Origin of the sequence: Gramella sp. MT6 (assembly GCF_019357415.1) — a bacterium.
In the GTDB taxonomy this organism is placed as follows: Bacteria; Bacteroidota; Bacteroidia; order Flavobacteriales; family Flavobacteriaceae; genus Christiangramia.
The window spans coordinates 230,686-288,356 of sequence record NZ_CP048410.1 but is presented as its reverse complement, the minus strand read 5'-3'; the positions used below and the strand labels follow the sequence as shown (position 1 = coordinate 288,356).

Annotated in this window: 45 protein-coding genes and 1 tRNA gene (1 of these 46 running past the window's edge); 27 read left to right on the top strand and 19 right to left on the bottom strand. The window is 38.5% G+C overall.

Translation table 11 applies throughout. The features are described 5' to 3' along the window. From G3I01_RS01305 to G3I01_RS01245, 13 genes are all read left to right on the top strand, one after another. On the top strand, positions 1–806 hold the 3' portion of the coding sequence (locus tag G3I01_RS01305) for an aminotransferase class I/II-fold pyridoxal phosphate-dependent enzyme (protein WP_219550426.1). It extends 340 nt beyond the left edge of the window; only the last 806 of its 1,146 coding nucleotides appear in the window; its start codon lies off the left edge, out of view; the stop codon is at positions 804–806. Next, positions 803–1,687 (top strand): prephenate dehydrogenase, encoded by an 885-nt coding sequence (locus tag G3I01_RS01300; protein WP_219550425.1) that lies wholly within the window; start codon positions 803–805, stop codon positions 1,685–1,687. The genes G3I01_RS01305 and G3I01_RS01300 overlap by 4 nt, the downstream gene beginning before the upstream one ends. Next, positions 1,677–2,765 (top strand): bifunctional 3-deoxy-7-phosphoheptulonate synthase/chorismate mutase type II, encoded by a 1,089-nt coding sequence (locus tag G3I01_RS01295; protein WP_219550423.1) that lies wholly within the window; start codon positions 1,677–1,679, stop codon positions 2,763–2,765. The genes G3I01_RS01300 and G3I01_RS01295 overlap by 11 nt, the downstream gene beginning before the upstream one ends. A 99-nt stretch (positions 2,766–2,864) precedes the next feature. After that, positions 2,865–3,812, top strand: a complete 948-nt coding sequence (gene rsgA / locus G3I01_RS01290; RefSeq protein WP_219550421.1) for a ribosome small subunit-dependent GTPase A — start codon at positions 2,865–2,867, stop codon at positions 3,810–3,812. Beyond that, positions 3,813–4,265 carry a D-aminoacyl-tRNA deacylase gene (gene dtd / locus G3I01_RS01285; RefSeq protein WP_219550419.1) on the top strand — a complete coding sequence of 151 codons (453 nt, stop codon included), beginning with the start codon at positions 3,813–3,815 and terminating at the stop codon, positions 4,263–4,265. It begins immediately after the preceding gene. A gap of 52 nt (positions 4,266–4,317) precedes the next feature. Continuing rightward, entirely contained in the window at positions 4,318–6,234 is a 1,917-nt protein-coding gene (locus tag G3I01_RS01280; protein WP_219550417.1) for a DUF3857 domain-containing protein, read from the top strand. A gap of 5 nt (positions 6,235–6,239) precedes the next feature. Further along, the gene (locus G3I01_RS01275) at positions 6,240–8,291 is read left to right on the top strand and encodes a DUF3857 domain-containing protein (RefSeq protein WP_219550415.1); all 2,052 of its coding nucleotides are present in this window, start codon (positions 6,240–6,242) and stop codon (positions 8,289–8,291) included. After that, positions 8,257–8,583 carry a nucleotide pyrophosphohydrolase gene (locus tag G3I01_RS01270; RefSeq protein WP_219550413.1) on the top strand — a complete coding sequence of 109 codons (327 nt, stop codon included), beginning with the start codon at positions 8,257–8,259 and terminating at the stop codon, positions 8,581–8,583. The genes G3I01_RS01275 and G3I01_RS01270 overlap by 35 nt, the downstream gene beginning before the upstream one ends. Next, complete coding sequence (locus G3I01_RS01265) at positions 8,583–8,837, top strand: hypothetical protein (protein WP_219550411.1); 255 nt, start codon at positions 8,583–8,585, stop codon at positions 8,835–8,837. Before G3I01_RS01270 ends, G3I01_RS01265 begins: the two co-directional genes overlap by 1 nt. Before the next feature lie 29 nt (positions 8,838–8,866). Continuing rightward, positions 8,867–10,084 carry a 3-phosphoshikimate 1-carboxyvinyltransferase gene (aroA, locus tag G3I01_RS01260; RefSeq protein ID WP_219550409.1) on the top strand — a complete coding sequence of 406 codons (1,218 nt, stop codon included), beginning with the start codon at positions 8,867–8,869 and terminating at the stop codon, positions 10,082–10,084. Between the two features lie 90 nt (positions 10,085–10,174). Continuing rightward, entirely contained in the window at positions 10,175–11,224 is a 1,050-nt protein-coding gene (gene queA / locus G3I01_RS01255; protein ID WP_219552739.1) for a tRNA preQ1(34) S-adenosylmethionine ribosyltransferase-isomerase QueA, read from the top strand. 115 nt (positions 11,225–11,339) lie between these two features. After that, positions 11,340–12,383: a 23S rRNA (adenine(2503)-C(2))-methyltransferase RlmN gene (gene rlmN / locus G3I01_RS01250; RefSeq protein ID WP_219550407.1), complete on the top strand. Its 1,044-nt coding sequence runs from the start codon at positions 11,340–11,342 to the stop codon at positions 12,381–12,383. A gap of 58 nt (positions 12,384–12,441) precedes the next feature. Continuing rightward, entirely contained in the window at positions 12,442–13,419 is a 978-nt protein-coding gene (locus G3I01_RS01245; protein WP_219550405.1) for a polyprenyl synthetase family protein, read from the top strand. A 48-nt stretch (positions 13,420–13,467) separates the two neighbouring features. Here G3I01_RS01245 and G3I01_RS01240 read toward each other — a convergent pair whose 3' ends face one another. The 5 genes from G3I01_RS01240 to G3I01_RS01220 form a co-directional block, all read right to left on the bottom strand. Next, positions 13,468–13,713, bottom strand: coding sequence for a hypothetical protein (locus G3I01_RS01240; protein WP_219550403.1), 246 nt, complete (start codon positions 13,711–13,713; stop codon positions 13,468–13,470). Between the two features lie 76 nt (positions 13,714–13,789). Further along, complete coding sequence (locus G3I01_RS01235) at positions 13,790–14,041, bottom strand: hypothetical protein (protein ID WP_219550401.1); 252 nt, start codon at positions 14,039–14,041, stop codon at positions 13,790–13,792. A 48-nt stretch (positions 14,042–14,089) separates the two neighbouring features. Further along, positions 14,090–14,866: a TIGR03915 family putative DNA repair protein gene (locus tag G3I01_RS01230; protein WP_219550399.1), complete on the bottom strand. Its 777-nt coding sequence runs from the start codon at positions 14,864–14,866 to the stop codon at positions 14,090–14,092. Continuing rightward, positions 14,866–16,125 carry a putative DNA modification/repair radical SAM protein gene (locus tag G3I01_RS01225; protein ID WP_219550397.1) on the bottom strand — a complete coding sequence of 420 codons (1,260 nt, stop codon included), beginning with the start codon at positions 16,123–16,125 and terminating at the stop codon, positions 14,866–14,868. Before G3I01_RS01225 ends, G3I01_RS01230 begins: the two co-directional genes overlap by 1 nt. Before the next feature lie 91 nt (positions 16,126–16,216). Continuing rightward, complete coding sequence (locus G3I01_RS01220; protein ID WP_219550395.1) at positions 16,217–17,911, bottom strand: sulfatase; 1,695 nt, start codon at positions 17,909–17,911, stop codon at positions 16,217–16,219. A gap of 124 nt (positions 17,912–18,035) precedes the next feature. On the opposite strand from G3I01_RS01220, the gene G3I01_RS01215 reads away from it, so the two are divergent. The 10 genes from G3I01_RS01215 to bglX all read left to right on the top strand — a co-directional run bounded on the left by G3I01_RS01215 (position 18,036) and on the right by bglX (position 37,328). Continuing rightward, entirely contained in the window at positions 18,036–20,744 is a 2,709-nt protein-coding gene (locus G3I01_RS01215; protein WP_257710674.1) for a LuxR C-terminal-related transcriptional regulator, read from the top strand. A 228-nt stretch (positions 20,745–20,972) separates the two neighbouring features. Further along, positions 20,973–23,984: a TonB-dependent receptor gene (locus G3I01_RS01210; protein WP_219550391.1), complete on the top strand. Its 3,012-nt coding sequence runs from the start codon at positions 20,973–20,975 to the stop codon at positions 23,982–23,984. Between the two features lie 11 nt (positions 23,985–23,995). Next, positions 23,996–25,573 (top strand): RagB/SusD family nutrient uptake outer membrane protein, encoded by a 1,578-nt coding sequence (locus G3I01_RS01205; protein WP_219550389.1) that lies wholly within the window; start codon positions 23,996–23,998, stop codon positions 25,571–25,573. 6 nt (positions 25,574–25,579) lie between these two features. Next, entirely contained in the window at positions 25,580–27,298 is a 1,719-nt protein-coding gene (locus tag G3I01_RS01200) for a LamG-like jellyroll fold domain-containing protein (RefSeq protein ID WP_219550387.1), read from the top strand. Between the two features lie 123 nt (positions 27,299–27,421). Continuing rightward, complete coding sequence (locus G3I01_RS01195; protein ID WP_219550385.1) at positions 27,422–28,798, top strand: glucoamylase family protein; 1,377 nt, start codon at positions 27,422–27,424, stop codon at positions 28,796–28,798. A 3-nt stretch (positions 28,799–28,801) separates the two neighbouring features. Beyond that, a complete protein-coding gene (locus G3I01_RS01190; protein WP_219550383.1) occupies positions 28,802–30,973 on the top strand; it encodes a glucoamylase family protein in 2,172 nt (723 codons plus the stop codon). Between the two features lie 17 nt (positions 30,974–30,990). After that, on the top strand, positions 30,991–32,373 hold the full coding sequence (locus tag G3I01_RS01185; RefSeq protein ID WP_219550381.1) for a glucoamylase family protein: 1,383 nt from the start codon (positions 30,991–30,993) through the stop codon (positions 32,371–32,373). After that, the gene (locus G3I01_RS01180) at positions 32,363–33,175 is read left to right on the top strand and encodes a prolyl oligopeptidase family serine peptidase (RefSeq protein WP_219550379.1); all 813 of its coding nucleotides are present in this window, start codon (positions 32,363–32,365) and stop codon (positions 33,173–33,175) included. Before G3I01_RS01185 ends, G3I01_RS01180 begins: the two co-directional genes overlap by 11 nt. Positions 33,176–33,213: 38 nt before the next feature. After that, positions 33,214–35,019 (top strand): family 43 glycosylhydrolase, encoded by a 1,806-nt coding sequence (locus G3I01_RS01175; protein ID WP_219550377.1) that lies wholly within the window; start codon positions 33,214–33,216, stop codon positions 35,017–35,019. Between the two features lie 35 nt (positions 35,020–35,054). Beyond that, the gene (bglX, locus tag G3I01_RS01170; RefSeq protein WP_219550375.1) at positions 35,055–37,328 is read left to right on the top strand and encodes a beta-glucosidase BglX; all 2,274 of its coding nucleotides are present in this window, start codon (positions 35,055–35,057) and stop codon (positions 37,326–37,328) included. 57 nt (positions 37,329–37,385) lie between these two features. On the opposite strand, the gene G3I01_RS01165 is transcribed toward bglX, so the two are convergent. The 3 genes from G3I01_RS01165 to G3I01_RS01155 are packed head-to-tail and all read right to left on the bottom strand — an operon-like array spanning position 37,386 to position 42,043. Beyond that, entirely contained in the window at positions 37,386–39,953 is a 2,568-nt protein-coding gene (locus tag G3I01_RS01165) for a glycoside hydrolase family 2 TIM barrel-domain containing protein (protein WP_219550373.1), read from the bottom strand. Positions 39,954–39,962: 9 nt separating this feature from the next. After that, the gene (locus G3I01_RS01160) at positions 39,963–41,150 is read right to left on the bottom strand and encodes a histidinol-phosphatase (RefSeq protein WP_219550371.1); all 1,188 of its coding nucleotides are present in this window, start codon (positions 41,148–41,150) and stop codon (positions 39,963–39,965) included. After that, entirely contained in the window at positions 41,147–42,043 is an 897-nt protein-coding gene (locus G3I01_RS01155; RefSeq protein WP_219550369.1) for an alpha/beta hydrolase, read from the bottom strand. The genes G3I01_RS01160 and G3I01_RS01155 overlap by 4 nt, the downstream gene beginning before the upstream one ends. Before the next feature lie 104 nt (positions 42,044–42,147). On the opposite strand from G3I01_RS01155, the gene G3I01_RS01150 reads away from it, so the two are divergent. The 3 genes from G3I01_RS01150 to G3I01_RS01140 all read left to right on the top strand — a co-directional run bounded on the left by G3I01_RS01150 (position 42,148) and on the right by G3I01_RS01140 (position 43,924). Continuing rightward, complete coding sequence (locus G3I01_RS01150) at positions 42,148–42,597, top strand: GatB/YqeY domain-containing protein (RefSeq protein WP_219550367.1); 450 nt, start codon at positions 42,148–42,150, stop codon at positions 42,595–42,597. Between the two features lie 42 nt (positions 42,598–42,639). Next, positions 42,640–42,713 (top strand) — tRNA-Arg (locus G3I01_RS01145). 848 nt (positions 42,714–43,561) lie between these two features. After that, positions 43,562–43,924 carry a hypothetical protein gene (locus tag G3I01_RS01140; RefSeq protein WP_219550365.1) on the top strand — a complete coding sequence of 121 codons (363 nt, stop codon included), beginning with the start codon at positions 43,562–43,564 and terminating at the stop codon, positions 43,922–43,924. A gap of 116 nt (positions 43,925–44,040) precedes the next feature. On the opposite strand, the gene G3I01_RS01135 is transcribed toward G3I01_RS01140, so the two are convergent. From G3I01_RS01135 to G3I01_RS01095, 9 genes are all read right to left on the bottom strand, one after another. Further along, positions 44,041–44,724 carry a hypothetical protein gene (locus tag G3I01_RS01135; RefSeq protein ID WP_219550363.1) on the bottom strand — a complete coding sequence of 228 codons (684 nt, stop codon included), beginning with the start codon at positions 44,722–44,724 and terminating at the stop codon, positions 44,041–44,043. Between the two features lie 171 nt (positions 44,725–44,895). Further along, positions 44,896–45,882: a YpdA family putative bacillithiol disulfide reductase gene (locus tag G3I01_RS01130; RefSeq protein ID WP_219550361.1), complete on the bottom strand. Its 987-nt coding sequence runs from the start codon at positions 45,880–45,882 to the stop codon at positions 44,896–44,898. Then, entirely contained in the window at positions 45,869–46,531 is a 663-nt protein-coding gene (gene rpe, locus G3I01_RS01125) for a ribulose-phosphate 3-epimerase (protein WP_219550359.1), read from the bottom strand. Before rpe ends, G3I01_RS01130 begins: the two co-directional genes overlap by 14 nt. Before the next feature lie 229 nt (positions 46,532–46,760). Further along, positions 46,761–47,624 (bottom strand): sigma-70 family RNA polymerase sigma factor, encoded by an 864-nt coding sequence (locus G3I01_RS01120; RefSeq protein WP_072552879.1) that lies wholly within the window; start codon positions 47,622–47,624, stop codon positions 46,761–46,763. Between the two features lie 330 nt (positions 47,625–47,954). Next, positions 47,955–50,198, bottom strand: a complete 2,244-nt coding sequence (locus G3I01_RS01115) for a polyribonucleotide nucleotidyltransferase (RefSeq protein ID WP_219550358.1) — start codon at positions 50,196–50,198, stop codon at positions 47,955–47,957. Positions 50,199–50,409: 211 nt separating this feature from the next. After that, a complete protein-coding gene (rpsO, locus tag G3I01_RS01110; protein WP_108170214.1) occupies positions 50,410–50,679 on the bottom strand; it encodes a 30S ribosomal protein S15 in 270 nt (89 codons plus the stop codon). 111 nt (positions 50,680–50,790) lie between these two features. Continuing rightward, entirely contained in the window at positions 50,791–51,648 is an 858-nt protein-coding gene (gene accD, locus G3I01_RS01105; protein WP_219550356.1) for an acetyl-CoA carboxylase, carboxyltransferase subunit beta, read from the bottom strand. An 82-nt stretch (positions 51,649–51,730) separates the two neighbouring features. Continuing rightward, positions 51,731–52,798, bottom strand: coding sequence for a class II fructose-bisphosphate aldolase (fbaA, locus tag G3I01_RS01100; RefSeq protein WP_219550354.1), 1,068 nt, complete (start codon positions 52,796–52,798; stop codon positions 51,731–51,733). Between the two features lie 44 nt (positions 52,799–52,842). Continuing rightward, entirely contained in the window at positions 52,843–55,407 is a 2,565-nt protein-coding gene (locus tag G3I01_RS01095) for a BamA/TamA family outer membrane protein (protein ID WP_219550352.1), read from the bottom strand. A 37-nt stretch (positions 55,408–55,444) separates the two neighbouring features. Between G3I01_RS01095 and G3I01_RS01090 the strand changes: the two genes are divergently transcribed. Beyond that, positions 55,445–56,185, top strand: a complete 741-nt coding sequence (locus tag G3I01_RS01090; RefSeq protein ID WP_219550349.1) for an RNA methyltransferase — start codon at positions 55,445–55,447, stop codon at positions 56,183–56,185. On the opposite strand, the gene G3I01_RS01085 is transcribed toward G3I01_RS01090, so the two are convergent. Together G3I01_RS01085 and ubiE are read right to left on the bottom strand one after the other, a co-directional pair. After that, complete coding sequence (locus G3I01_RS01085) at positions 56,172–56,879, bottom strand: porin family protein (RefSeq protein ID WP_219550347.1); 708 nt, start codon at positions 56,877–56,879, stop codon at positions 56,172–56,174. The genes G3I01_RS01090 and G3I01_RS01085 overlap by 14 nt on opposite strands. 4 nt (positions 56,880–56,883) lie before the next feature. Then, entirely contained in the window at positions 56,884–57,612 is a 729-nt protein-coding gene (gene ubiE, locus G3I01_RS01080; RefSeq protein WP_219550345.1) for a bifunctional demethylmenaquinone methyltransferase/2-methoxy-6-polyprenyl-1,4-benzoquinol methylase UbiE, read from the bottom strand. Positions 57,613–57,671: the final 59 nt, after the last annotated feature.

Below are 57,671 nucleotides of genomic sequence, written 5' to 3'. Positions count from 1 at the left end.
ATCCGGGAGATGAGGTTTTACTGCCAAATCCTGGTTACCCAACATATAGTTCGGTTTCGAAATTGCTGCAGGCTAAAGAAAGAAATTATGAGCTGAGAGCTGAGAATAACTGGCTGCCAGATCTTAATGAACTGGCTAAGGAAGACCTTAGCAAAGTAAAATTAATGTGGGTGAACTATCCCCATATGCCTACGGGTTCAGTTGCGACTGAAGATTTTTTCAGAGAGCTCACAGAATTTGCTGAAACTCATAAGATCCTTGTGGTGAATGATAATCCGTATAGCTTTATTCAGAATGATAATCCTAGAAGCATCCTGCAAAAGGATGGTTTGAGCGATTATGTCATGGAGCTGAATTCTTTGAGTAAAAGCTTCAATATGGCCGGCTGGAGAGTAGGAATGCTTGCGGGAAGCCAGAAGAATATCAATTCTGTATTAAAAGTAAAATCCAATATGGACAGCGGCATGTTCTATCCGGTTCAGGCCGGAGCGGTTGAAGCTTTGAAATTATCGGGTTCCTGGTTCGAGGATCAGAATAAGATCTATACAAAAAGAAAGAAGAAAGTATTAGAGTTGATTTCTGAATTGAATTGTGAAGTCAGGGACGACCAGGTCGGACTTTTTGTGTGGGCTAAGACCCCTGAAGGGAAGACTTCAGAAGATATTGTTGATGACCTGCTTTATGATAAGGATATTTTTATCACACCTGGATTCATTTTTGGTTCCCAGGGTGAAGGATATATACGTTTTTCTCTATGCGCCAATGAAGAGGTAATAGATGAAGCATTAAAAAGAATAAAAGGATGAAAGTTTTTGTAATAGGAATAGGCCTGATTGGTGGATCTTTTGCTTTAGATCTTAAATCTGTAATGAAGAAGGTCGAGATCTACGGAATAGATGAAAATGATGATCACCTTGAAAAAGCTTTAGATCTTGGATTGATAGATCATAAATCTAATTTTGAAGATCTTAAAGATGCCGACCTGGTATATATGGCTATCCCGGTAGATGCTTCGCTGGAAGTTTTACCAAAGATACTTGATGTAGTGAATGATAATTGCGTGGTGACCGATGCCGGTTCAACAAAAGAACATCTTTGCAAAAAGGTTGCAGATCATCCTAAAAGAAGAAATTATTTAGCCGGTCACCCAATTTCAGGAACTGAATTCTCAGGGCCTACTGCGGCTATCCACGGTCTTTTTAAGAACAAGACCAATATCATTTGCGAGGTTGAAAAGACAGCTTTTAAACTTCAGGAAAGAGCACTGGAAGTATTCCAGGCCATAGGGATGAGGATCAGATATATGGATCCTAAATCACATGATCGTCATATCGCTTATGTTTCACATCTTTCGCATATCAGCTCATTTATGCTGGGGAAAACGGTTCTTGAAAAAGAGAAGAACGAAAGGGATATTTTCGACCTGGCGGGAAGTGGATTTGCCTCTACGGTGAGACTGGCGAAAAGTTCACCGGCCATGTGGACTCCAATTTTCAATCAGAATAAAAAGAATGTTATGGAGACCCTGGATGAATATATCTCCAATCTGAAGCATTTCAGGAAATTGATGGAAGAAGATAATTTTGAGGAGGTTTTCAGTGAAATGGAGCGAACAAACCATATAAGAGAAGTACTAAACGGAATAAATCAAAACGAAGAAATTAAACTACAGGAAAATGGAAAATAAAAAAGAACTCAGAACATGGTTGGATGATTTTGGATTGTCACATCCATTGGTGATTGCAGGACCTTGCAGTGCCGAAACAGAAGAACAGGTTTTAACGATCGCACACCAGTTAAAGGATAGCGATGCTACCGTACTTAGAGCGGGAATCTGGAAACCGAGAACAAGACCAGGAAACTTTGAAGGAGTTGGTGCTCTTGGTTTAAAATGGCTTCAGAAAGCTAAAGAGGAAACCGGAATGCTTACCACTACCGAAGTGGCGAACCCAAACCACGTAGACCTTGCTTTAAAACATGATGTAGATATTCTATGGATCGGGGCAAGAACCACGGTTTCTCCATTTATCGTACAGGAGATCGCAGATGCCTTAAAAGGTACAGATAAGATCGTATTGGTAAAAAACCCGGTGAACCCGGATCTTTCTTTATGGCTTGGAGCGGTAGAAAGACTTCATACAGCAGATATAAATAAACTGGGTGTAATTCACAGAGGTTTTTCAGCTTATGAAAAAACTAAATACAGAAATAACCCGGAATGGCAGATCCCGATCGAGCTTCAGAATAAATTCCCCGATCTCCCGCTAATTCTTGATCCTTCGCATATTGCCGGAAGAAGGGATATCATTTTTGATCTTTGCCAGACAGCCCTGGACCTTAACTATGACGGAATAATGGTGGAAACTCATCATACACCAGATAAAGCATGGAGCGATGCAGCCCAGCAAATAACCCCTGAAACACTTATTAAGATCATGCAGGATTTAAAAGTAAGAAAGGAAATTTCAGCCAGTGAAGAATTTCAGAACAAACTAACCACGTTAAGATCTAAGATCGACATTACCGACAGCCAGATCCTTGAGATACTTTCAAAAAGAATGAAAATTGCCGAGGAGATTGGTCAGGTGAAGAAGGAGCAGAACGTAGCGATCCTTCAAACCAAAAGGTGGAATGAGATCCTTGGTAAAATGGTACTTGAAGGAGAAGAAAAAGGACTTAGTGAAGAATTTGTGCTAAGAATGTTCAAAGCCATTCACCAGGAATCGATCAACCATCAACAAAAGATCCTGGACGGTATCAGGTAATTTGAAAGCTAAATGCATCTAAGGTGGTCTTGTGAAATTATTCCTATAAATTTGCATCTAAATAAATACAGTATTCGGGATATGAATAATTTATCATAAATGCAGGGAACGGTTTATAAGTCTACAGGGAGCTGGTATCAGGTAAAAGCTGATAACGGTGAATTTTATGAATGCAGGATAAAAGGAAAATTCAGGATCCAGGGAATTAAAAGCACTAATCCCGTCGCAGTGGGAGATAAGGTGTCTTTTGACCTGGAAGAAGGGGTAGAAGAGAAGACCGGAGTGATCAAAAAGATCACTGAGCGCGATAATTATATTATCAGGAAATCGGTGAATCTATCGAAGCAAACACATATTATAGCTTCCAATATCGATCAGGTCTTTCTTCTTATCACCCTGAATAATCCTCCAACTCTTACCACCTTTATAGATCGTTTTCTTGTGACTGCGGAAGCTTATGAAATTACTGCGGTATTGCTTTTCAATAAAGTTGATACCTATTCTATCGAAGAACTTGCTGAAGTCAAATATCTGGCAGAATTATACAGATCTGCAGGATATGAATGTATTGGGATATCAGCAAAAGAAGGTAAGAATGTTGATAAAGTAAAAGAAAAGATGATCGGGAAGACCAGTATGATCTCAGGTCATAGTGGTACCGGAAAATCTACTTTGATCAATGCGATCGAGCCCAGCCTGGCTCTTAAAACTTCTGAAATTTCTAAACAGCATAGCCAGGGTCAGCATACCACAACCTTCGCAGAAATGTTCGATCTTAGCTTTGATGCGAGGATCATAGATACTCCTGGTATCAAGGGTTTTGGGGTAGTAGATATGGACCGGGAAGAGATCGGGGATTATTTTCCTGAATTCTTCGAAAGAAAACAGGATTGTAAATTCCACAATTGCCTGCATTTGGAAGAGCCCAAATGTGCCGTAAAAGAGGCTTTGGAAGCAGGCGAGATTGCCTGGTCCCGGTATAAAAGCTATTTGCAGATCATGGAAGGTGAAGATGATAATTATCGAATAGATCAATATCAAAAATAAATGAGAGCAGTAATACAGAGAGTTTCAGAAGCATCAGTAACCGTTAACCATAAAGTTTGTGCCGTAATGCAACATGGATTGTTGATCCTGTTGGGAATTGAAGATGAAGATAATGATGAAGATATTGATTGGCTTTGCCGAAAAATTATCAATATGCGGATCTTCAATGACGAAGATGAAGTGATGAACGAATCTCTTAAAAGTGTAGATGGAGATGCGATTATTGTAAGCCAGTTCACCTTGCATGCTAGCACGAAAAAAGGGAACAGACCAAGTTATATGAAGGCTTCAAAACCAGAGATCGCTGAGCCTATGTATGAAAAATTCATCAAAGTATTCGAAAAAGAATTTGGTAAAAATGTTGGTGTAGGTCGTTTTGGTGCAGACATGAAAGTATCTCTTTTAAATGATGGACCGGTAACAATTTTGCTAGATTCTAAAGACAAACGTTAAAAAACGTTAATTTTTTATATATTGCGCTAAATATATAAGTCAGCCCACCGGAATGCGCAATTTTTTAATTGTTGGTTTTCTTGGCCTATTTTCTACCCTACATTGCCAGGAAAACTACAAGGTTAGTAATATTAACCTCAAGATGCTTACCAATGCTAACGCTGTAATTCGTGAGCATACCACCAATATAGAAATTAAAGATATAGATGATGTCGAAATTTCTACCAATAGAGTGGTAACTGTTCTCAACGAAGCGGGAGAGGCTTATATAGAAGCCTATGAGAATTTTGATAAGGGTCTTTCAGTTCAGGATCAGGAAGCTTTGATTCTTGATAAAGATGGAAATGAGATCAGAATATTTAAAAAGCGTGATTTTAAAACACGCAGCAATTTCCAGGGTTTCGTACTTTTTTCAGACAACCAGGTTAGTTACCTGCAATACACCCCTAGAAACTATCCATATACCGTAAAATACTCTTCCAGAGTTCGAAAAGAGAATTCTATATTTCTGCCAGACTGGAGACCTCTTGAGGGGTATAAGGTAAGTGTGGAAAGGTCCGTCTATAAGATCGTCAATAATACTCAAATTCCCATCAGGTACTCTGAAAGGAACTTTGATAGTCTCAATGTGGAGGTTAATAATTCAAATTTCGATCTGAAGTATTCAGTAACAGACCTCATGGCCAGGAGCCATGAAAAACTTAGTCCATCTTTTGAAGTGTTAGCACCGCATGTCAGGGTGGCTTTGCAGAAATATTTTCTTGAGGGAATAGAAGGGGAGTCCAGTGATTGGAAAGATTTTGGGGCATGGCAATATAAGCACCTGGTAGAAGGCCAGGGACTTTTATCAGAGGAAATCGTTAGGAAGGTTACCTCACTTACCAAAGATGCGGTAACTGATGAAGAAAAGGCACGCATCATTTATAAATATGTACAGGAAAATACTCGCTATATCGCAGTTATGCTCGGTATAGGTGGATGGAAGCCGTATAGCGCACTGGAAGTAGACAGGTTGGGTTATGGAGATTGCAAGGGCCTAACCAATTATACCCGTGCTTTGTTGAAGTCACAAGGTATAGAAGCAGATTATACTATTGTTTACGGAGGTTCTAAAAGAGATATTGATCCAGATTTCACCAAAATGCAGGGGAATCATGTCATTTTAAGTATTCCCCAGGAAGACAAAGAGGATATTTGGCTAGAATGCACTAGCCAGGATGCTCCTTTTAATTATTTAGGAGATTTTACCGATGACAGATGGGCTTTAAAATTAAAACCCGAAGGAGGTGAAATTGTAAGAACAAAAAAATACTCTGCTGAAGATAATTTACAAAGTACCTGGGCCAATATCCTCATTAAAGAAAATGGTGGTTTTAAGGCTCATTTAGAAAGGTCGAGTTATGGAGTCCCCTACGGTGATATTTATCTCATTGAATTGCAGAAAGAAGAAGTACAGAAGAATTATTATAACGAGAACTGGTCGCAGTTTCAAAATCTGAGTTTTGATTCAATAAACTTCATTAATGATAAAAAGAAGATCGAGTTCAAAGAAGACTTGTATATAAAGGCTGACAGGTTCTGCAATTTAGCCGGTGAGAGACTTCTGGTTCCTCTAAATTTTGTTAGTGGATTCAATATGAAGATCGATAAGGACAAAAACAGGAAGAATAAAATAACTATAGAAAGGGGAAAAACCTTTAAGGATAATTTCAAGTTTGAATTACCATCGGGATTTGCAGTAGAAGCCATTCCTGAAAGTCAGGAAATAGAATCAGATTTTGGAAAAATGTCTTTAAGTATATCTGTAGAGGAAACTGAAGATAGGAAATACATTGCGGTAGAAAGATATTTAAGGATTGAGGAAGGGGAGTGGTCGCCAGAAAAATTTGAAAATTTCAGAAAATTTATTAATCAGATTCATAAACTCAACAGTCAGAAAGCCGTGATTGTTCCAACCAACAAAGTTTAATTATTATGCGCCAGATCACCTTAATTCTCTCCGCTCTATTTCTTTGCGGATTTCAAATTCATAGTCAAAACTACAAATTTGGTAAAGTATCCAAAGAAGAGGTTCTGCAAAAAGAGCACCCAATACATAAAGATGCAAATGCCGCTGTTTTGTACAGAAAACAAAAGGTATATTATGATCTTAATCAACATGAAGGCTTGAACCTAATTACCGAAATCCATGAAAGGATCAAGATTTATAATAAAGAAGGTTTTGACTGGGCGACCAAGGAAATAAGAAGATATACAGGTGTTTCTGATGAAGAGGACCTGGTTCAGTTAAAGGGTTATACCTATAATATTATTGACGGTGAACTAGAAGAGGAGAAATTAAGAAACGATGAGATTTTTGAAGAAGTTACTTCCAGATATAATGAAAACACAAAATTCACGATGCCTGCGGTTACTGAAGGTAGTGTTATTGAAATCACATATAAGATCAAATCACCTTTCCTGGGATCTATAGGGAGGACTCCCTTACAGTACCTTATACCTATGGATAACCTGGAGCTGGAAGTTATGATCCCTGAGTTCTTTACTTTCAGAAGATATTTTAATTTAAAATCGCTTCTAAATTTTGATCTTCAAGAGAAAAAGGAAAATTTTAGCTACAATTTTACAAGTACTTCCCGTAGTGGTAATAGAGTAGTTACCACCCAGGCTTCTCATAATTCTATAAAATACATGTTAAGTGTTTATGGGGTTAACCGTGAAAATATTCCACCTTTAAAAAAGGAGCCACATGTAGAAAACCTGCATACCTATGCTGCTTTCATAGACTGGGAATTGATGTTCACCAAGTTTCCAAATTCCATGGTAGAAAATTACTCTGAAACCTGGGAGGGTGTTGCCAGATCAATATATAATGATCTTGGAATCGCAGATGAACTGAATAAGGACAATTATTATGATGAAGAATTAGATCAGGTAATCGCAGGTCTTTCAGATCCTAGAATGAAAGCTGAAGCGATCTTCGAGTTCGTTAAACAGAAGGTGAAGTGGAATGATTATCTGGGTTTCTATCCAGATAATGGTACAAAAAAGGCATTTGAAGAAGGTTCCGGTAATACCGGGGATATTAATCTATTATTAATCTCCATGTTGAGGTATGCCAAATTAAAGGCACATCCTGTTCTCCTTAGTACTCCATCGAATGGAGTACCATTATATCCAACCCGGGATGGATTCAATTATGTTATCGCAGGATTGGAATTAGATGGTGATCTGGTTCTAATGGATGCCACAGATCCTAAGGCTGCTATTGGTGAACTTCCAAAAAGAGCAAGAAACTGGCAGGGAAGATTACTTAAAGAAAAGGAGAAATCTTCCTGGATCGATTTAATGCCAAACTATTTTTCTGAGAATGCTATAAAAATGAACTATAAGTTCGATGGTTCTGGTGTAGAGGGTTGGAATTGGAAATCTTATTCCAAACTTTTAGCTAAGAAATTCAGACAGGATCACTCAGGTGCAGAGCAAAATAATGACATCGAAAACAGGTTGAGCTCGATTTCAAATATAGAGATAAGTGATTATGAAATTGAAAATAAGGATAAGCTTGGAGCAGAAATTCTTGAAAAATTTAATTTCCAATTAGCCTCTGCTTCCGAAAATATTGGTGATAAAGTTTATTTAAAACCGATGTTATTTGATGCGATCTTGGAAAATCCCTATAAAGAAGAAGAAAGGTACTATCCCGTTTATTTCGATTACCCCGAGGTAAAAACCTACTCTATTAATATCATGATTCCCAATGATTATAATATCGTTTCCCTTCCTGAAAGTACGGTGGTAAATCTTGGCGAAGATGACGGACAGTTCAAATTCATTGTGAATGGAGCTGGGAATGTAATTCGACTTTCATCAATTATTACCATTAAAAAGACTGCGTTTCTTCCTTCGGAATATGATTTCCTAAAAAAGTTTTATGCTAATATTATTAAAAAACACAGCGAAGCTATAGTTTTGGAGAAAACTTTAGAAGATGCAAATAGCGAACGCGCAGAAAGCGGTAGATAACTGGATCAAGGAACATGGAGTTCGTTACTTCAATGAACTTACAAATATGGCTCAACTTACAGAGGAAGTGGGGGAAGTGGCCAGGATCATCGCCCGTCGTTATGGTGAGCAGAGCGAAAAGGAAAGCGATAAGGATAAAGATCTGGGGGAGGAACTTGCAGATGTTATGTTCGTAGTGCTATGTCTTGCAAATCAAACAGGAGTAGATCTTCAGGAGGCGTTTGACCGCAAACTGGACATAAAGACTGAAAGAGATAAGGACAGACATAAGAACAACGAAAAACTGAAGTAATGAAGTTCAAGGCTATAATGTCCAAAAGATCTTTTTGGAAATCGGTTTTATGGCTGGGGCTTTCATTCCTGGTTCTATATAATGTTATCACCATTTTTTTTGAATATGGCGAATTTGCCGTCCTTACTTTCTTCAAGGAAAGGACTGCAGATGGTAAATTGTGGAGATTTATAATCGGACAACTGCTGGCCTCATTCTTATATGGATTTATTTTAGCCTTCGGTCAGTTTCGGGGTAAGGAAAAGAAAGATTAATTTAGTGATTTATTCTTTTACTACGTCAAATGAACTTATCCCTATCAAATAAGCAAAGCGAAATTAAGGCAGATCTTAAGATCACCGGATCCAAAAGCGAATCAAACCGATTACTGATCCTGCAGGCCTTATATCCTAATATACAAATAGAGAACCTATCCAACAGCGATGATTCTAATGTCCTGAAAAAAGCACTGGAGCAGGGGAATGGTCTTGTTGATATCCATCATGCCGGTACGGCCATGCGTTTTTTAACTGCCTATTTTGCTGCCAAAGAAGGCTGCGAGGTGGAATTAACCGGGAGTAAAAGAATGAAGGAAAGACCTGTAAGGTTATTGGTAGATGCTTTACAGAGAATGGGAGCCGATATTGAATATAAGGACCAGGTAGGATTCCCGCCATTGATCATTAAAGGTAAGAAACTTCATGTAGATTCAGTAAGGCTGAAAGCAAATGTAAGCAGCCAATATATTTCTGCTTTAATGCTTATTGGTGCTTCTCTACCTAACGGCCTGGAAATAATACTGGAAGGTCAGATCACTTCGACTCCTTATATATTAATGACGCTTGAGCTTCTACAACAGGTAGGGATCAAAGGAAATTTTAAAAAGGACAGAATTTTCATTGAACCTATCCAGAAATTGGAACCGGTCACCATCGCTGTGGAATCAGACTGGAGTTCAGCTTCCTATTTTTACAGTATTGCCGCGATCTCAGCTTCGGCTGAAATAAGGCTTTCAAATTATAGGAAAAATAGTAAACAAGGGGATAGCTGCCTGGCAGAGATCTATAAATATTTTGGCGTTCAAACAACCTTTGAGGAAAATTCTATCGTGCTCAAAAAGGAGAAGACTAAGCGGTCCCTGCGAATTAATGAAGACTTACGAAATTCACCAGATATTGCACAGACCATTGCTGTTACCTGTCTTGCACTGGGAATGGAGTGTAAACTGGAAGGTTTACATACTCTAAAGATCAAGGAAACCGACAGACTACAGGCGTTAAAGAACGAAATGCAAAAGTTTGGTGCCCGTGTAAAGATCACTGAAGATTGTTTACACCTGGCTCCCTGTAATTCTTTGAATAATGATGTTTTGGTTGAAACCTATAATGATCATAGAATGGCCATGTCTTTCGCTCCGCTGGCCTTAAAAATTCCGCTTTCTATTGAAGATGCCAATGTGGTGACAAAATCTTATCCCGATTTTTGGAAAGATCTTAAAAAATTAAACTTCGAAGCACAATAAATTATTTAATTTCTAAATAAACACTCATTTACTTGACAACCCCTATGTTGAGATTGTATATTTGCAGCCTTTAAAACAGGAACTATGGGAATGAAACTTTCAAATTTCAATTTTGAACTGCCTAAGGAGCTTTTGGCCGAGTATCCATCTGAAAATAGAGATGAGGCAAGGCTAATGGTACTTAACCGTAAGGAGCAGACGATTGAACATAAAAAATTCAAGGATTTAATCGATTATTTTGAGCCGGAAGATGTGATGGTTCTTAATAACACTAAAGTTTTTCCAGCCAGATTATATGGAAATAAGGAAAAGACTGGTGCCAGAATTGAGGTTTTCTTGTTAAGAGAATTGAATCCTGAAACTAAATTATGGGATGTTCTTGTAGATCCAGCCAGAAAGATTCGAATAGGAAATAAACTTTACTTCGGTGAAGACGAAAGTCTGGTTGCTGAGGTAATCGATAATACTACCTCCAGAGGTAGAACCCTGAGATTTTTATATGATGGTTCATATACAGATTTCAGAAAGAAATTAAAGGAACTTGGACAAACTCCACTTCCAAAGTATATCAAAAGAGAAGTAGAGCCAGAAGACGAAGAGAGATATCAAACTATCTATGCTAAGAACGAAGGCGCGGTAGCTGCACCAACTGCTGGATTACACTTTTCTAAGCATCTACTTAAGAGATTAGAGATTAAAGGTGTTGATTTTGCTGAGGTTACACTTCACGTTGGTCTGGGGACTTTTAGCCCGGTAGAGGTAGAAGATCTTTCCAAGCATAAGATGGACAGTGAAGAGGCTTTTATCACTAAAGATGCCACTGAAGTTATTAATAAAGCTAAACTTGAGAGAAGAAGAGTTTGTGCTGTTGGTACTACGGTAATGAGAGTTCTGGAAAGTGCTGTATCGTCAGATCAAACGCTTAACGAGTTTGGTGGATGGACCAACAAGTTCATTTTCCCTCCTTATGATTTCAATATCGCTAACTGTATGATCACAAACTTCCACACACCAAAATCTACTTTATTGATGATGGTATCTGCATTTGCAGGTCATGACTTCATGAAGAAGGCTTATGAGGAAGCTGTAAAAGAGAAATACAGATTCTATACTTATGGAGATGCAATGTTGATTTTATAATCAATATTTAAAATAATTTAAGGCCATAAGCTGATCTTCGGTTTATGGCCTTTTTTGTAAGCTATTGATATTTAAAAGACTGAAGCATTCAGTTTTAACTTTGTAATTTAGCAGCGTGAAGGACAGGAAGAAAGATATACGGGCATTAACCAAGAAACAGCTTCAGGAATTTTTTGTTTCTGAAGGCGATAAATCCTTTAGAGGAACTCAGGTTTATGAATGGTTATGGAATAAAGCTGTGCATTCTTTTGATGATATGACAAATATCTCAAAAGAAACCCGGCAAATGCTGAAGGATAATTTCGTGATTAACCACATTCGCGTGGACCGCATGCAGCGAAGTAGTGATGGTACCATAAAAAACGCGGTAAAACTTCACGATGCCCTAACGGTTGAGTCTGTATTGATCCCTACTAAAACAAGAACTACGGCCTGTGTGTCATCTCAGGTAGGATGTAGTCTTGATTGTCAATTTTGTGCTACTGCAAAGCTTAAGCGTATGCGGAATCTTAATCCTGATGAGATCTATGATCAGGTTGTGGCCATAGATAACGAAAGCAGGTTGTATTTTGACAGGCCACTTTCTAATATCGTTTTTATGGGAATGGGTGAACCTTTGATGAATTACAATAACGTGATGAAGGCAGTAGAAAAGATCACTTCTCCTGAAGGACTGGGAATGTCTCCAAAACGAATTACTATTTCAACTTCGGGTGTTCCTAAAATGATCAAGAAGCTGGCAGATGATGAGGCAAAGATCAAATTAGCGGTTTCTTTACACTCGGCCAGAAATGAAGTGAGAACTAAGATTATGCCTTTTAATGAAACTTTTCCACTGGAAGATCTAAAGGAAGCCCTGGAATACTGGTATTCTAAAACCAAAAGCAGGATTACTTATGAGTATATCGTTTGGAAAGATATAAATGATACCCGTGAGGATGCCCAGGCATTGGTGAGATTCTGTAAATATGTGCCTTGCAAAGTGAATCTTATTGAATATAATCCCATAGATGACGGGAATTTCCAGCAGGCAGCTTCAGAGGCTACCAATATGTACCAGGATATGCTGGAGCGTAATGGAATTACGGTTACCGTGCGACGTTCCAGAGGAAAAGATATCGATGCTGCATGTGGTCAGCTGGCCAATAAATCAGCCTGATTTCATTACTAATTTATCGGGGAAACCTTCGGTATAAATATGTATATTTACGGCCTTTATGAAGGTTATTTCCCAAATAAAACTTCCCGTGCAGAAGGAGATGGAACTTTTTGAGAAAAAGTTCTTCGAATCCATGTCTTCCAAAGTTGCGCTTCTTAATAGAATTACTCATTATATAGTTAACCGCAAGGGTAAGCAAATGCGCCCTATGTTCGTATTTCTTGTGGCCAAAATGGTTTCAGATGGAAGTGTAAATGAAAGGACATATCGCGGTGCGTCGGTAATTGAGCTTATTCACACTGCAACTCTAGTGCATGACGATGTTGTGGATGATTCTAACCGTAGAAGAGGTTTCTTCAGTATTAACGCTTTATGGAAAAATAAGATCGCAGTACTGGTGGGAGATTATCTCCTTTCTAAGGGACTTTTATTGTCTATAGATAATAATGATTTTGATCTTTTAAAGATCATATCGGTTGCGGTTAAAGAAATGAGTGAAGGCGAATTGCTTCAGATCGAAAAAGCTCGAAGGCTGGATATAACCGAAGCAGTTTACTATGATATAATTCGTCAAAAAACTGCTACCCTTATCGCAGCTTGTTGCAGTCTGGGAGCGGCTTCTGTAAAGCCCGATAGTGATGAGATCGCTAAAATGAGAAGGTTTGGTGAGCTTATCGGGATGGCTTTTCAGATCAAAGATGACCTATTTGATTACGGAACTGAAAAGATTGGTAAGCCTACCGGAATAGATATTAAAGAGCAGAAAATGACACTGCCGTTGATCTATACCTTGAATAAGGTTTCTAAGAAGGATAGGGACTGGGTGATAAATTCAGTAAAGAATCATAACAAAGACAGGGGCAAGGTAAAAGAAGTTATTGAATTTGTGCGCAATAATGGGGGGCTTGATTACGCGGTAAAACGTATGAAGGAATTCCAGAAGGAAGCCTTGCTGATCCTCGAAGATTATCCCAGGTCTGAATATCGGGATAGTCTGGAGCTCATGGTAAATTATGTTATTGAGCGTAAAAAATAAAAAAAGCGAAGTAGAACTTCGCTTTATATATTGAATGATATTTAGAAATTAAGCAGCATCATCGGTTGCTTCTTCACCATTTACATCATCTGTTTCGTGGATCTCTTCGTCGATTTCCTGTTCTACTTTTTCGGCACCCTCTTCAATTTTTTCTCCGGCTTTTTTTGCTCCGGCCTCGATGTCCTCACCAATAGCTTTTGCAGCTTCTTCAGTTTTTTCCTGAGTAGTTTCTCTGCATGAGTAAATTGAAAGGCTGAAAATAGCAGCCATAATTAAGATCACTGATTTTTTCATAAGTATAGAATTTAAATTAATTAAAAAAAGGCCATCCCTTTAGGAATGACCTTTAATCTTATCAGAAAGAAGATGATTAAGCGTTATCGTCAGTTTCGTTAACTTCTTCTTCTACTTCTTGTTCCATTTCGTTTTCTGCGTTCTCAGCAGCAGCTTCTACGTCCTCACCAGCTTCTTCCATTTCATTACCTGCTTCTTCAGCAGCGTTTTCTACATCTTCACCCATAGATTCTACAGCTTCTTCGGTTTTTTCCTCAGTTGTTTCTCTACAAGAGTAGATAGAAAGAGACATTGTTGCAACAGCAAATAGTAAGAATAATTTTTTCATTGTTAAATTGTTTAATTAGTTGAAGCGACAAAGTTAAACAAATTTTAATTATGTAAAAGCACTCTTTTCACTTAAATATTTCCAATATCGTTTGGGTACATGTTGTACATGAAGCCGCATGTTTACTCGGCTTTTGATGTTTGTGGAATCAAAATATTCCTTCCATAATTTCTGAAAATAAATTTCACCCGTATCAAAATATTCCAGATTTCCGCCAGAAATACCTATATCTTCAGGTAGCTCCATAGACACATATTCGGTATTATGTAGGTCGTAATATGCTCCAAATTTTCGCTTTATATCATAGATAAGCCATTTCTGATCTGCGTATCTGCTTTTGAAATGTTTAATAATGATAGGCAGAACATTGAAATCTGGCTCAATGATAGCAAAATAGATATCGTCTTTTGTTAGCCTGAACCTTACAAAGGCTTCCATTCTATGTTTTTCTCTGCCTACCTGCTTTGCAATATCGGTGATGTATAAAACTGAAGGATGTGAATAATCTGTATCAACCTTTTTCTTGTTCGAAAAGATATTACAGATCATGTCATATAATTTCATTTCTATTCCAGGTGCTTCGCTGAGAAATGACCATTTTATCCTGATCATGCCAGTCTTGCTGACCTTAGATTTTAAGGCTTTTAAAACTCGCAAGGCTTTTTGCTCATCCGTAATAATATCGAGAGGTTCGCTAAATAATTGAATTTGATCTTCTCCAGCAGGCACTATTTCTACTATTTTCAGCTTCTGCTCATAAGCAGTGAAGATGCAGGTAAGAAACCCCATAAAACTACCATCATATTTTAAAACTATATCGGCCATTAGAATAAACTTAATTGCGGACTTAAATCTTTGGAGTATTTACTATTTGAATTTTTTAGAATGATCTGTTTTAATCTTTCACTGGAATGATCTTTTAATTCTTTCTCTCTTGAATCACAGGTTATGAAATATTTTGCCCGGTTGGCTGCTATACCTATTTTTTGAAGATGTTCCCAGTTAAGTTTTCTGTATTTCCTGGCCTGAATAATCTTATTAGCAGACTTTAGGCCTATTCCAGGGACTCTAAGCAAAAGTTGTTTATCAATACGATTGATGTCTACTGGAAAGAGATGGCGGTTTCGCAATGCCCAGCTAAGTTTGGGATCTATATCCATATCCAGGTGAAGAAAATCATCATTTAAAAGTTCTCTTACATCAAACCCGTAGAAGCGCATTAACCAGTCGGTTTGGTAAAGCCTGTTTTCTCTTAGCATTGGAACCTGTGAACCAATGGCAGGAAGCCTTGGGTCGTTACTAATAGGTACATAACCTGAATAATACACCCTCTTCATATTGTAATTCTTATAAAAGAATGCTGAAGAATACATGATATCCCTATCGCTTTCTCCAGTGGCTCCCACTATCATTTGTGTGCTTTGTCCTGCAGGCGCATATTTCGGTGTGCTTTTTATTAATCGGGATTCTTCTTTATACTGAAGGATCTCATTCTTAACCTTTTTCATAGGTTTCATGAAATCTTCATGTTTCTTATCTGGAGCAAGAAGCTTCAATCCTGATTTTGTAGGTATTTCGATATTTACGCTCAAACGGTCTGCGTAGAGTCCGGCTTCGCGCATTAATTCGTCGCTGGCACCGGGAATACTTTTAAGATGAATATAACCGTTGAAATTTTCCTCTAACCGAAGTTTTTTGGCAACCTGTATCAAGCGCTCCATCGTATGATCGGGGCTTTTAAAAATTCCGGAACTAAGAAAAAGTCCTTCTATATAATTACGGCGATAGAAGCTTATGGTGAGATCTACGACTTCCTGTACTTTAAATGCCGCTCTCTTAATATCATTACTTTTCCTGGTTACGCAATAGGCACAATCGAATATGCAGTGATTGGTAAGAAGGATCTTAAGCAGGGATACGCAGCGGCCATCCTGGGTATAAGAATGGCATATTCCCATCCCCGAAGAATCTCCAAGACCCTTATTGGTGTTCTTTCTTTTGCTTCCGCTACTTGAGCAAGAAACATCATACTTAGCAGCATCTGCAAGTATGTTGAGCTTTTCTTTGATTCGGTCGAAATCCATATAATTGGAATTTTTCCAAAATTAGGAAAAATTCCAATTAATAAATAGGTAATTTTATTTTAGATTGAACTCTTTTGGTCTGAAAATGAACTTAATCGACCTCTATAGATTTTTCCTTGGGATAAGTTTCCGGATTTTCTCCGGCTAAGCGTGCAAAATTTCTGTAGGCCTGATCAACTTTTTCCTTTGGAGTCGTTTGAAATTCCTTTTCGGTAACTTCATATTTCCTTTGTAGTTCTTCTAGCTCATCATGAAGATTTTTTTGAATTTCAGCATATTCAGGATCACCATAGAGATTATTTTCTTCCTGAGGATCTTTCTTTAGATCATAAAGTTCCCAGGTATCGATATCGTCATAGAAATGTATGAGCTTGTATCTTTCAGTTCTTACGCCATAATGCCTTTTTACCATATGAAATGCTGGGAAATCGTAATAGTGATAATAAACTGCATCTCTGAATTCCCCTGTATTACTATTATTTGTTAACAATGGTTTTAGTGATTTTCCTTGCATGGATCCTGGGATTTCAGCTCCTGCAAAATCCAGGAATGTTGGTGCAAAATCCAGGTTTTGGGTGAGTGCCTCAATGGTAGTTCCTTTTTCAATAGATGGTGGATACTGCATTAATAAAGGCATGGCGAGTGATTCTTCATACATGAAACGTTTGTCAAAAAATCCTTTTTCACCTAGATAGAAGCCCTGGTCTGTAGTATATACTATAATGGTATTTTCAGTTAGATTGTTTTCTTCAAGATAATCAAGGATTTTACCAACTCCTTCATCCACTGCAGCAACGGTACCCATATAATCTCTCAGGTACCTCTGTCCTTTCCATTCAGCAAGTTCCCGGCCTGTAAGTTTTGCATCGTGAAAGGCATCATTCTTAGGCCTGTAAGCATCATCCCAGGCTTTTCTTTGCTCTTTGGTCATCCTGTCGAAATCTGAGGTCCAGGGATTATGTCTTAAGGAATCACTTCCTTTAGCTACGGTCATTTTAAGATCATGACCCTCATACATGTCTTCATATACAGTTTGCAGTTGCTGCTGTGCTGCTATTTGACCCTCATGTTTAGAAAAGTAGGTCTCGGGTAGCGGAAAGGTAGTCGAATCATAGGTATTAATATGCTTAATTGGAGGCATCCAGTTTCTATGAGGTGCTTTATGATGTACCATTAGAAAAAATGGTTCATCTTTCTTTCTTTTAGTTTCCATCCAGTCTATTCCCATATCAGTAATGATATCTGTGGCATATCCATTTACGATGGTGGTATCATTTTGATGAATGAATTCCGGGTTGTAATAATTTCCCTGATCATTTAAAATATTCCAGTAATCAAATCCCTGTGGCCTGCCATGAAGATGCCATTTCCCAACGATGGCAGTTTGGTATCCGGCTTTCTTAAGAAATTTAGGTAAGGTGGGCTGGGAGCCATCAAAAATCTCCCCGTTCATTCTAAAACCGTTTATATGGCTGAATTTCCCAGTTAGAATTACAGCCCTGCTAGGTCCGCAAATTGAATTGGTACAAAAATTATTCAGGAATTTAGCACCATTATTTGCTATACGGTCAATATTTGGAGTTGGTGCCAGTTGGCTTACGGGATGACCGTAGGCGCTTATGGCCTGTGCCGCATGATCATCGCTCATTATAAAAACGATATTAGGCTTTTGAGGTTTATCTATTTTCTCTGAATCTTCTTCTTTTTTATTTCCACAACTTATGATGGTTGGAAAAATCAGTAATATAAGACCTAATAAGATGGAAGGAATTGAAATTTTATCCATGAGCTAAATTTTAAAATGGAAAACTACGAAAGTTTTCGTTCAAAATTATTAATTTTCACCTGCTCAATAACTGCACAAATCTATATACATTATGATTTACAAGGCTCTTAGGTGCTTGATTTTAATGGGTTTACTTGTAGGTAAGACTTATTCTCAGGAGCTTGTACCACCTATACAGAATTATTCACCTTCAGATTACTCTGCAGCTAGTCAAAACTGGGATATTGCGGTAGATGAAAGGGGAGTTATATATAGTGCGAATAACCAGGGCTTACTTGTTTTTGACGGAATCAACTGGGAGTTATTTCCATTGGAGAGTCAATCCATCATCAGATCTGTTTACCCTCATAATGACAGAATTTACACAGGGTCTTACCAGGAATTTGGGTATTGGGATACCGCACACAATGGGGAAATGAAGTATAATTCCCTTACTCCCTTGATGCAGGAATATAATATGCAAAGTGATGAATTCTGGGAGATTATTGCTCATCAAGATGCTATATATTTCAGGTCATTTGGTGCTGTATATAAGTATGAGAATGATAGGATCACGAAAGTTGAGGATCTTGTAACAACCGCATTAGGAACATTCAAAGATAGATTGATCTATGCTCCAAGGATGCAGGGGTTAGCTTACTTGGACAATGATGGAATAAGCAGACCATTAGAAGGGGATCTTAAAATATTAGAGGGTGTTAGTATAATAGATATTGAAGCATATAAAGATACTTTGTTTATTGCCGGTAAGGAATCGCTGTATGTTTATTATGACAAAAAAGTAAAAAAGATCACCGGTCAAAAATTGAATGAACTTCTTAATAGGTCTGAACTAAATCATATACTTCCCATAAGTTCTACTGAAATTATTTTAGGAACCATTAAAGATGGAATCGTTCAATATGATCTGGAGAATCATAGTTTCCACATCTATAATCGTACTTCAGGCCTACAGAATAATACGGTCTTGGGTATGGCCTATTTTAATGAAAAGCTCTGGCTTGCCCTGGATAAGGGTGTCGATATTGTTGAACTTAAGGCTCCTGTAAGTTTTTATACAGATAGCTCAGGGGAGCTGGGCGCTGTTTATGACCTATTGAATTATAATGGCGATTATTTTTTAGCAAGTAATACCGGAGTGTATAGTTTTTCAGAGTCAGAGCTGGAATTAATTGAGAACGCCGAGGATCATACCTGGAATCTCGAAGCTATAGATGGAGTTCTATACGCTAATCATAATACGGGAATTTATGAGATATCAAATAACAGGTTTTTACCAATTGATACCCGTACCGGTAGTTTCTCTATAGACAAGATAGAAGGCCTCCAGAACAAGTATTTGATTTCTAATTATACTGGAATTAGTCTATATAACAGGGATGATGGCAATATCCGGGAACTGGAAGGAATTAATTTTCCTGTTAAGGATATAGTTTTCGAGAATAATAAAACCTTCTGGGCAGCTCATCCTTACGAGGGTATTTATAAGGTTACTCATGATAATTTTTCTGATCTAAAGATCGAAAAGATTCGATCACTAGGTGAAAAGTCTAATTATAATCCCAAGATCTACAAATTAAATAATCAGGTTGTAGCATATGTAAATGATCATTGGTATAAATATAATCCGTTTCAGGATGATTTTGAAAACTTTGATGACCTTAAGGAATTTAATGGTTCAGAGCTTATCTATAAAGGACCAGAATATTATGTGTTTGTGGACGGGGATAGCGGTCACATCATTCTTACAGATCTTAATGATGAGAGAATTGTTGTAGGGCCTAAGGAACTGGATCAAAGACTGGTTAAATCTAATGAAAACTTTATCCGGGAAAACGATTCCGTCTTTTATGTTACTTTAAATGATGGTTTTGCCAGGGTGAATTTGAATAAACTGCGTGATATTAGTGGCGATAAATGGATAAGTAAACCTTTTCTTAAAGAATTCGCAGGTGATAATAAGAATTACTCTTTATCTGGTTCACCGCTTATTCCTTTTAATTCATCTAAGAATATAAAAGTTAGAGTTGGCTTGCCGGTTTCAAGCGCCACAGAATTAATTTATTCACTGGAAGGCGAGGAAACTATTACGGGCCAGGTGAATTCCGGGCTCCTTACCTTCAGAAACCTGGAACATGGAGATTATAATTTGAGGCTTAATGCGAAGGGAAGTGGGAATAATAAAGAAACGATTGCTACTTATAATTTTTCTATTTCTCCACCATGGTATCTTTCCCTACCTATGAAGTTTGTATATATTTTAATTGGGCTCTCTATCTTTTTCCTGGTCTATTGGTTGAATAAACAAAAACTTAAAAAGCACCAACTGCAATTGGAAGCCAAATTTGAAAAAGAACATGCCGAAAGATTGAATCGTATAGAAAAGGAAAGGTTAATGAATGAAATTGATCTTAAAAGAAAGGAACTTGCCAATACCACTATGATGGCGGCAAAGAAAAATGAGGTCCTAATGGAAATTCAAGGTGAATTGAATAAGGATAAGAATAAATTTTCCAATCAGTTCCGTTTGAAGCATATCATGACCAAGATCAATAATGCGGTAAAGAACAAGGACGAATGGAAGGTTTTCGAAACGAATTTTAATGAGGTGCACGAAGATTTCTTTAAAGATGTGCTGGAGAAATATCCAAAATTAACCAGTAAGGATCTTAAACTCTGTTCTTATTTAAAGATGAATTTAACCTCCAAAGAGATCGCTCCACTTATGGGGATTTCGGTAAGAGGGGTAGAGGTACATCGTTATAGATTAAGAAAGAAGATGGACCTGGACAGTGATGTGAATTTGACAAAATTTTTAATTAAGAATTTTTGAATTCTTAATAATACTGTCAAAAATTATCAAAAAAACACTACTACATTACTACATCATACCTAAAAAATTTCCTTAAAAAGCTACTTCAATAAAACTGTAACAACTTGTAAATAAGTCAATTAATGCTTATTTTGAGTTGAAGTAGCAGTTGTGTACTACAACGTTTGCGTAAATAGTGGGAGTTGGGCGTATCTTTCACTTACAAATTAAGCAAAACACCTAATTAGTATGAATGTAAAACTATTCTTGGCTAGTGTATTCTTATTAGTCTTCTCAGGACTATCCTATGCACAGCAAACCAAAACTATTAGTGGTACTGTAATTAGTGCCAATGAGGTACCCCTACCAGGAGCAGAAGTGAAAGTTAATGGTAAGGATATCTTTGACGTGACCGATTTTGATGGAAATTTTACTTTGGAAAATGTTGAAGTCGGAGATGTATTTACGGTAACTTTTCTGGGATTCTCTGATAAGGAGATAGAAGTGACCACTAGTTCAGATTATTCTGTAGTCCTTGAGGAAGATGCGGGACAATTAGATGAAGTGGTCGTTGTTGGTTATGGTACACAGAAAAAAAGAGATCTAACCGGTGCCATTGCTTCCCTTGATTCTGAAGAACTGGAAAAAACCCCTGCGGCTAACGTCATGCAAAGCCTTCAGGGTAAAGTTTCAGGTGTCCAGATCGTGAGTGCAGGATCTCCTGGAGATTCACCAACAGTTAGAATTAGAGGTCTTGGAACTTTCCAGGATGATGCGACGAATGTATTATATGTAGTAGATGGTACTTTATATGACAATATTGATTTCCTGAACACCAAGGATATTAAATCTGTAAATGTTCTAAAAGATGCCTCATCTTCTGCTATTTATGGTGTACGTGCAGCAAATGGGGTAGTGATCATCGAAACTAAATCTGGACGAAAGAATCAGAAACCTCAAATAGAATATGATGGTTATACTGGGATTCAGAGAGCTCAGAATGTTGTAAAAATGGCCAATTCAGAACAATTTGTTACTATGGCTCTTGAATCTGGTTCAGCTGCAGATGAGCAATTTGTGAACAATGCTATTCAGCGTTATGGACGTAGCCGGATAAATCCTAATATTCCAGATGTTAATACAGACTGGTATGAAGAAGTTCTAAGAGATGGTATTATCCAGAACCATAGTATAGGAGTTTCCGGTGGTGCAGAAAAGGTTACTTACTCAATAGGTACTAACTATTTTGCCCAGGAAGGTATTCTGGATATGAAGAATGAGTATGAGAGATTTAATATGCGTTCTAAAGTAGACGTAGATATTTCAGATCGTTTTAAATCTGGTGTGAATGTTATTTTCAGTAATGCAACTAAGTATGCACCTGAGAATGCTGCGTGGTTTAAATCTTACTTCGCGGTTCCGATCATGCCGGTAATAGATCCTTTAAATACAGAGGCTTCTCCAATTCAATATTCTAATGCCCAGATTTTAGGATATCGTGGTACTCAGAATCCTTTTACAGATATGACCTATAATGAGGACCGTCTGAAAATCAGAAAAATGCTGGCAACCATTTATTTTCAATATGAAATAATTCCGGAAAAGCTTGACTTTAAGACTACTTATAGTCATAACCTTTCTGCTTTAGAAGAAAGATATGTTGATCTTCCCTACTTACTAGGGAATAACGTCGAAAGAAGGTCAAGTATTAGGAGAGAAAATAATACCTTCTCGAACCAGTACTGGGATAATATCCTGACTTATAACGACCAGTTTGGAGACCATGATCTTACCGTGATGGCGGGATCATCTTATAGGGATGAAGCTGCCAATGAGTTCGAGGCAACTGGACAGGATATCGCCGGGATCAGACTTGAATCAAGCTGGTACCTGGATTTTGCAGATCCTGAATCATTCAATAATAATGTATCAGAAATTGGAAGAAGGTATTATGGTCTTTCTTATTTTGGAAGGATTGCATATAACTTCAAGGATAAATACCTGTTGTATGGTACTTTTAGAGCAGATGGTTCTTCAAAGTTTACCAAGGACCCATGGGGTTACTTCCCTTCAATAGGTGCAGGTTGGGTTATAAGTGAAGAAAATTTCATGGAAAATAATGGAGTTTTCGATTTCCTTAAGTTGAGAGCCGGATGGGGTAAATTAGGTAATGATAACGTAGCAGCCAGTGATGGTTCTAACACCATTGAGGTAATTACTGCTGCTTTAGGAGATGAGCCAAGGAGTGGTATCACCTCTACCAGTATATTTTCAGATAATACCTGGGAGATTATCGAAGAATTGAACTTCGGTATAAACATGGAAATGTTTGATAACAGACTTTCTCTTGATGCCGATTATTATATTAGAGATACTGAAGATGCCATTCTACCTGTATTTATTCCTATTATTAATAGAAGTGTAGACCAGAATTCGGGAGTTATTCGTAACCAGGGATTAGAGTTGAATCTTAACTGGAACCAACAGGTTTCAGATGACTTCAGCTATTCTATTGGAGCAAACTTTACCACTTTAGAAAATGAAGCTTTAGAAATTGAAGATGAGAGAGGTTATATCGACTCTGGTAGTGCTGAATTTCGTCAAAGAACCCAGGAAGGTGGCCCACTTTTTGCGTTTTATGGGTATGAAAGGATAGGAGTTTATCAAAATCAGGCACAGATCGATGCAGATCCTGTAGCCGTAGAAAATAACCTTGTACCAGGAGACCTTATTTATAGGGATCAAAACGGAGATGGAGTTATAGATGACTCAGACCGTGTAATTCTTGGATCTTTCCTACCTGATTTCACTTTTGGTGGGAATATAGGTATTAACTACAAAGCTTTTGATATGACCATGAGTTTTTATGGTCAGACCGGAAATAAGATCCTGAATAGAAAAAGAGGAGAGATCATCTTTACTCAGGATACCAATATAGATGCAGATCTTGCTATAAACAGATGGCACGGGGAAGGTACAAGTAACACTTATCCTTCGTCTGCAGGCTTACGTAAAGCCTGGAACCAACGTTTAAGTAACTTCTGGGTAGAGGATGGAGATTTCTTTAGAATTCAGAATATCCAGGTAGGATATACTATTCAATCTGAAGCTCTTCCGCAAACCAGAGTTTATTTTACTGCAGAGAGACCATTTACCTTCTTTGATTATAATGGTTTTGATCCTGAAGTACCGAATGGAGTAGATAGACAAACTTATCCAATTCCATCTGTGTACACCGTAGGACTTAATATTAAAATTTAAAAAAACGCGATATGAAAAGAATTGAAAAATCAATTATTCTTAGCGTATTCACCATACTTGCTCTAGCTACCACCATTTCTTGTAGCGACAAGCTGGATACGCAAGAGGGTCAGTTGAATACAGGTGACCTTGATTACACCAATACAGATGATATGATAGATCCTGTTATTGGTGCTTATTATGAATTTGTTACCAGAGGTTGGGAAGAACCGCTTTTACTGGGTGTAAGAGGAGACGATGTGAATGCTGGAGGAGAAGGTGATCAACAACCTTTTTCTGATACTGATAGATATGTGTATAACAAGGATTACTGGATGTACAACTCGTTATGGAATGTACATTATAATGATATTGTGAACATGAATACAGCCATTCTTCAGGTAGAAAATTTTAAAGAATTTGCTGAAGGAGATGATATTGCAAGAGCAGACCAGTATATAGCTGAAATTAGTGTTCTTAGAGCATGGTTTCATTTCAACTTAGCACGTGTTTGGGAAGACGTTTTTATCATTACATCTAACCAGCCAAGTACAGAGGTTGAAAATGGTGTCGCCACCAAAGAAGAAGTAATGCAGTTCATTATTGATCAAATGGATATGGCGATTCCTAACCTGCCAGATGCGAGGCCTAACGAACGTACAGATATTCCTGGAGGTGTTACCAGATATACGGCATATGCCCTAAAAGCTTTGGCTTACCAGGAACTGGAGAATTATCAGGGAGTAGCAGATGCTGCCGGTGCTATTATTAATTCAGGGAAGTTTTCATTGTATCCAGATTATTACCAGTTATTTAAAAAACCGGGAGAATTAAGTGATGAGAGTTTACTTGAAATGCAATATTCAGATTTTGGATCTGCCACAGGTGATGACGTTTATCACTTATATGCACCATTCGGACCTCAAAACTGGACCCCGGAAAGAGAAAATGCCAGTAGTGGTTGGGGATTCTATGAGCCTAGTTTGAAGTTCATTAAATTCATGATAGATCGTGACGAAACTGTGCGTCTTGAAACTTCAGTTTTATTCACAGACAGTGGAATTGCTGAAATAGAAGATGATGGTTACACCGTGCCATCTTTTGTAAGCAATACTACTCCTTCCGGTGATATTATTAATGATTATGCCAGAGCTTCATTTGCCAGTGGAAAGCATTATTTACCATCAGTTCAATTAACCGACGGTAGAAATGACTATGGTGCTGGTAAAAATATGATCGTTATAAGATATGCAGAAATACTATTAATGTACGCTGAAGCTATCACTCAAGGTGCAAGCGCAACGGCAATTTCTGCTGATGCGGCTGTTAACCTGGTACGAGAGAGAGCAGGACTATCTCCAATTTCAGGTGTGACTCAGCAAGATGTTCTTGATGAGAAATTCGCTGAATTGGCTATGGAATGGGGAATTCGTTATTATGATATGATTCGTTTAGGTAATACTGATGAATTAAGTTATGACGGTAGATCATTCTCTGCAGGAGATCAATACCTTCCTTATCCACAGGCTCAGGTAGATGCGCTTCCATTAAATGCTACTCCTGTAGATAGAAATACTGCGATGAATAACGTATTGAGACAATTAAATTAATTAGATATGAAACATATTAATATTAAACTTTTAGGTTTATTCTCATTAATACTGCTATTTACTGCTTGTGAATATGATGGGATAGATTCAATTACACAAGTAGATCCGGGACCGGATCAGGGTGCTCCAGAAGTTACCATTACTGCTCCGTTGGAAGGTAACACGATCAAAGTCCTTGAAGAGGTTACCAGCATAGATATAAAATTCAAGGTAGAAGACGATATCGAGGTCGATAATGTTGAAGTCATGGTAGACGGTAATATGATCGCTTCTATGAGCGAATTCAAAGATTACCGAATCGTTAATGAACAACTTGTATTTGATAATATAGCGAATGGTGACCATACCGTAACCGTTACGGCAACAGATCTTGAAGGAAATGTGACCACCAAAACTGTGAATTTCAGTAAGGAGCCACCATATACCCCAAAATTTGATAATGAATATTTATATATGCCTTTCGATGGGGACTATGTAGACCTCATGACCCTTAGAAGTGCAGAAGTTACGGGTGATCTAAGTTTTGCCGGAGAATCTTTCTTAGGTTCTAATGCATACACTGGTTCTCCAGATTCGTATATCAACATTCCGTTTGATGGATCTGTAGGTTCAGAATTTACAACATCATTCTGGTATAAGGTTAGTGGAGATCCTAACCGTGCCGGGATATTGGTAGCAGGTGCAGATGAGAATCGTACACAGGGATTCAGATTGTTCCGCGAAGGAAGTGCTGCTGAGCAAACGATTAAGCTGAATGTTGGAACTGGTACCGGAGAAGTATGGAATGACGGAGGAACCCTGGATCCAGAAAAAGATGAATGGGTACACATAGCCTTTACAGTTACTGCTGAAGAAACGGTGCTTTATATCGATGGTAATCCTGTAAATACAGGAAATATGGCTGGTTCTTCTATAGACTGGACCGGAGTTGAGAATTTAACTATTGGTTCAGGTGGTGAAACTTTTAGCTACTGGGATCACAAATATGATAGCAGTGGTATTGATGAATTGAGAATATTTGATGCTGCTCTTTCTCAGGAGGAGATCCAGGGATTGATCAATGCTTCATCTGAAACTTTAAAACTTTCATTTGATGGTTCATACCAGGATTCAGCCTCGAACCGGGAAGTTACAGTAGTAGGTGACCCAGGATTTGCTGGAGAGTCTGTTGAAGGTTCAAACGCCTATGCGGGAGCTGAAGGTTCTTATTTAACTATGCCTTCTGAAGGATTGTTAAGTCCAACTTTTAGTGCGACTTTCTGGTACAAGGTAAATGCCAGTCCAGACCGTGCTGGTATTATTGTGATTGGACCGGAAGACACAGAAAATCCTGATGAACAGAATAATAGAACTTCCGGATTTAGATTTTTCAGAGAAAATGGTGCTGAAGGATTTCAGCGATTTAAATTGAATGTAGGTGATGGTAATGCCGATACCTGGGTTGATGGTGGTACTGCTGCAGATGTAGCTAACGATGCAGGATGGGTGCATATCGCATTTACCATATCATCCTCAGCGGCCACGGTATACATCAATGGCGAGGTTGTAAAAGAATCTGCTTTTTCAGGAATAGACTGGACAGGAACAGACCTGGTTTCGATCATGTCTGGAGCTCCACGCTTTACGCAATGGGGACACCTTTCAGATTCCAGTTACATGGATGAACTGACTTTTTATAATAAAGTTCTGACTAAAGAAGAAATTGAAGCCAGTATGGCTCAATAAATCCTTATAAATAAAGCTCCGGGCTTTTTGCCCGGGGTATTTATTTAACCTAATATTTTTCATTAGAATAATAATTTCTGCCCCCTTATTTTAAAAAATAATGGTGCGGAGAAACAGCTAATTATGTTCAAAATCTACCTTTCTAAAGTAATTTTCCTGGCAGGATTTTTATTGCTAATCTCCTGTTCAGATGATTCCGGTCCCGGTTATCAGGAACCATATATTCCTGAAACCTCAGATGACGGCCCTACAGATGATGGTCCGGTAGAAGAAACTCTTACCGATAATGAATTGCTGGATCTCGTGCAGGAACAAACTTTTAAATATTTCTGGGATTTTGCAGAACCTAATAGCGGTATGGCCCGTGAGAGATCTCAAGACGAGGCTTACGGCGGTCAGGGAGATGATATAGTCACTACTGGAGGTACTGGTTTTGGCCTTGCATCTTTTCCCACAGCTGTTGAACGTGGTTGGGTTACCCGCGAAGAAGCTACAGACAGGTTGAATAAAATTCTGGATTTTCTGGAAACCGTGCCTACATATCATGGTGCGTTTTCACATTGGTATTTAGGAAGTACGGCTCAAACCAGACCGTTTAGTGAATTGGATAATGGCGGTGACCTGGTGGAAACTGCTTTTCTTTTAGAAGGCCTTCTGATATGCCGTGAATATTTCAATGATGGTTCAGAAAAAGAAAATGAGATCAATTCAAGGGTCACCAATATTTGGGAAGATGTTGAGTGGACCTGGTATACCCAGGGTAAAAATGTACTTTACTGGCATTGGTCACCTTCTAATCAGTTTGCCATAAATCTTAAGATCCAAGGTTGGAACGAATCACTAATTGTATATGTTCTGGCGGCTTCTTCACCTACTTATCCAGTTTCAGAAGAGGTTTATAACCAGGGATGGGCTTCCAATGGTTCAATTGTAACCAGTAGAAGCCATTATAATATCAATTTACCAATGGGGCCAAGTTTTGGCGGCCCATTGTTCTTTAGTCATTACTCTTTTATAGGACTGGATCCAAGAAATCTGCAGGATCAGTATGCAAATTACTGGCAGCAAAATGAAGCTCATAGTTTGATAAACTATAATTACTGCGTAGATAATCCTAAGAATTTTGAGGGTTACGGTGAAAATTCATGGGGCTTAACCGCTTCAGATAGCAGAGAAGGATATGCGGCACATAGCCCTACTAATGATTTAGGAGTAATAACTCCTACTGCCGCATTATCCTCTTTTCCTTATACACCAGAAGAATCTATGGCTGCACTCAGATATTTTTATGATGAGCAGGGGGATGAACTTTGGGGAGAAATGGGATTTTATGACGCGTTTTCTGAAGAATATAACTGGTATGCCGATGGTTACCTGGCAATAGATCAGGGGCCAATAGTTGCGATGATCGAAAATTACAGAACCCAGTTGCCTTGGAATCTCTTTATGGCAAATGAGGAGATACAAGCTGGATTGGATAAACTTGGATTTACTTATTAATAGATGAAGCCACTTTCGATTTACATATTTTCATTAATCTTCCCGTTATTCCTGAATTCCCAGGAAACCACCTATGATAAGATCTTTTTTGAAAATAGTTTAATGCCCGAAAGCTGGTATTATAGTGATGTAAAATATGAGGCACCTGCCTTTGTGTTAAATATTGAAGATAAATTACCAGTACACGATGAAAATGCCTTAACGCCTGGGAACAGTCTTTTATTGAATTACACATCTTCGCCGCAGGCCAACTGGAATGTAGACCTTGTATTTCCTGAATGGAGAGGAAAGGATTTTTTCAAACCAGCAGATCAATTGAGTATTTGGTTCTATGTAAAATCAAATACAGAACTGAAAGATCTTCCTGAATTGGCTATCAAAAGAAATAATTCCATTTCAAAAACTAAAAAAATTGCAGATTACATTCAGGACTTTCAAAATGGAACCTGGTTACAGTTAAGGATTCCATTGCAGGAATTCGGACTGGATTCTTCAGATGTTTCCGATATATCTGCAATTCAGTTTTCACAGTTAAAGGGTGCTTCCGGCGATCATGAAATTCTCATTGATCAGGTAGAATTTATAAATTCCGAAATAAGGAATATCCCGGTATCGGCAGTAGAAATAAATTCAGCTGAAGCATATGAAATGCATGTGGATCTCACTTGGGAAAAGGTGGATCCTGCGCGGGTTAAATATGTAAAAATTTACAGGTCTCAAGACGGAAGCGATTACCAACCTGTAGGTATTCAAAATACTCAGTATTATTCAAGATATACAGATTTTACCGGGAAGACCAATCAGGAATACAGCTATAAAATTAGTGCAATTGGCCATGGTTATTCTGAATCTGAATTGTCTAAACCCGTACAGGTCTCCATGAAGAAAATGAGTGATGAAGAATTACTAACTATGGTTCAGGAAGCTTCTTTCAGGTATTATTGGGAAGGGGCAGAAGAATATAGTGGGCTGGCGCTTGAAAATATTCCCGGGCGTAAAAATATGGTAGCTTCTGGTGCTTCCGGTTTTGGTCTTATGGCCTTGGTGGTGGGAGCAGAAAGAGGATTTATTACCAGGGATCAGTTCGTCCCTAGGATGGAGAAGATCCTTGATTTTCTTGAAAAAGCTGATAGGTTCCATGGTGCATACTCTCATTTTATCGATGGCTCTTCTGGTAAGGTTGTTCCATTCTTCGGAAATAAAGATAATGGAGCCGATCTTGTTGAAACCTCATTCCTAATGCAAGGGCTGCTTACCGTTAAGCAATATCTTTCAGAAAACAATAGCGCTGAGAATGATTTGCGAACAAGGATCACTAAAATATGGGAAGAAGTAGATTGGGAGTGGTTCAAAAAAGGCGAAAACGATAAATACTTAACCTGGCACTGGTCTCCAGACCAGGAATGGGTGATAGATCATCAACTTATTGGCTGGAATGAGACTTTGATAACCTATTTTTTGGCTATTGCTTCACCAGATCACGGCATTGATCCCGCAATGTATTATAGCGGTTGGGCAAGTCAGGAACAAAAAGCACAAGATTATCGTTCAAACTGGGGAGAGACTAATTCGGGTTCATTATACAAGAATGAAGAAGTATATTTTGGAATTCCCTTAAAAGTTGGAGTTGGAGTTGGAGGTCCGTTGTTTTTTACCCATTATTCATTTTTAGGTTTAGATCCACATAGAATGGAGGATCGATATGTAAATTATTTTGAAAATAATAAGAATATCGTTCGGATCAATTATAGATACAGTTGTGAAAACCCGGGTGGTTACGAAGGCTACGGAAGAAATAGCTGGGGACTTACTGCCAGTGATGGCCCTGAGGGCTATAAGGCCAGAGAGGCAAAACCTTCTCAGGACGATGGAACCATCGCTCCAACTGGTGCTATTGCTTCTTTTCCTTACACCCCAGAGAAATCTATGGACGCCCTTAAAAATTTCTATAGGAACAATGGAAAGTTTCTATGGGGAGAATATGGTTTCAGAGATGCTTATAATCTTTCTGAAGATTGGGTAGGCAATATTTATATGGGATTGAATCAGGCACCAATGACCGTTATGATAGAAAATTATAGAACCGGTTTATTATGGGATCTGTTCATGAAAAATCAAGAAGTACAAGAAGCTTTAAAATCGATTAAGGCTTTAGATAAGAATAAAGATTATTAAAAAACCCTACAACTAACATGTTCAAAAGATATTTACTGATAACAATTTTTGGCGGACTCCTCATTACTTCATGTAAGAACAGGAATGACCAAGATGGAAAACAGGGGAAAGCTGAAGATGCTAATCAGCAACAGGAACTTTCAGAAGAAGCACTTCTGGATACAGTCCAGAAGCAGACCCTTAAATATTTCTGGGATTTTGCTGAACCAAATTCCGGAATGGCCCGTGAGCGCTATCATCCAGATGGAGACTACCCTAAAAATGATTCTCATGTAGTAACTACAGGTGGTTCTGGTTTTGGACTCATGGGAATAGTTTCAGGAATGGAACGAGGATTTATTCCGCGGGATTCTGCCGTGGCGAGACTTGATAAGATCGCAGATTTTCTTGCAAAAGCCCCACGATTTCATGGAGCCTGGTCACACTGGCTAAACGGTGAAACCGGTGAAGTGCAGGCTTTTGGAGAAAAGGACAATGGAGGTGATATTGTGGAAACCTCTTTTTTAGCCCAGGGATTCATTGTAGTTAGGGAGTACCTTAAAAATGGTTCAAAAAAAGAGAAGGTTGTAGCCTCAAAATATGATGAACTTTGGAAGAGGATAGAATGGGATTGGTATACTAATAACAAAGATGGAATATACTGGCACTGGTCCCCGGTATATGAATGGGAAATGGATTTTATGATAGAAGGTTATAATGAGTGTTTGATCACCTATGTAATGGCCGCCTCTTCCCCAGATCACGCTATAGATCCAGAAGTTTATCACGATGGTTGGGCAAGAAGTGGGAATATCACTACAGATAAGGAAGCTTATGGTATTCCGTTAATTCTAAAACATAATACAAATGGTGATAAAGGTGGACCTCTGTTCTGGGCGCATTATTCCTACCTGGGACTAAATCCAAAAGGACTTTCAGACAAATATGCCAATTACTGGGATCTCAATGTCAATCATAGTCTTATTAATTATAAATATGCCCAGGAAAATCCAAACAATTATGAAACCTATGCACCAAATTCCTGGGGTTTAACTGCCAGCTATTCCAGAAATGAGGACGGTGGAATAGGTTATGCTGCTCATTCTCCAGATAGTGATCGTGGAGTAGTTTCTCCAACTGCGGCAATAAGCTCTATTCCTTACACTCCTGAGAAATCTATGGCTGCGATGAGATATTTCTTTACAGATCTAAATGAACTTCTCTGGGGACCAGCAGGTTTTTACGATGCCTTTAGCCTTGAGGGAGAGCCTTGGGTAGCTGAAAAATACCTTGCAATAGATCAGGGGCCTATGGTAGTCATGATAGAAAATTACAGGTCTGGACTTATCTGGGACCTTTTTATGGGAGCTCCTGAAGTAAAAAACGGATTAGAAAAATTAGGATTTAAGTATGAAAAATAGATTGAAATATTTACTGATCGCTTTAGGTTTGATTTTATTATTGACGCCTTTCAATATTAATGCTCAGTCTAAAGAAGATTTTAAAAAAGAACAATTCATTTCTGAAAATGACACCCTTAATTACAGGGTTCTTTTTCCGGACAATTTCAAGAAAACCAAAAAATATCCGGTAGTTCTGGTATTACACGGGGCAGGAGAACGTGGCGATAATAACGAAGCACAATTGGTACATGGAAGTGATGTCTTTCTTAATGAGGAAAACCGTGAAAAGTTCCCGGCTATTGTCATATTTCCACAGGCACCAAAGGAGGATTATTGGGCGAAAGTGGAAGTGAAAAGAGACACCATGCCCTTTCAGTTCGATTTTAGGAATAAAGAAGAACCCACCAAATCATTGAATCTTGTTATGAAAATGATGGATTCTGTAGTAGCCCAGGAATATGTAAATAAAGACAGGGTGTATGTAGGAGGATTATCTATGGGTGGAATGGGAACTTACGAGATACTTTATAAGAAGCCTGACATGTTCGCCGCGGCATTTGCCATTTGTGGAGGAGCGAATCCTGAAATTGCTGAAACTTATCCAAAAGGTTTTAATATCTGGATCTTTCATGGAGAGAAAGACGATATAGTACCCCCAAGATTTTCGAAAAGAATGGCCAGAGAGATTAATCATAATGGCGGAAATGCCAAACTTACATTGTATCCCGATGATAATCATAATAGTTGGGATTCAGCATTTTCGGAACCCTATCTATTACCATGGTTGTTCTCAAAAGAGCGAAATGAAAATACTTATTAAAAGTCCCACAATCTAAAAGTTGTTGAAGCAAGAAATTAATGAAGAGTTTAAAAAATATACTTACGTCTGTAGCTTTGTTGGTCGCTATTTTGGTTAATTCACAAGAAGTGATTCCGGAAACTTATATAAATCCGCTGGATATAGATTATACCTATATGGTGTATAATTCCAGTAAGAATATTTCCTATCGTTCTGGTGCAGATCCTGCGGTCATTGAGTTCCAGGGGGAATACTATATGTTCGTGACCCGCTCTTTCGGGTACTGGCATTCTACAGATCTTGTCAACTGGGAATTCATTAAACCTAAACAATGGTTTTTTGAAGGTTCCAATGCACCTACAGCTTTTAACTACAAGGATTCGCTGGTATATTTCGCCGGGGATCCTGCAGGTTACGGAAGTATCCTGTATACCGATGACCCAAAAAGTGGTGAATGGACACCAACTGCTTCGATTTCTAATAATATTCAGGATTCAGAATTGTTTATAGATGACGACGGGAAAACCTACCTGTATTGGGGATCCTCTAATGTTCATCCTTTAAAGGTGAAAATGCTGGATAAGGATGATAGATTTCTGGAAACCGGAGTTCAAAAAGAATTGATCAACCTGGTTGAAGAAGAACACGGTTGGGAGCGCTTTGGGGAAAATAATTATCATCCAACCCTTAAAGAAGGATATATGGAAGGCGCTTCCATGACCAAACATGATGGTAAATATTACCTGCAGTATGCCGCGCCGGGTACCCAATTCAATGTGTATGCAGATGCCGCTTATATTGGAGAAACTCCACTGGGACCATTTAAATATATGAAGAATAATCCCATGAGTTTTAAGCCCGGAGGTTTCACCAATGGTGCCGGTCACGGGATTACGGTAAAGCAAACCAATGGTCAATACTGGCATTTTGCCACGATGGCCCTGGCTTCTAATTCTCATTGGGAACGTCGTTTATGCATGTTTCCAACTTATTTTGATGAGGAAGGCCTGATGTATACAGATACAAGTTATGGTGATTACCCGTTGTTTGGCCCAGATCATCCAACTAAGGCCGGTCAGCATAGCGGCTGGATGTTACTTTCTTATGAGGGGAAGGCTACAGTATCATCTTCAGCAATTCAGATAAGAAAAAGTACGGCGACAGACGGTGACTATGACATTACCGAAATGCCACTGGAAAAGAACGACAATGGTGAAATTACTTCAAAGGTTTTAACCGACGAGAGCCCTAAATCATTCTGGGTTGCCGAAGCTAATGATAATAACCAATGGGTGGAGATCGAAATGCTTTCTCCTGGAAATATCTATGCCTTTCAACTGAATTTTCATGATGAGGAATCAGGAATTTATACGCGAACTGAAGGATTACGTCACCGTTTTACCTTGGAAGTTTCAGAAGATGGTAAGAATTGGAAAACAGTTGTAGACAGAAGTAATAGCTACGAAGATGCTCCAAATGCTTATATGCCTCTGAATAAGCCTGTAAAAGCAAAATACGTTCGATATAACAATATTGAGGTGCCCGGAAATAACCTGGCCTTATCTGAAATAAGGGTTTTTGGAAAAGGCCTCGGGAAAAAACCGGCCACGGTTGAAGGCTTTAAAGTTGACCGAAAGGAGGATCGAAGAGATGCCTCCCTGGAGTGGGAGCCGGTAAAAGGAGCTCAGGGTTATAATATCCGCTGGGGCATTGCTCCAGATAAACTATACCAGGCCTGGCTAGTCTATGATGTAAATGAACATTTTATGCGTAACCTCGACCGTGATACCGAGTATTACTTCAGTATTGAAGCATTTAATGAAAATGGTATTTCAGAGCAAACAGATACCATCCTTGTAAAGTAAAAGAAGAACCAAATAAATTATAAAAAGCGAAGAAAATGAAGAAAACTTATTTATCGATATTTTGTATGGCCCTGATGGGAATCTCATTCCTGTCGGCCCAGGAGAAAATACCTGAGGTGGAAGAGTTATTATCTAAAATGACCCTGGAAGAAAAGATAGGGCAGTTAAACCTTCTAACTCCAGGTGGAGGAGTGGCTACAGGTTCTGTAGTGAGCGAAGATGTGGAAGCAAAGATCAAGGCAGGGAATGTTGGTGGTGTATTTGGTGTTTCCAGTCCTGAAAAGGTAAGACAGGCACAGGAGATCGCGGTAAAGAATTCCAGGCTTGGAATTCCACTTTTAATAGGATCTGATATTATTCATGGTTATAAAACCACCTATCCAATTCCGCTGGGGCTATCTTCCAGCTGGGATATGGAACTTATGAAACAAGGAGCCCAGTTAGCTGCAAAGGAAGCAACGGCAGATGGGATCAACTGGAATTTTTCTCCTATGGTAGATATTGCCCGTGATCCAAGATGGGGTCGTATTGCTGAAGGTGCCGGGGAAGACCCTTATTTAGGATCTCAGATCGCCAAAGCTATGGTGGAAGGCTACCAGGGTGAAGATCTTACCCAGCCTAATACCATGATGGCAACCGTAAAACATATGGCCTTATACGGTGCGCCGGAAGCCGGTAGAGATTACAATAGTGTAGACATGAGCCGTCTTAAAATGTTCAACGAATACCTTCCTCCTTATCAGGCGGCAGTGGACGCTGGAGTAGGAAGTGTGATGACCTCTTTTAATGATATAGACGGAATTCCTGCTTCGGGAAATAAATGGTTGCTTACCGATCTTCTAAGAGAGCGATGGGGATTTGATGGTTTCGTGGTTTCAGATTATACTTCTGTGAATGAAATGATCGCTCACGGGATGGGTGATCTTCAGGCTGTTTCTGCAATGGCGATCAATGCCGGATTAGATATGGATATGGTTGGGGAAGGCTTCCTTACTACTCTGAAGAAATCTGTGGATGAAGGAAAAGTTTCCGAAGAACAGATCACCAAAGCGGCAAGAAGGATACTTGAGGCTAAGCATAAATTGGGCTTACTGCAGGATCCTTATTTATATTCAGATGAAAGTCGTCCGGAAAAGGATATTTTGACTGAAGAGAATAGAAGTCTGGCTAGGAAAGCAGCCACCAGGTCTTTTGTGCTTCTTAAAAAGCATAACAACACCCTTCCGTTGGCTAAGAACGCCAATATTGCGCTTATAGGTCCGTTGGCGAATAATAAGAACAATATGCTGGGAACCTGGGCTCCAACCGGGAATCCTCAGCTTTCTGTGCCTATTCTTGAAGGATTGAAGAATGTAGCTCCTGAAGCAAAGATCGAATATGCCAAAGGTTCGAATATTTCTAATGACAGCAGTTTTGCTAAAAAAGTGAACGTATTTGGTGAACGTATCCAAATCTCTGATGAGTCTCCTGAAACCCTACTGAGGGAGGCTCTGGATTTGGCGAATTCTTCAGATGTTATTGTGGCCGTTGTTGGTGAGGCTACCGAGATGAGCGGTGAAGCAGCCAGCCGTACTGATATTACCATCCCTGATGCTCAGAAAAAACTGATCAGAGAACTTGTGAAAACCGGGAAGCCAGTGGTACTGGTTCTTATGAGTGGGCGTCCTCTTGATATTTCCGAAGAAATGTCTTTGCCGGTAAGTATACTTCAGATCTGGCATCCGGGCGTTGAGGCGGGTAATGCCGTGGGTGATGTGCTTTTTGGAGACTATAACCCTTCCGGAAAACTTACCAATAGTTGGCCGAGAAGCGTAGGCCAGATACCGATTCATTACCGTATGAAGACAACCGGTAGACCTGGACCTGAAAATGGTGATTTTCAGAAATTCAAAACTAATTACCTGGATTCTCCAAATTCGCCATTATTGCCATTTGGTTTCGGACTAAGTTATACCACTTTTGAATATAGCGACGTAAAAGCAAGTTCTGAGAGCCTGAATGCCGATGGTTCCATTGAACTGAGCGCGACAGTCACCAATACAGGTGATTTTGATGGAGAAGAGATCGTGCAGCTTTATCTGCACGATAAAGTGAGAAGCGTAACGCCACCGGGACGTGAACTTAAAGGATTTAAAAAGATCATGCTTAAAAAAGGTGAATCTAAAACGGTGACCTTTACCGTGAGCGAAGAAGATCTTAAATTCTACAACTCAGCTATAGAATATGTAGCCGAGCCGGGAGAATTTGATTTTGCTATTGGAGGATCTTCAGCAGTTGAATTTAAAGGTTCGTTCACCTTGAAGAAGTAAACCCCTTTTGTTTTAGTTGGTGTAGCCCCGGTGAGATATTTTCATCGGGGTTATTTTTTATAGTTTTTCCAACCTGATCCCTGAAATAATGGTCTTTCCTTTATTCGGTTTGAATTCTATATTCAATTCACCTTCACTCATGATCTCATAACTGATCTCCACCGCCTGGAGAATTCCGTATTCCCTGGCGAGATTCAAATTTCCCTCAACCTTTCTACCGTTTAGGAAAATATCAAATTCTCTCACTCCTTTTTCAGTATCTATCTCTTCCGAAGTCAGGTTATAGATGTTTTGGGTTGAAGCTCCGCGATTGGGTTCTGTGAATAATAATGAAACACGATATTTCCCTTTCGGAACTTCGAATTTATAAGAATCGATTCCTTCTCTCATGGTTTGAAAAAGCGGCTCTTTGTCTGTTCCTTTAATATTTGCGGCGGTGCCCTGGAATTTGTTTTTAGACTGTTGAAAGCTTTCGCCACCTACATATCCAAAATCACCCGAAAACTCCTGGTCGCTTATCCAGATCTCACCTGATTCTTCGTCAATAAAATCGCTATGGCTTCCCACATTAACAAGCAGAGAATTGTTATCCAGATTTTTGATGAGATCATCTCTAAAATGCACTTTTATGCTTCTTTGGTCTTTAGCCTTTCCTGATATGGCGGTAAGCCTATGTTTTCCTTCTGAAAGTTTTAAACTGAATTCTGCAATATTGTCTTTTACAGTAGCCTCGAATTTTTCAGTATCATCTATCTCTAGGTGAACGAGCTCTGAATTTGAAAATACTTTCACATTTACCAGGCTGTCTTTAGCGATATACCTGGTTTCATGATTTTTCCCGGCGATATACACAAAAGGCTCTTTGGTCAATCTTGCTTTGTAATAATAATAGATGTCCTTGGGCTCCCGGTCAAAATTCACCAGCCCTTTTTGATTGATGAACGGCCTGCTGTCCTGCCGGCCCGAAGAACCAAAATCGACAAAATTCCAGGCGGCCATTCCCAGCATATAATCTCTTTCGATCACCTGGTTTAGATAACTGACATGGCTTTTTAGCTGGTAAGCTTCGCTGTAATCCCATGGTTTCGGATCGTTGGTCTGGATCCTGGAATCACTACCAGGACCATATTCTGAAATTAGAAGGGGACGATTTGGATATCTCTTATGCTGCTCATCCAGGAATCTCCCAAGGTTTTCAAGACCGGGAGTGTACCAACCAAAATAAAGGTTCCAGCCGATCACATCTGGTATGTCTGCGATACCCGAAGTGTTATATAATTCATTTTCATGTAGTGCCATCACACTCAGCCTACTGGTGTCCAGTTTTTTTGTTTCAGCTTCCAGCTTTTTAGCGAGTTTCACACTGGTAGCGATCTTGGCATTTTTCGCTTCTTCACTCATGTCACCCGTGAAGACAAGCCTGATGAATATCTCGTTCATGTACCCCCAGAAAACTATAGAAGGATGATTATAAAGTTGAAGAACCTGTTCCCGCTGCATATTTATGGCGTTCTGGTGATAAGCTTCAGTATCGGTCACATCGTTTATCACTGGGACTTCGGTCCAGACCAGTAAGCCCAGTTCATCACAAATTCTATAAACCTCTGGATCCTGTGGATAATGTGCGGTTCTTATAAAATTAGCGCCCATATCCTTGATCATCTGATAATCTTTACGGTGAATGGAATTGGGCACTGCGTTACCCATATTTTCGAAATCCTGGTGGCGGTTTGCACCTATAAGTTTGATAGGTTTTCCGTTGAGAATAAATCCTTTTTCAGGATCTGCGGTGAACCAGCGACAGCCAAATTTCGAGAAGAATGAATCTTTAATTTCCCCAGTATTTTGTTCAATGAGGTAAGCTTGCAATGAATACAGTTGAGGATTCTCCGGGGACCATATTTTTGGATTATCGATAGAAAAATCTGCAGAGAAATTTCCGGTATTCGCCGCGAGACTTTTTTCAGAAACTATATTTCCTGAAGGATCGCTGATCTTTATTTGTAGGTCTAGGTCTTTACCAGGATTTACAATATTTCCATCAAAAGTGACCCTCGCATTTTTTTCACTTACTTCCGGAGTTTTGATAAGAATGTTTCCCCCGGCTTCACCTTCCAGTCGAAAATGACTTTTCGCGGTGACGATCATTTCGATATCGCGATATATCCCGCCGTAAAAGTTGAAATCGGCTTCAAGTGGAGGGATATCTGTATTATGGGAATTGTCAACTTCGACCCTGATATTATTTTCCGTTCCGAAGTTCAGAGCCTCGGTCAGGTCAAAAACGAAAGCGGTATACCCTCCAATATGTTCACCAACCAGTTGATCGTTCACAAATAGCTGCGTGACCTGATTGGCTGCTTCAAATTTCAGAAATACCGCCCGATCGCTCCAGTCTTTAGGAATGAAAATATCCTTTTGATAGATTCCCTTACCTCTGAAATAAAGGCCATCAGTAAAAGGATCCTCAGCATTCCAGGTATGCGGGATATTTACAGTTTCCTTTGATTTAGAATTTTCCAGTTCAAATTCCCAGGCAGAATTGACGGTTTTTACCAGCCTTTGGGCATGAATAAAAGGACCGATCGCCATAAACAGGATCAGGAAATAGGGAATAGATCTCATCTTGATTTGTTATTTTCTGGAAACAGGTTGCGTCCAGGCGACTTCAACATCACCTTCCTGGTATGGATTTTTCTTTAATTTATCTGAAATGATCTTGGCCCTTACGAACAGGACATCCGCCGGGATTTCGAAGGTGGCCTGGGGTTCTTTTACAGTCTTTAGGATCTCACTTTCAATTGAACCTTCTTGCACCCCGATGAATTGTATCTCATAATTCACATTTTTTGCTTCTTTTACGGCGATGCTAAGTTTGGTTCCGTCGAAATTCATTTTGGAGAGTTCCACCCCGGTACTTGCATAGAAATCTCCAGCGTACATTGCTTTAAGGATGCTTTCGGGAGATAGACTTTCTGCTCTTACTTCCACCCAGCCGCGGCCGGCATTGCTCCATTTAGAACCAAATTTATGATAATGGTGACTGTCGTCGGTAGCAATTCCAAAAAGCAGTGGTTTGTCCATGGCGAGATAGGCGATGTTTACCTGGTCCCACATCTGCTCGGTGCTGTCGTGGATACTATCGCCATAATTGTTTACATAAGGGTGACCATTAAAAACTTCAAAAAACCTTTCACCATCTATTTGTTTTATATCATTGGCCGTGACGGCATAGGTGAAATTTGGATGATTCAAATGCTGCAGCACGGTCTTCCCAATCTGCTCTCCCTGTTCCATAATGGCATCCAGGTTATTCTGGATCAGTTCTACAATAGTATTTCCCTTCCTGGGTTGGATCACCGTATCGATGTTTATCGCCCCCATATGTACAGCCTTGTCATCTAAATAAGAAGTCACTTCTTCAGCCTTGAAGATCATGAACTTTTCCGGCTCCTCAAAAAGCGGACGGAATTCTTCCAGCGTTTTTAGCTGGACTTGCACACCATCTTCCAGCCTGCGGTAATTCATCCAGTCTTCCCCATATTCATCAAGGTATTCTTCAAAGGCTTTTAGATACAACCTTTCGTTGCGGATTGTGATCGCTTTTACACCTTCAGCAATAATGTTATGGTCTGAAAGGGCCACGAACTGGTAGTCACGGTCCTTGTACCACTGCATAATCATTTCTGGAAACTCGTCCCCATCGCTCCAGTAGGAATGTGTATGCAGGTTTCCTTTATACCATTTGTTTTCCTGAGCCTTCAGTACACTTCCGTAGAAAAGGGAAATCATTAATATTGAAAAGACTATTGTATTTCTCATTTGTATATAACTGACTGGATTTTATCGTCTTTAAAAATTATCGATTTCAGAAAACTGAAAACTTCAGGCAAATATTCAAAAGGCATACCCGAGATCTCGTGCCTGGCATCTTTGAAACTGTAAAATAGAAAGGAAGTATCAAGTTGTTTAAGCTTTTCAACTATGCTTTTCGATCCGTCAAGGATCAGGTAACCAGGTTTTGAATTTTCACAATAATGATGAGCTGCAGTGGCATAGGGCACCAGGTTGTCGTCTGTTCCATGAAAGAAAATCCCGGGAACTGCCTGTTCCTCTCCAAGATACCTGGCATCCACGATAGCCCCGGCAAGGGAGAATAACGCCGAAAATTTGATATCCGAATATTCAGAATTATCGAACATAAGATCTGGATTATATACTGCGTTTAGGACAGCTTCTGCTCCCGCACTGCTTCCACCCACAATGATCTTGTCTTTATCGATCTGGAATTTTTCAGCATTATTGTGCATATAAGTTACGGCATCCATAAAATCTTCAGCGGCCATCTGGAAAGTTTCGATCTTCCCCGAAGCTTCAAAATCGCAACCAAAACCGGTTTCTTTTCTTTTTAAACGATAAGAGATAAGGCCAACAGTATAGCCCTGGGAAGCAGCAATCCTGGCAAATTTAACTTCATGAGGATTTTTAGGACTTCCCCCGGAGAATCCGCCGCCGTGCATAAATACAATGAGAGGAGTTTTTTCATCAACTCCTGCAGGTCTGTAGAGATCAATGATCAGATTTTCGCCATCTTTTTCGGCATAGACTTCAGTCTTTACCGCGTCGACCTTATAAAGACTGTCTAGGTAAATTTCTTGAGCTTCAATAGCTTGTGCCGAAAAAAATATGAGTAGGAAATAGATGAGGTGTTTCATGAATTCAATAAAATTTAGAACTTTGAATATACTTAATTTTGAAGGGATAAATAAGTGGTAATTTCAGGTAGAAAATTTTATCTTCGCACCAATAATTTTGCATTATGAGTTTACAGGAAAAGGTAATGGCCGAAATGAAGGCTGCAATGAGAGCTAAAGACAGTGTAAAGCTTGAGGCTTTGAGGGCTGTAAAAGGAGCTATTTTACTGGCGAACACTGAATCTTCTTCAAAGGACGGACTAACCGAAGAGGAAGAGATGAAGCTTTTGCAAAAACTTGTAAAACAGCGTAAGGATAGTGCCCAGATCTATAAGGAGCAGGGGAGAGAAGATCTTGCTGAACCGGAATTGGCGCAGGCTGAAGTTATTGAGCAATTCCTTCCGGAGCAAATGGGCGAAGCAGAGATCGAAGCAAAGGTTGAGGAGATCATTGCTAAAACCGGAGCTTCCGGAATGCAGGATATGGGAAAAGTAATGGGAATGGCCACCGGAGAACTGGCTGGAAAGGCAGACGGAAAGACTATTTCTATGATCGTAAGAAAGAAATTGGCTTAAAATAGCCATTATCACATGATGCCAAGGCAAAGTGTGAATTAAGGCCCCGTGGCGCAACTGAATAGCGCATCAGATTTCGGCTCTGAGGGTTGCAGGTTTGAATCCTGCCGGGGTCACGAATAAATCAAAAGGCAAGCGAAATAAAAAAGCTTGCTTTTTTGATTTTGTGACTGTTTGATTTTCAAAGCGGAGCTTTTCAGGATGCGCATCGCAAATCCTAAACAAAAAACGAAAACGCCAAGCTCGCTTGAGCGTTTTTTTGTTGGAACTATATTCAAAGTGGAGGTTTACGGGATGCAAAATGGCTAATAAAAAAATGCCAGACCAGTTAAAGTAAACCGACCCTACTCAATTTACTTTCCCTCATTGGCCTGACATTTATTATTGATAATAATAATTTCTTTTGCCTAATCTTTTGTCAAAATTAGTCATCCTGTTCGAATGAAATTACGGAATACCGTAAACCAAAGAGATATCTCTAAATAAATATTTATAAAATTTCTTGAAACTAGAATACTCTATGTTTTTCATAAAATTTTATCCTCGAATTAAAAATTTAAATTCTTCAGTATTTGCAAGGCTTCCATTGAAATTATCTTAGTTTTGCCGCAAAAGAAAAATGGAGAGATTAAGGGAAATCCCTTATATCTAAATGCTGTTAAGCTCTCTAATTTAACCTCATTAACCAATCCATTATAATGATTCAGGATCATAATAATATTTATCGAAATGTTATTTTAGCACTCAGTGTTGTCCTAGCAGTTTATATAGTTTTTAAATATCTTACCTAAGCTATTACCCCTACAGATAGCGGATTTTTATTTTTAGTAGCAGGTTTCTATCACTGGAGATTAGCAATAGTATTTTGATTTTTTTAAGCCTCAGCGTTAAATGTTGTATAAATAGTTTTGTATAGCATGGGTATCGGGTAAATTAGTTTTTTTAAAAAATAAATAAAACACCTATGGCAGCTTATTTCAACTCTAACCAGTTAAGATCTTCCTTGCAGGACCTAGTAAAAGTTTATATATCTGAATGTAAGGAATGTGAAGTATTATCTCAGGATTGTATGGATCTTTTAAAGCATAATTTTCTTGCAGATTTTGTAGTCTATAATAAGGCTGAAGACTGCATAGAATTAGGAGTTAGCAATTCAGATAAATTTGAAGGTTATCCTGAAATTGAGGTTTATAAATTTCCTTTGGAAGACATAGGGAAGAAGGTGGACCACTCTTTCAAGAACAATCATGAGGATCTTGAATTTTATGGGAAACTTGTAGGAAGAAGGAAAGGAATAGGATCTAACTCTGTTATTTTAATGGATTAGTGAATTCCTCTAATCGGAGGACACATAATATTTTTTGTTTCAATTAAAATTTATCTCCCTAATTTCAGTAAATCATGTTTATTTAAGCTGAAATATTGGAAGGATTCAACAAAATATTAAAGGTCCAGACTTTTGGAAATGGCATCCATGAATTTTTCAGCAGTTTTATAAGCATCTTTTGGATCATTAATTTTGGTCTTAACAACCGAAATTAGTTGGTCTTCATCTTCAGAATCCAAATCGAAAGCCACAGTCTCCAAAATGTAGTTTGAATAGCTTCTTGTAGAAGTAGACATCGGGATATATCCACCAAAAGCTGAATAATATGGGCCTACAGCATATGGGTAGTTGTAATAATCAAAGAAATTCCCATAATATCCTGGGTAATAATTTGAATATCCTCCCGATGCGTAAACTCCACTATGAGTCGTTTGTGTATGTTTTTCATTTTGTTTTATAGCCGTAATAACCACTCCATTATACCCTTCGCTCTTCATTAGATTGCGAATCATATTTAATCTTTCTTCTGTCATTTCCTTTTCCATATGCATTACCGGTACTCTTGAGAAACTCTCAGTTGCATCTAGTCCTTTTTCTCGCAATTTATCTGCAATGGCCTGCTCGAATGCAATTCTCGACGATTTATCAGCTGTTCTGGAAATTACTAGGATCTTGTTGTCTTTAAATTCATCTAAAGCTTCCTGATCTGCTTTCCATGAGTTCAGAACTTTTACACTGGAACAATTTTGAATACTTACTGAAAAAAGGACTAATAAAAAATGTCTGGAAATATTCTTCATATCTAGGTGTTTTAAAGGGTAGTGTGCTGACGATTAAATAATTATCAATATACTACAAATCTAAATATAGAAGTTCAATCGAAATTTAATTTAGTATTTTCAGAAAGACTTATAAACAAAAAAGCAGCTTCGGAAGATGGGAAGCTGCTTTTTTATTTAGTTCAAAATATATTAAACCCTGGTTTTACTGCTAAGATGTTCCATGATCATTTTTGCGTGTACGCGTGAGTTTTCAATAAACCATTTGTGGGTTTCCACTCCTCCGCAAATAACCCCTGCCAGAAAAATTCCGGGGATATTAGTCTCCATAGTCTCTTCATTATATTGAGGGATTTTTTTGCCGTCGTCAGACAGTTTTATTCCCAAATTCTGCAGAAACCCAAAATTAGGTCTATATCCTGTTAATAAGAGCGCGAAATCGTTCTCAAGAGTAACTTCTCCTTCCGGAGTTGCAATAATTACTTCTTTATTTTTTATCTCTTTCAGTGAAGATTCAAAATATACCTTTATACTTCCTTCTTCAATTCTATTAATAATATCTGGTCTAACCCAGTATTTCACTCGTTCTCCAATCTCAGGTTTTCTAACCACCATTGTAACTTCACCACCCTTCCGGTATATTTCCAGAGCGGCATCTACTGCTGAGTTACTTGCACCTACAACAACAGTTTTCTGTGTGGCATAATAATGTGGATCGTTATAATAGTGAGATACTTTAGGCAGGTCTTCACCAGGAATTCCCAGGTAATTTGGGATATCATAGAAACCGGTAGCAACTATCACATTTTCTGTAAGATATTCTCCAGAAGTAGTTTTAACACTATGGGTTTGATCTGGCTTGGTTTCAACCGAGTTTACTTTTTCAAATAAATGAATATTGACATTTTGATTTGTCGCTATCCTGCGGTAATATTCCAGCGCTTCCCTTTTCCTGGGCTTAGGATTATTGCTGATAAAAGGAATATTGTCAAGTTCCAGCTTCTCTGAAGTCGAAAAGAATGTCATATTAGTAGGGTAGTGGTAAAGAGAATTTACCAGGCAGCCTTTTTCCAAAATGACATAAGAAATACCTTTTTTTTCTGCTTCCAGGGCGCAGGCAATACCAATAGGTCCGCCTCCAATAATGACTACTTCGTATTTATTATTAGGAGTTTGCAATTTTTTTTAAGTTTTTTATGGTTTCTGGCTGGTTTTCAGATTTGAAAACAAAACTGCCGGCAACAAGAACATTGGCTCCGGCACGAGAAAGTTCAGCTGCATTTTCATCTGTAACTCCACCATCGATTTCGATAAGGGTATCAGCATTATGCATAGAAATGATTTCCGTTAGTCTTTGAATCTTATGGTAGGTATTATCAATAAAACTCTGGCCGCCAAACCCAGGATTTACACTCATTATAAGTACCAGGTCAATATCGTTTATAATGTCTTTTAAGAGATCGACACTTGTATGAGGGTTGATAGCTACACCAGCTTTCATACCTTCTGCCTGTATTGCCTGAATTGTTCTATGTAAATGGGTACAGGCTTCATAATGTACGGTTAGGATATCTGCACCTAATTTTGCAAATTCTTTTATATACCTGTCTGGATCTACGATCATCAAATGTACATCGATCGTTTTTTCAGCATGTTTTGTAATAGCTTTAAGTACCGGCATTCCGTAAGAAATATTCGGAACAAAGATGCCGTCCATAATATCTATATGAAACCAGTCTGCCTCGCTATTGTTAACCATTTCGATATCACGTTGGAGATTGCCAAAATCGGCAGCCAGTACAGAAGGGGCAATAAGTGTTTTGTTCATTGTTGTATTGTTGTTATATCGCAAAAATATGAAGAAAAAAAGGTTTACCTGTTTCTTTCTCTATAAATGGGGAGTATGACTTTATTATTAGTATTGATAGAGATGCTAGAATTAAGGCAAGAAAAAACCCCGGTCATCACTCCGGGGTCATTCATCAATCAAAAAACGAACAGTTATTTTCATAACGGGTCATCACTCCCGTCACTAAACTGTTGTTACTTTAAATATCTTAACCAAGATACGTTTTTAAAATTTTACTTCTAGACGTATGCTTAAGTCTTCTAATAGCTTTTTCTTTAATTTGACGTACTCTTTCTCTGGTTAGATCAAAAGTCTCGCCAATTTCTTCTAATGTCATAGGATGTTGGTCTCCCAGGCCAAAATAAAGTCTGATAACATCAGCTTCACGCGGCGTAAGAGTCTCTAATGCACGCTCTATCTCTGTTCTAAGAGATTCATGCAAAAGCTCCTTGTCTGGATTTGGAGACTCACCAGAACGCAATACATCGTAAAGGTTAGAATCTTCTCCTTCAACTAATGGAGCATCCATAGATACGTGACGTCCAGAATTCTTCATAGATTCTTTAACGTCATTAATGGTCATATCAAGCTCTTTCGCAATCTCTTCAGCACTTGGCGGACGCTCATGTGACTGCTCTAAGAAAGCAAAAGTCTTGTTTATTTTGTTTATTGAACCAATTTTGTTCAATGGTAAACGAACAATTCTAGATTGTTCAGCTAACGCTTGGAGGATAGATTGTCTAATCCACCATACAGCGTAAGATATAAATTTAAAACCACGAGTTTCATCGAAACGTTTTGCAGCCTTAATAAGCCCTAAGTTTCCCTCGTTAATAAGGTCGGGAAGGGTTAATCCCTGGTTTTGATATTGTTTTGCTACAGAAACCACAAAACGAAGGTTCGCTTTTGTAAGTTTCTCTAAGGCACGGTTATCACCTGCTTTAATTCTTTGTGCCAGTTCTACCTCTTCATCAGCAGTGATTAGGTCTACTTTTCCAATTTCTTGCAAATACTTGTCTAACGAAGCGGTTTCACGATTGGTTACCTGCTTCGTAATTTTAAGTTGTCTCATCTATCTTCTACTTGGATTTTAATTGTGCATAGCTCTTGTACATAGTTATACGTAAGAAGTACTCTTTATGTTACAAAATTTAAATTTTATTTTTCCAGGCCTTGCACTTCGTGCCGGGCTTTTTGCTTTAAGTCCTCGCTCTTTCCATTCGCTGTGGGCTTTTAGCTACAATCCCTAACGCAAAATTAATACCGTGAAATAATTCAATTTTTTTATTAGCAGGCAAGTAGTCGGAAGTGATTAGCGAAAATTTCAGCGGATTTCAAAAAAAATATAAAATAAAAAAAGCCCGGGCTGCGGCCCGGGCTTTTTAATAATATCAGAAAAAAATTAATCTCTTTTTTCTCTTGGTTTCCTATCATCACGACCTCGGTTGTCACGAGAACCGCGATTATCTCTAGAGCCTCTGTTGTCTCTTTTGTCGTCTCTGTCTCTAGGCGCTCTTTCTTTATAACCTTCAGGTTTTTCAAGTAAAGCCTTTCTGGAAACTTTATCTTTTCTGGTTTTAGGATCTAGGCCGAAGTATTTAACATCGATCACATCACCTAATTTCAGAACATCATTTACATCATTGGTACGTTCCCAGGCAAGTTCTGAAATATGAAGAAGTACTTCGTTACCCGGAGCATCAACATATTCTACAACTGCACCAAAATCAAGGATCTTAACCACCTTAACTTCATATACGCTACCTTTTTCTGGTTTGAACGTGATAGAATCTATCTTAGCCAATACCTTATCAATTCCTTCCTGCTGAGTTCCAAGAATTTCAACGATACCTTCTTCAGTTACCGGATCTTCATTGATCACGATCTCTGTTTTGGTTTCTTTCTGAAGTTCCTGAATAACTTTACCTCCAGGTCCGATCAATGCACCAATGAATTCATTTGGAATTCTTCTGGTAATGATCTTAGGAGAATGAGCTTTTACATTCTGGTTTGGAGATGGAATAGTTTCAGTTAATTTTTCAAGAATGTGAAGTCTTCCGGCTCTTGCTTGTTTTAATGCATTCACAAGGATCTCATAAGAAAGACCTTTGATCTTGATGTCCATCTGGCAAGCAGTAATTCCGTCTTCAGTTCCTGTAACTTTAAAGTCCATATCACCTAGATGATCTTCGTCCCCAAGGATGTCAGATAGTACAGCGTAGTTTTCACCATCAGAAATTAATCCCATAGCGATACCTGAAACTGGTTTTTTCAATTGAACACCAGAATCCATTAATGCCATTGTTCCTGCACAAACGGTAGCCATAGAAGAAGAACCGTTAGATTCCAATACTTCAGATACTACACGAACAGTGTAAGGACAATCAGCTGGGATCATTCCTTTTAATGCTCGTTGTGCCAGGTTTCCGTGTCCTATCTCTCTTCTTGAAGTACCTCTAATTGGGTAAGCTTCTCCGGTTGAGAAAGGAGGGAAGTTATAATGTAAGTAAAATGTTTCTTCTCCTTGTTGTGTTGGAAGGTCTACCTGATTCGCTTCTCTAGACGTTCCAAGGGTTACCGTAGCTAATGCCTGAGTTTCCCCACGAGTAAAGATCGCTGAACCATGCGTTGATGGAAGATAATCTACTTCACACCATATTGGACGAATTTCGTCAGTCTTTCTTCCGTCAAGTCTTATTCCTTCTTTCAGGGTAAGGTCACGAACGGCTTTTTTCTGAGCATCGTTGAAGTATCCAGAGATCATTTTCCCTTTTTCTTCAAGTTCCTCCTCAGAGAACATAGCTTTTACTTCTTCTTTTAATTCAGAAAAAGCTTCGCTTCTCTCTTTTTTACTTGTACCACTTTTAGCGATATCATATGCTTTCTGGTAAGTAGCGTCAAGGATCTTCTTTTCGATCTCTTCATCTGTAGCGGCTACTTCATACTCACGAGGTTCTTTTTTTCCGAATGCTTCAGCAAGTCTTACCTGTGCCTCACACTGAACTTTGATAGCTTCATGAGCGAATTTAATAGCCTCAGCCATTTCTTCTTCAGAACATTCGTCAAATTGTCCTTCAACCATCATCACAGAATCTGCAGATGCACCAACCATGATATCCATGTCTGCTTCAGCAAGTTTTTCTCTGCTTGGGTTTAGCACGAACTCTCCATTAACTCTGGCTACACGAGCTTCAGAAATAGGAGTTTCAAAAGGAATATCAGATAATTGAATAGCTGCAGATGCTGCTAATCCTGCTAATGCGTCTGGCATAACTTCATCGTCATGAGACATTAACTGGATCATTACCTGAGTTTCGAATTTGTAATCTTTAGGGAATAGTGGACGCAATACACGGTCTACTAAACGCATTACTAAAATTTCTTCGCTGCTTGGTCTTGCTTCTCTTTTAAAGTAACCTCCAGGGAATAGACCTGCCGCAGCAAATTTTTCGCGATAATCCAATGTTAATGGAAAGAAATCCATTGTAGTTGGAGTGTAAGATGACACTACCGTACAAAGTAACATGGCATTACCCATTTGAACAACAACCGACCCGTGAGCCTGCTTTGCCAATTTTCCGGTTTCGAGAGAAATGGTCCTGCCATCTCCTAGGTCGATAACCTCCTTAAATGTTTTTGGAATCATAATAATTTCGAATTCTTGATCTGAATAACTTCAACCAGATCATTTAGTTAAACAAAGGTCTCCGCCATCCGGACGGCCGGGTTGTGTGTTGTGTGTAGTTGTAAGCTGACCAATGAAAAACTACCCCTCTGGGCGACAATTTTTGAAAACCTGGCATTAATTCCAGGACAATCTAATATATAAAAAAAGGGGGCAGAAAGCCCCCTGAAAATTATTTTCTTAATCCTAGTTCCTTAACGATGGCACGATACCTCATGATATCCTTCTTCATCAAGTAGTCTAGAAGACTTCTTCTTTTACCAACCAGTCTTACCAGCGAGCGCTCTGAGTTAAAATCCTTACGGTTTTTCTTCAGGTGCTCAGAAAGGTGAGCAATTCTGTAAGTGAACAATGCGATCTGTCCTTCAGCTGAACCGGTATCATTCTTTCCTTTACCGTGCTTTTCGAAGATCTCTTCTTTTTTCTCTTTTGCTAAATACATTCCAATATTATTTAAATGATTTTTATGTATTGACAGTTTTTCTGTCAGGCGGCAAAGATACTACTAATTTGAAAAATACCTACCTAAACCGCATTTTTTATTAAATGGGTTTTATGCTCTTACTGGTTGATTCTGAATAAGATCCAGATAAAGGTTTACTTTATCCTTCAATTCAGATCTTTTGGTAATAAAATCTAGAAAGCCTTTTTCTTTTAGAAATTCTGATGTTTGAAAGTCTTTTGGAAGATCTTTTCCTGTTGTATCTTTTACCACACGAGGACCTGCAAAACCTATCAAAGCTCCAGGTTCAGAGATATTGATATCACCTAACATTGCGAAAGAAGCAGTAGTACCACCGGTTGTAGGGTCTGTTGCTAGAGAAATGTATGGTATTTTTGCATCTGCAAGCTGGGCCAGTTTAACCGAAGTTTTTGCAAGTTGCATTAAAGATAATGCCGCTTCCTGCATTCTGGCTCCCCCAGATTTAGAAATGATCATGAATGGTATTCTATTCTTTAGTGCATAATCTGCGGCACGGGCGATTTTTTCGCCAACCACAGATCCCATACTTCCACCAATGAATTTAAAATCCATACATGCTATTACCAGTTCCTTACCTTTAGATTTTCCAACAGCACATCGAACCGCATCTTTTAAACCGGTTTTATCTTCAGCGGCTTTTAATCTATCGGTGTATTTTTTTGTATCCTCAAAGTTTAATGGGTCCTTTGAGGTCATTCCCTTATCAAGTTCTTTGAACTTATTATCATCAAAAAGGATCTTGAAATATTCATTACTACCTATTCTAACATGGTAGCCATCTTCCGGACTTACATAGAAATTGCTTTCCAGTTGTTCGGCATCAACAATTTTGCCTGTAGGGGATTTATACCATAGTCCTTTTGGGACATCTTTCTTTTCCTCTGTAGGTGTCTGTATTCCTTTTTGTGTTCTTTTAAACCAAGCCATTTACTTCCAATTTTTATCTTTCGATGATCAACCTTATGGCAATAAAAAACAGCCTTTCCAGAAGAAAGACTGTCGTTTTATATTATAATGTATTTACGTTATTTAAATCTTCAAATGCCTTTTTTAATCTTGCTTTGAAGGTTAATTCTCCTTCGCGTACCCATTTTCTAGGGTCATAATATTTTTTGTTTGGAACGTCATCTCCTTCAGGATTTCCAATTTGTGTAGCCAGAAAATCTTTGTTTTTGGCCATATAATCACGAATACCTTCCATATAGGCATACTGCAGATCGGTATCTATGTTCATTTTAATAACTCCATAACCAATTGCTTCGCGAATTTCCTCCACTGTAGAACCACTACCACCATGGAAAACAAAGTCGATATGGTTTTTCTCAACATTATATTTCTTTGTGATATATTCTTGAGAATCCTTTAAAATCGTTGGAGTAAGCTTTACGTTCCCGGGTTTATATACACCGTGAACGTTCCCGAATGCAGCTGCAATGGTAAATTGGTCACTAACTTTACTTAATTCCTCGTAAGCATAAGCTACCTCTTCTGGCTGTGTATATAATTTTGAAGAATCAACATCTGTGTTGTCAACTCCATCTTCTTCACCGCCAGTGATACCTAATTCAATTTCCAGGGTCATGCCCATTTTAGACATTCTCTCAAGATACTTTTTGCAAATCTCCATGTTTTCTTCCAGAGGTTCTTCTGAAAGATCTATCATGTGAGAGCTGTATAAAGGCTTGCCGAATTGCTCAAAATGCTTTTCGCTGGCATCCAATAAACCGTCGATCCAAGGAAGCAATTTTTTAGCACAATGGTCTGTATGCATGATTACCGGAACACCGTACAATTTTGCCATTTCATGTACATGCTTCGCACCAGCAACTCCACCTGCGATAGCGGCTTGTTCATTTTCATTGGAAAGTCCTTTTCCCGCATTAAACTGTGCTCCACCATTTGAAAATTGTATAATAACCGGAGAATTTAATTCTGCAGCAGTTTCTAAAACTGCATTTACGCTACTCGAACCAATAACGTTCACTGCTGGGAGAGCAAAACCCTTTTCCTTCGCATAGTTAAATATTTCCTGAACTTCTTTTCCGGTGGCAACGCCTGGTTTAATATTGTGACTCATAACTTTTGTTGATTAGGCTTACAAAAATAAGAAAATAAACTGGCTTAGAAAGGATAATTGATTCCTACATTATATACGGCGTGAGAGAAATTATAGTCTCTAAACCAACGATTTCCTACGGGCTGTGCAGGATCGTGGGTTTTAAAGCCAATATCGAATCTTAGAACAAAAAAGTTAAAATCATATCTAAGTCCGAAACCGCTACCAACAGCCAATTCTTTTAGATCCTCGATTCCTTCAAAAACAAAATCCTCATTCGTATTAGAATCCAGAACGTTCCAGATATTACCTACATCTACGAAAAGGGCTCCTTTAAATTCATCGATCAGGCCAAAGCGATATTCGGCATTAAAAGCCAATTTTAAATTGGCCTCATTGAATTCCAAAATACTACCGCTACTTCCCGGGCCAAGGTCATATGCCTGCCATGCTCGGTTATCGTTGGGACCACCAGCAAAGAAAGTTTTGGTAATAGGAATATTATTGGAGTTGCCGTAAGGGATTGCTATACCACCAAAGGCCCTTGTAGCAAAGATCCTGTCCTGGCCCAGGTCCCAATGCTTAATAAAATCCACTTCTGTTTTAGCATATTGCGAATAAGCAACCCCTAATACTTTGCTATTTCCCTGATCATTTTGCTCATAATTGAAGACTCCTGATAATAATGAAAGAACATTTCCTGCAGTTTCAATTTTAAATCTAAACCTGGAGAATTCTTTATCATATAAGCTTTCCCGGGTATTCCAGAGATAAGTGTAATTTGTGGCAAAGATCAGGTTGTTCTCGGTAAGTCTTAATTTCCTTTCATATATATCGAGAACATTCAAAAAATCATCTGAATTTAGACCTGTATTTGGAAAGTCATCAGAGATCACATAATCTATAAATGCATCTGCTTCATCTGGTATTTCAAGAACCGGATCATTTGAAGGATCTGAAAATTCAAAATTGCTATCCTGAGCTATGTCATTTAATTCCTCGAAAGAGTTTCGGTATACATTAAAGTAATTTTCAGGATTTAAATTTCTAACATATTGAATATTCAGCAGATCAAGACTGTTTGATAACCTTTTTGAAGGTTTCCAGGCATAATTTAGAATTCCTGAAAATGTTTGTTTGTCAAGCCCAATATTTCTCTGTGTGCTAAAACCAAGACTCATGTTTGTAAAGGGCGACATGTACTTAGGGATGATCTTTTCTGTATTTACCGGTAAAAAAATTCTAGGTAGGCTTAACTTCATGTCTGCCCCAACTTCAGTAATGTCAAAAAAACGATTCTCATCCCGGCTTGCAGCGGCATCTGTAGAGGAGGCGATACTTCCTCTACCAGAAAATTCGAGGTTTTCCAATCCCCCGAAAATATTTCTTATTAGAAAAGATCCTCCAAAACCAATCCCAAACTTCTGAATATTACTTTGGGAAACATCAAAATCAAAACCTAAAGAATACTTTGGAAGGGGGGTTAAAAAAATATTGGTAACCAGATCTGTTCTCGTAGTATCATCAGGATCCAGCGTGTATTGAATGTCCGGGTATTTAAAAACTCTTAAAGAATTAAGACGGTTATAAGTCCGCGTTCTATCCGTGTCTTTATAGATAGTGCCTGGTTTTATGAATATTGCGTCGCTAATTGCTTCTGGTTTGTAACGACTTTCCTCGAAACTATAAAGGGTGTAACCTTCGTGTTTAGAACTGTCTGTTATAGCTTTATTTCTTTGTGCATAAGCGTAATCGGTAAAAATATTCACCTTGCTGATCTTATGAATTTTGAAGGGAACTCTGGAAATACTGTCGCCAACATTGTTTCTTTGATTTTTAATGATCAAGGTTGTGTTTACCTTATTATTGGTATTTACGGTATCAGCATCGAAGCTTATATATTCCTGGTCAAAATTGTAAACTCCATTATTTCTGAAAAGTTGGGATAACCGGTCACGCTCTTCATTAAAATCAAGAGTATTGTATTGAATTCCAGATTTTATCTCACTCTCAGTTTTATTTAATTCATAAAGTGAATCCAGAGCTTTTGAAGCGATCTCTGTTTTAATCGAGTCTATAATATATGGTTCATGAGGTGTAACGTAGTATTCTACCTTTGCTCTTTTAACTTTATCCTCCAGGGGAATTATTTTATAATCTGTTTCTACATTGAACCAGCCATTATTCCAATACCAGGATTGTAATCTATTTTCAGATTTTTTTGTTTCTTCTTCACTTACGAGAACTGGTGCTTCCCCGGTTCGTTTTATCCACTGGTTGAATTCTACTCTTGAGTTTAAATATTTCTCAAATTGCTTTTTAGACAGAATACTAATGAGTTTGTTCTTTTTTCTTTCGTTTTCGAGATATTTTACACTTAGGATACTGTCAATATTCGGTCTAGCGAGATTATAAACATGCAATCGCAGGGGGAAACCAAGGATCCTGGTGTTGGGTTCCTGGTATAAGCGATTATATATTCTGGAGTCCTGGACCTTTTCCCCATTGCTGAAAATTTCATTTTCCACCAATAGATTTTGATCAGGTTCGAGTCTTTTTACGGCGTTACAGCTAATTATTAAGACAAGAGTTAGAAAAAATAATAATATTTTTGCGAAAAGCCGTTTCAAACAGTACTGTTTAGTGGCTCAAAAATACATTTTTTTAATGCTTAGCAAAAGCCAGATTAAGTTAATAAAAAGCCTTTCTCAAAAAAAGTATAGAAATTCTCACGGACTCTTTATAGTAGAAGGGATCAAAGGGATTAGAGAATTCCTGAATTCTGAATTTGAACTAGTTTCAATTTATTCTTCCGGAGAAAATTTTGGATTAAAGGATGATTATTTAGAACTGATCGATGATCGAGATCTTAAAAAGATAAGTTCACTTAAAACTCCTCAAAAAGCACTTGCAGTCTTTAAAATTCCCAATCCTAAACAGGTAGGACAAAAAGGATTAATAGTGACTTTAGATGGGGTACGTGATCCGGGAAATTTAGGGACTATTATAAGATTGTGTGATTGGTTTGGCGTAGAAAATTTGGTATGTTCCAGAGACACAGTGGATTGTTATAATCCTAAGGTAGTGCAGGCAAGTATGGGTTCTCTAACCAGGGTTAATATTCAATATCTGGATTTGGATGAATTCATTTCAGCACAACCTGAGCTTCCAGTTTTGGGTACTATGCTCGAAGGAGAAAATGTTTATAAGGCCAATTTACCAGATGCAGCTATTCTTGTGATGGGAAATGAAGCAAATGGGATTTCAGATAAGATTATTGATCTACTCTCAAAAAAGATCAGCATTCCACAATTTGGAAGAATTCAGGAAACTGAAAGTCTGAATGTAGCCACGGCTACTGCCATCCTTTTAAGTGAATTCCGAAGAGGGTCTTCTATTGAAAAGTAAAATTGATGAAGATAGCTCTGGAGGACATTTTGTCAACATTCCCGGTATACAGACTATTCGGGTCAGCATCTCTAACCAATTCATCATTTATAGCAAAAACTCCGCGAATTGATGGTGAAAGCTTAAAGTAATAAAGATAAAGGTCAATTCCGAAGCCTATTTCATAGTAGTAGCTATTGGTAGTCATTCTAAATTGGCCAGCACTATTATCGTCCGGGTTATCCTCATTACTGCTTAAATTGATGGATGTAGAAACACCACCAACAACAAATGGTCTGAAGTTGTTAAGCCTGTTTGCATTAAATTTCACCAGAAGGGGGATGTGTACATAAGTAGAGCTTATTTCCCTGTAAGTATTAGCATCAGCTCTTAGTGCCTGAAACCCTCTTGTATTAAAGTTTACTCCAGGTTCTAGTCGAAGATCAAAATTATTATTCAACCTTAAATTTCCAACCAATCCAACATTGAAACCTGTACGAGTTTCTACTGCGAAATCCTGACCTGTAACTGGACTGGGATTGTAATTTTTATAGTCAAAATTGAAATCATAAGTGTTAAACCCGAGAAAATATCCCCAGGACCAACGTTGCTGATCAAAATTTTGCTGATTTAACACTCGTTCTCCTGAAAAAATCTGAGCCTGGGCTGTATTTATACATAGGGAGATAAGGGCAAATACAAAAAGTTTCTTCATATTACTACTTTGAGGCAGTATATATCGTTGATACGCCAAATGTTTGTGGTAAATCTACTACATCTATAAACCCAATTTTGTCTAAAATATTGTTGAAGGTTTTTCCATATGGAAAATTTGCTGCACTTTCACTTAAATACGAATATGCATCTTTGTCCTTCGAAAATAACTTACCAATAGTGGGTAATATTAAATTTGAGTAAAAACGGTAACCTTGCTTGTAGGGAAATTTGGTAGGTACCGAGGTCTCCAATACTACGAAAATACCTCCGGGTTTCAAAACACGATATATTTCCTCTAGGCCTTTTTCGAGATCTTCAAAATTTCTTACTCCAAATGCAACGGTAATTGCATCAAAAGAATTTTCGTCAAAAGGAAGATTTTCAGAATCGCCCTGAATCATCTCAATACGAGAATCGAGGTTTTTTTTCGCGATCTTTTTTCTGCCAACATTCAGCATTCCCTCTGAAAGGTCCAAACCAACGATACGAGTAGCACCTGTATTAACCATTTGAATAGCTAAATCCCCGGTACCTGTGGCGATATCCAGTATACTTTCTGGATTGGTCGCTTTAACCGCTGCAACTACTTTCTTCCTCCATTTTACATCGGTTCCTAATGAGATTACACGATTGAGACCGTCATAATTGCCGGAAATGTTATCAAACATTTGTTCAACCTGTTTCTTTTTAGTGAGTTCGGAATCCTTATAAGGGTTGACCTTTTTACTCATAGTGAAAATTTGGGTCAAAGATAACCGATATGCTTAAAAATCATTGACATTCAATAAAT

Bases quoted from the DNA above. Each gene is read 5' to 3' on its own strand.
- queA (WP_219552739.1), top strand. From the start codon at position 10,175: ATGAAACTTTCAAATTTCAATTTTGAACTGCCTAAGGAGCTTTTGGCC.
- G3I01_RS01200 (WP_219550387.1), top strand. From the start codon at position 25,580: ATGAAACATATTAATATTAAACTTTTAGGTTTATTCTCATTAATACTG.
- G3I01_RS01235 (WP_219550401.1), bottom strand. From the start codon at position 14,041: ATGAAAAAATTATTCTTACTATTTGCTGTTGCAACAATGTCTCTTTCT.
- accD (WP_219550356.1), bottom strand. From the start codon at position 51,648: ATGGCTTGGTTTAAAAGAACACAAAAAGGAATACAGACACCTACAGAG.
- G3I01_RS01140 (WP_219550365.1), top strand. From the start codon at position 43,562: ATGGCAGCTTATTTCAACTCTAACCAGTTAAGATCTTCCTTGCAGGAC.
- G3I01_RS01120 (WP_072552879.1), bottom strand. From the start codon at position 47,624: ATGAGACAACTTAAAATTACGAAGCAGGTAACCAATCGTGAAACCGCT.
- G3I01_RS01215 (WP_257710674.1), top strand. From the start codon at position 18,036: ATGGGTTTACTTGTAGGTAAGACTTATTCTCAGGAGCTTGTACCACCT.
- dtd (WP_219550419.1), top strand. From the start codon at position 3,813: ATGAGAGCAGTAATACAGAGAGTTTCAGAAGCATCAGTAACCGTTAAC.
- aroA (WP_219550409.1), top strand. From the start codon at position 8,867: ATGAACTTATCCCTATCAAATAAGCAAAGCGAAATTAAGGCAGATCTT.
- G3I01_RS01195 (WP_219550385.1), top strand. From the start codon at position 27,422: ATGTTCAAAATCTACCTTTCTAAAGTAATTTTCCTGGCAGGATTTTTA.
- G3I01_RS01220 (WP_219550395.1), bottom strand. From the start codon at position 17,911: ATGGATAAAATTTCAATTCCTTCCATCTTATTAGGTCTTATATTACTG.
- G3I01_RS01230 (WP_219550399.1), bottom strand. From the start codon at position 14,866: ATGGCCGATATAGTTTTAAAATATGATGGTAGTTTTATGGGGTTTCTT.
- G3I01_RS01270 (WP_219550413.1), top strand. From the start codon at position 8,257: ATGCAAATAGCGAACGCGCAGAAAGCGGTAGATAACTGGATCAAGGAA.
- G3I01_RS01135 (WP_219550363.1), bottom strand. From the start codon at position 44,724: ATGAAGAATATTTCCAGACATTTTTTATTAGTCCTTTTTTCAGTAAGT.
- G3I01_RS01090 (WP_219550349.1), top strand. From the start codon at position 55,445: ATGCTTAGCAAAAGCCAGATTAAGTTAATAAAAAGCCTTTCTCAAAAA.
- G3I01_RS01150 (WP_219550367.1), top strand. From the start codon at position 42,148: ATGAGTTTACAGGAAAAGGTAATGGCCGAAATGAAGGCTGCAATGAGA.
- G3I01_RS01300 (WP_219550425.1), top strand. From the start codon at position 803: ATGAAAGTTTTTGTAATAGGAATAGGCCTGATTGGTGGATCTTTTGCT.
- fbaA (WP_219550354.1), bottom strand. From the start codon at position 52,798: ATGAGTCACAATATTAAACCAGGCGTTGCCACCGGAAAAGAAGTTCAG.
- G3I01_RS01115 (WP_219550358.1), bottom strand. From the start codon at position 50,198: ATGATTCCAAAAACATTTAAGGAGGTTATCGACCTAGGAGATGGCAGG.
- G3I01_RS01265 (WP_219550411.1), top strand. From the start codon at position 8,583: ATGAAGTTCAAGGCTATAATGTCCAAAAGATCTTTTTGGAAATCGGTT.
- G3I01_RS01245 (WP_219550405.1), top strand. From the start codon at position 12,442: ATGAAGGTTATTTCCCAAATAAAACTTCCCGTGCAGAAGGAGATGGAA.
- G3I01_RS01210 (WP_219550391.1), top strand. From the start codon at position 20,973: ATGAATGTAAAACTATTCTTGGCTAGTGTATTCTTATTAGTCTTCTCA.
- G3I01_RS01185 (WP_219550381.1), top strand. From the start codon at position 30,991: ATGTTCAAAAGATATTTACTGATAACAATTTTTGGCGGACTCCTCATT.
- G3I01_RS01155 (WP_219550369.1), bottom strand. From the start codon at position 42,043: ATGAAACACCTCATCTATTTCCTACTCATATTTTTTTCGGCACAAGCT.
- rpsO (WP_108170214.1), bottom strand. From the start codon at position 50,679: ATGTATTTAGCAAAAGAGAAAAAAGAAGAGATCTTCGAAAAGCACGGT.
- G3I01_RS01180 (WP_219550379.1), top strand. From the start codon at position 32,363: ATGAAAAATAGATTGAAATATTTACTGATCGCTTTAGGTTTGATTTTA.
- ubiE (WP_219550345.1), bottom strand. From the start codon at position 57,612: ATGAGTAAAAAGGTCAACCCTTATAAGGATTCCGAACTCACTAAAAAG.
- G3I01_RS01165 (WP_219550373.1), bottom strand. From the start codon at position 39,953: ATGAGATCTATTCCCTATTTCCTGATCCTGTTTATGGCGATCGGTCCT.
- G3I01_RS01275 (WP_219550415.1), top strand. From the start codon at position 6,240: ATGCGCCAGATCACCTTAATTCTCTCCGCTCTATTTCTTTGCGGATTT.
- G3I01_RS01190 (WP_219550383.1), top strand. From the start codon at position 28,802: ATGAAGCCACTTTCGATTTACATATTTTCATTAATCTTCCCGTTATTC.
- rpe (WP_219550359.1), bottom strand. From the start codon at position 46,531: ATGAACAAAACACTTATTGCCCCTTCTGTACTGGCTGCCGATTTTGGC.
- G3I01_RS01175 (WP_219550377.1), top strand. From the start codon at position 33,214: ATGAAGAGTTTAAAAAATATACTTACGTCTGTAGCTTTGTTGGTCGCT.
- rsgA (WP_219550421.1), top strand. From the start codon at position 2,865: ATGCAGGGAACGGTTTATAAGTCTACAGGGAGCTGGTATCAGGTAAAA.
- G3I01_RS01225 (WP_219550397.1), bottom strand. From the start codon at position 16,125: ATGGATTTCGACCGAATCAAAGAAAAGCTCAACATACTTGCAGATGCT.
- G3I01_RS01295 (WP_219550423.1), top strand. From the start codon at position 1,677: ATGGAAAATAAAAAAGAACTCAGAACATGGTTGGATGATTTTGGATTG.
- G3I01_RS01205 (WP_219550389.1), top strand. From the start codon at position 23,996: ATGAAAAGAATTGAAAAATCAATTATTCTTAGCGTATTCACCATACTT.
- G3I01_RS01085 (WP_219550347.1), bottom strand. From the start codon at position 56,879: ATGAAGAAACTTTTTGTATTTGCCCTTATCTCCCTATGTATAAATACA.
- bglX (WP_219550375.1), top strand. From the start codon at position 35,055: ATGAAGAAAACTTATTTATCGATATTTTGTATGGCCCTGATGGGAATC.
- G3I01_RS01160 (WP_219550371.1), bottom strand. From the start codon at position 41,150: ATGAGAAATACAATAGTCTTTTCAATATTAATGATTTCCCTTTTCTAC.
- G3I01_RS01240 (WP_219550403.1), bottom strand. From the start codon at position 13,713: ATGAAAAAATCAGTGATCTTAATTATGGCTGCTATTTTCAGCCTTTCA.
- G3I01_RS01280 (WP_219550417.1), top strand. From the start codon at position 4,318: ATGCGCAATTTTTTAATTGTTGGTTTTCTTGGCCTATTTTCTACCCTA.